The organism is Streptomyces sp. NPDC005963, assembly GCF_040638655.1.
GTDB lineage: Bacteria > Actinomycetota > Actinomycetes > Streptomycetales > Streptomycetaceae > Streptomyces.
Window position 1 is genome coordinate 1 of record NZ_JBEXVD010000031.1, and the last position, 57,671, is coordinate 57,671.

Consider the following 57,671-nt stretch of genomic DNA (forward strand, 5'->3'; position numbering starts at 1 on the left):
CCCCCCGGGCCATACCTTCAACAGGGGGGAGCAGTCATGCCGGGCCCGGAGGCCGGGAGCCCCATTGCGGGACCACCAAAAAGGTAATGGGGGGGAAGCGTCGGGCCCTCCGCGCCACCGCTGGAGGCACCACCGCTGGAGAAGACCGCTTGGGCCACCGCAGGAAGCACCAGGTTTCGGCCACCCCTCGGGTACCCCGGCAGGCGCTGCGATGGCCCCACCCCTTCCCACCTCGGCTGTTGGACGGGAGATACCGAGCATGGAGCGAACCACCCAGCGAGACTCCCACTACGATTGCGCCAATCACCGAGCACCGGACATGAGCACCGGACTGCTCACCCTCACCGGTCGTTCGTCCCGTACGCCCCGATGGACGAGACGGACGCCCCTCGCAATCGACTGTGGAAGTGGAGCGGCCCGTGAACCTCGGCGTGCGCTGGACCCTGCACGGCGACGGGCGGACTCCCGCTCCGGGCGCCGTCGTACGCCCCGAAGAACGGCTCACCTGGCCGCGGACGATGGGCTTGGGCGCCCAACACGTGGTGGCTATGTTCGGGGCGTCCTTCGTCGCTCCCGTCCTGATGGGCCTCGATCCCAACCTCGCGATCATGATGTCCGGCGTCGCGACGATGATCTTTCTTCTGGCGACCCGCGGTCGGGTCCCCAGCTATCTGGGCTGTTCGCTCTCCTTCGTGGGGGTCGCGGCCGCGATCCGGGCGAGCGGCGGGGACAGTGCGACCGTCACGGGCGCGGTCCTCGTCGTCGGGGCCGCACTCTTCCTCGCGGGCCTCGCCGTACAGCGCTTCGGCGCCCGCATCATCCACACCGCCATGCCGCCGATCGTGACCGGTGCGGTCGTCATGCTGATCGGGTTCAACCTCGCCCCGGTGACGGCCAGCACCTACTGGCCGCAGGACCAGTGGACCGCGCTCCTGGTGATGCTGTTCACCGGTGGTGCCGTGGTCTGTCTGCGGGGGTTCTTCTCCCGGATCGCGATCTTCCTCGGCCTTGTCTTCGGCTATCTGCTCTCCTGGGTGCTCGACCGGGCCTTCGGCAAGATCCACTCCCCCGCGGGTGGCGCCGAAGCCGTCGACCACTGGCGGCTGGACCTCTCGGCGGTGGGACAGGCCGACTGGATCGGGCTGCCCTCGTTCCACGGCCCCAGCTTCGAATGGTCGGCGATCCTGGTGGCGCTCCCCGTGGTCATCGCCCTGATCGCGGAGAACGCCGGCCATGTCAAAGCGGTCGGCGAGATGACGGGCGAACCCCTCGACGACAAGCTCGGCACCGCGATCGCGGCCGACGGCGCCGCCTCCATGCTCTCCACCGCCGTGGGCGGCCCGCCGAACACCACGTACTCCGAGAACATCGGAGTCATGGCGGCCACCCGCGTCTACTCCACCGCGGCCTACTGGGCCGCGGCCGGATTCGCGCTGCTCTTCGGTCTCTGCCCCAAGTTCGGGGCCGTGGTCGCCGCGATCCCCGGCGGTGTACTGGGCGGCATCACCGTGATCCTCTACGGAATGATCGGGCTGCTCGGAGCGCAGATCTGGATCAACGCCAAGGTCGATCTCAGCAATCCCCTCAATCTGGTGCCGGCGGCAGCGGGCATCATCATCGGCGTCGGCGGGGTCAGCCTGAAGATCACCGACTCATTCGAACTCGGGGGCATCGCGCTGGGCACCATCGTCGTGATCGGCGGGTACCACCTCCTACGGGCTTTCGCCCCGGCCCATTTGAAGGGGCGGGAACCGCTGCTCGACTCGGGCACCTCGACGTACGACTCGCCGTCGGACTCCGGGCCCGACAAGCGATAGCGTCCCGTCCCCCGTTCCGGGGAAGTCCTGGCCGGCGGGCGCCCGTGAGCCCCGGCGGCTGGGACCCTGCTTCCATGGCGCACGGGGAAGAGCTCACGGCAGTACCGGTGACACCCTGCCGGCCGGGACCGCCCGAACCAGCCCCGGGCACCACGTCCTCGGGACCGCTGGACCAGACGGCGTTGCAGGACGTGATCCACCGGATGCGCGCCCTGGATTCCCACTGGCCGGCCCGCGACGGCGTCGCCGTTTTCAACCGGATCTATCTGCTGGTCACCGAGGAGATCGCCCGCCGGATCGCGGCGGGCGAGTTCCCGGACCGGCGATCCGCCATCACCCTGGACGTGGTCTTCGCCCGGCGCTATCTGACGGCCGTGGACCTCGCCACCGCCGCCGGTCGACCGCCCGCCTGTTGGCGCCCGCTGTTCCAGTACCGACGGCATCCTGGCATTCGTCCCACGCAGTTCGCCCTGGCCGGGATCAATGCCCACATCGGCTACGACCTGGCGTTCGCCGTACGGGACACCTGCCGCGCCCTGGGTTGCGAACCCTCCGACATCGAGCACGACTTCGACCGGGTCGGCGATGTCCTCACCCTGATGGAGGAGCGCATCCGGGACGACCTCATGCCCGGCCCGGATCTGCTGGAGATCGCCGATCCGCTGACCCATCTGGTGGGCGCGTGGAGCCTGGACCGGGCCAGGGAAGGCGCGTGGTCGGCCGCCCGAGTGCTCTGGGGCGTACGGGATCTCCCGGGGCTCTCGCAGGAGTTCGGCGAGCGGCTGGACGCCGGTGTGGGGCTCGTCGGGCGCTGTCTGCTCACCCCGTGGCCGTAACTCACCCCGTGGCCGTAACTCCGATACGGGACTCGGGCCCACCGGCGCCAGCCGATGGGCCGCTTGATGATCCCCTGACGAAACGGGGACAGCTCCCGTCTCCGTGCCCTCAGTCCTCCGGCAGTTCGACCGGCGCGATCTCGTCGTACACGTCGCCCGGACCCGGATTGGTCGGGTCGGTCGCACCGCCGAAGTGGTGCATCACGCCCCACACGGCGTTCAGCGCGGTCTGGACCGCGCCCTCCGCCCAGCCCGCGGTCCAGGAGATGTCGTCACCGGCCAGGAAGATGCCCCGCTGCTCCTCGGGCAGCGAATCCTGCATGAAGTGGGTGAACAGCCGGCGCTGGTAGCGGTAGTGACCGGGCAGATTGGCCTTGAACGCCCCCATGAAGTACGGCTCGTTCTCCCAGGAGACCGTCACCGGATTGCCGATGATGTGACGGCGGATGTCGACCTTGGGGTAGATCTCGCCGAGCGACTTGAGCATGACCTCCATCCGCTCGTTCGCCGAGAGCGGCAGCCATTTGAGGCTGTCGTCGCACCAGGTGTACGAGAGGCAGATGACGGCGGGCTTGTCTGGGCCGTCATCCAGCAGATAGGTGCCGCGCGTCATCCGGTCCGTCAGCGTCATCGACATGGTGTCGCGCCCGGTCGTCTCGTCCTTGTCCAGCCAGAAGGGCCGGTCCACCGGGACGAAGAGCTTGGACGACTCCATGTAGTGGGTGCGCTCGATCGCGGTCCAGTGGTCGATGGGGAAGAGCGCGTCATCACATGTGATCTTGGAGAGGAGCATCCAGGACTGGGCGGTGAAGACGGCGGCCCGGAAGGTGCGGATGTCACCGGACGCGTCCGTGACGGTGATCCGCCGACCCGCCGTGCGGTGCAGCCGGGTGACGGCCGGCCTCGGCGACCCGTCGTGCAGGGAGGAGAGCGAGGTACCGGGCGCCCAGTGGGTGATCTTCCCTGGCTCGCGCTCCCACAGCCGCAGCGGAAGCTGCTGGCTGCCCTCGACGATCCCGCGGTGGTGGTCGTCGGCCTCCGAGTAGACGACGCGGAGGATCTCCAGGATCGAGTTGGGGAAGTCGGTGTCCCACCCTCCCGTGCCGAAGCCGACCTGACCGAAGATCTCCCGGTGACGGAAGGAGGCGAAGGACTCGGAGGCGCACAGGAACCCGTAGAAGGTCTGGTTGTCGAGCTTCTCCACGAGCCGCGCCCAGATCTCGCGGATGCGCGGCACGTCCCGCTCGCGCATCGCACGGTTCATGTCGGTGAAGTCGGCGCCCTCCTCCAGACAGGCGTTCCAGGCGTCCATCACATCGCGGTAGACCTGCGGCAGGTCGTCGATCGTCTCGGCGTAGTGCGAAGTCCCCTTGAGGTCGACGACGGTCGACGGGGTGCTCGGAGCGAGCGGGTTGGGAAACGGCCTGGTCGTCAGCCCGACCAGATCGATGTAGTGCTGGAGCGCGGTGGACGACGGCGGGAAGCGCATCGCACCCATCTCGGCGCTCAGCTCCGGATCACAGCCGTCGAAGCCGACCGTGCGCAGCCGACCGCCGATCTGATCCGCCTCGTAGACGACCGGGCGCAGCCCCATCTTCATCAGTTCGTACGCGGCGACCAGCCCGGAGAGTCCGCCTCCGATCACGGCGACCTCGGTGCCGTGCTCCGCCGCGGGAATCTGCCCGAGCCCGGCGGGGTGCGCGAGGAAGTCGTCGTACGCGTACGGGAAGTCCGGACCGAACATGGTGATCGGCGGCTGCGCGTCGGTGTGCTGGACGGCTGTGGGCACCGTGGACGTCATGGGGTGCGGACTCCTTGCGAAATGCGGTACGGGGTGGGCTCACCCGGGGTGCGGGGGTGGCGCCCGGTCAGGGCTGGTTCGTCCGGGTCACGGGGGTACATCGCCGTGATCGGTCCGGGGTGGATCCCGTGCCTTCCGCACCGCGGCCCTCGACACCGGGCGCACGGACCCGTTGCCCGGCGGTTCGCCGTGGGGACATGTCTGACCTCGGACGGAGTACGGGGTGGCGGAGACCGGCGCCCGGGGCGAGAAGGAACGATTACGACGGTACGGTCCGCACTTGTGCCGGGACAAGGCGCGACCGTTGCGCGCCGATGAGCGATCCGTTGCGTGTTGGGGGCGGCATCCGGCGATTCGTTGCGCACGAGGATCCCGGCCGGTGACGGGTGCGGTCGTGGCCGGTCAGAGAGGGGCTGGGCCGCGGTCTCCCCGGCAGCGCGTACGACCCTGACGGGCGTTCTGCGCCGCTGTCAGCCGGGCGTGCCCGAGGAGAACCGTCGCAACAGGGGGGAGAGCACGAGCACCGACTTGGTGCGCTCCACGAAGGGTTCGCCGGCGATCCGCTCCAGGACCCGTTCGAAGTGCCGCATGTCGGAGGCGAAGACCTGGACGATCGCGTCCGCCTCCCCGGTCACCGTCGACGCCGACGCCACCTCGGGATAGCGCTTGAGACCCCGCTCGATGGCCTCGGGCGAGGTGTTGCTGCGGCAGTAGAGCTCGATGTACCCCTCGGTCTCCCAGCCGAGCGCCGCCGGATCGACCCGTACGGTGAATCCGGTGATCGCGCCCACGGCGCGCAGCCGGTCCACGCGCCGCTTCACGGCCGGGGCGGACAACCCCACCATCGAACCGATGTCGGCATAGGAGCGACGGGCATCTTCCGCGAGGGCGTGGACGATGCGTTCGTCGAGGTCGTTGAGTCGCACTGCGGGTGGATCACTTCTCTGCTGGCCGGCCGGGCGGCGGTTGCCGTCCATCGCAGTAGAACACGGGCGCGGACCCGTTCCGGCATCCCGGTCGTGGTGTTCGACGATCATGGGCGCGGCGGACGACACGGCCGGGGATCACCCCGGACGCATCCCCGGTGCCTCCCGGCGTCCCGCCCCCGGACGGGGGTAGGCGGCGGGAAGTCGATACGCGACGGTCCGGTGTGCTCCATGATCGGACTGACCGGCGTCGGCACCGCCACCGTCCGACTCGCCCCGGGAGGCGCCCATGACCTGGCTCGACCCTCAGCCCTTCCTCCGTGGGGTGGCCTGGCTCGACCAGGGACGACCGGTGCGTGCCGATCCCGCCGATTTGGGTCGGCTGCCGTGGCACACGGGTCTGCGGGCGGAACTGCCGATCGGGGTCCGGCTGGAGTTCACAGCCGACGGCGCTCGTGCGGTCGAGATCCGCTATCGCACCGCGCCGGACACCGCGGGCTCGACGGCCGGGTTGCCGGACTGCTTCGCCCTCTGGCACCGGGCGGGGTTGGTCGGCGAGACGCTCGTGGAGCCGGTGGAGGAGGGAGTCGTCACGCTGCCCCTTCCCCGGCACCTCCCGGCGGGTGCGGACCGGTGGATCGTCCACCCGCCGGAGGCCCGCTCGCCGATGGTGCTGGGCGTGCGCGGGGTCGGTGGGTCCCTCGCTCCGGCGTCGGACCAGCCGCGCTGGCTGGTGCACGGGGACTCGATCACCGAGGGCTGGTGGTCCACCCGCCCGGCCCACTCCTGGCCCGCCCGAGCGGGCAGGCTCCTGGGGCTGGACCCGATCAATCTGGGATACGCGGGCTCGGCGCACGGTGAACCCGCGATCGCGGAGCAGTTGTCGACGCTGCCCGCGGACGCCGTGACCCTCGCGTTCGGCACCAACTGCTGGTCGGAGGTGCCCTACTCGCCCGCGCAGCTCTATGAGACGGTCAGGACCTTCCTCGCCGTCGTACGGCAGGGACATCCCCGCACCCCGCTGCTGGTGGTCTCCCCCGTGCTGCGGCCCGCAGCCGAGGAAGCCCGCAACCGACTCGGGGCAACGTTCGCGGAACTGCGCGGGGCCCTGGAGCGGGCGGTACTGGATCGGATCGACGGCACAACCCGCCCGGCGGGGGGCAAGGGGAGCGCGGTAGGTCCCCGGGACCTCGAACGTCTGCCGAGCGCCGAGCAGGGAGATCGTCGTCTCGCTCTGCTTCCGGGGCGCGGGGTGCTGGGACCGCAGCAGCTGACGGACGGGGTGCATCCCGATGACGCGGGGCACGCGGCACTGGCCGCCGCGGTCGCCGATGCCCTGCGGTCCTTGCATCCGCAGGGCATCGGGGCACGGTGACCACTCGTTCTCGATCCCGCCGGGCCCGTACGGACCCGGCGGGCGAGCTTCACTCCACCACGAGCAGTCCTTCGCGGAGCCTGGTGGTGATCCGGTTCAGCAGCCGGGACACGTGCATCTGGGAGACACCGAGCTCGGCGCCGATCTCCGACTGCGTCATCTCGTCGCCGAAGCGCATCTGGAGGATCCTGCGGTCCCGCTCGTCCAACTCCTCGATGAGGGGCTTGAGCGCCTGGACGTTCTCGGCGATCTCCAGATCGGCGTCGGGAGCGCCTAGCCGGTCGGACAGCGGTGTCGCCGCACTGTCCGAGGAGTCGTCCATGGGGATGTCGATGGAGCCTGCGGTGTAGCCGTTGCTGGCGACGACCCCCTCGATGACTTCCTGCTCGTCGATCCCGAGGTACTCGGCGAGCTCGGCCATCGTCGGCGAGCGGTCCAGGCGCTGGGACAGGTCGTCGGTGGCCTTCGCCAGGTCGATGCGGAGTTCCTGGAGCCTGCGCGGTACGTGCACCGCCCAACTCGTGTCGCGGAAGAACCGCTTGATCTCCCCGACGATGTAGGGCACCGCGAAGGTGGCGAACTCCACCTCGCGGCTCAGCTCGAACCGGTCGATCGCCTTGATGAGACCGATGGTGCCGACCTGGATGATGTCTTCCATCTGCTCGGCCCGGTTGCGGAAGCGCCCGGCCGAGTACTTGACGAGCGCGAGGTTCAGCTCGATGAGGGTGTTGCGTACGTACTGGTGGTCCCGAGTGCCCTCTTCCAACGAGGCGAGTCGCACGAAGAAGATCCTGGAGATCTCGCGTGCGTCCTTCGGGGCGACCTCCCCGGGGTTGGTCACCTCCGGAAGGCTCAGCTCAGTGCTCGGGCACCATGTGCCGGGCTGTGTGAGTTCGGTCGCGACCGTGCTCGCCGTGGACACTTAGTCCTCCCCTGCTCCGTGGTCAGTGCAGGGCGCGTCTACCCCGGTCCATGCACCCCATGCCAAGAAACTTCGCAGAATTTTCCAGCGGTCGACCCGGTCACGGCTGCGGCCCCGGGATTCCCGGGGCCGCAGCCGTACAGAAGTGCTTACTCGAAGGTCAGGTCCAACTGGCGTGCAGCGGCTTGCCCTCCGCGTACCCCGCGGCGCTCTGGACGCCGACGATCGCCTTCTCCGCGAACTCCTCCAGTGATCCGGCACCCGCATAGGTGCACGAGGAGCGGACACCGGCGATGATCGAGTCCACGAGGTCCTCCACGCCGGGGCGCGTCGGGTCCAGGAACATCCGCGAGGTGGAGATGCCCTCCTCGAAGAGCGCCTTGCGGGCACGGTCGTACGAGGACTCCTCACTCGTGCGGTTACGCACCGCCCGGGCGGACGCCATGCCGAAGGACTCCTTGTAGAACCGTCCGTCAGCGGACTGCTGGAGGTCCCCCGGCGACTCGTAGGTGCCGGCGAACCAGGAGCCCACCATGACGTTGGAGGCGCCGGCGGCCAGCGCCATGGCCACGTCGCGCGGATGCCTGATGCCGCCGTCGGCCCAGACGTGCTTGCCGTACTTCTTGGCCTCGGCCGCACACTCCAGGACGGCCGAGAACTGGGGACGCCCCACTCCGGTCATCATGCGCGTGGTGCACATGGCACCGGGCCCCACACCGACCTTGATGATGTCGGCGCCCGCCTCGATCAGATCCCGGACCCCCTCGGCCGCGACGATGTTCCCCGCGACGATGGGGACCTGCGGGTCGAGTCCCCGGACCGCCTTGATCGCGGCGATCATGGATTCCTGGTGACCGTGCGCGGTGTCGACGACGAGGGTGTCCACACCTGCGTCAAGCAGTTGCTTGGCCTTGCCCGCCACATCGCCGTTGATCCCCACGGCAGCCGCGATGCGCAGCCTGCCCCGGGCGTCGACGGCCGGTGTGTAGAGGGTGGCCCGGAGCGCGCCCTTGCGGGTGAGGATGCCGGCGAGCCGGCCGTCCGCGTCCACGGCGGGGGCGTAGCGCCGGTTGGCGTGGTCCAGCTTGTTGAAGGCGTCGCGCGGATCGATGTTCGCGTCCAGGAGCAGGAGGTCCTTGGACATGACCTCGCTGAGCTGGGTGAAGCGGTCGACTCCGTTGAGGTCGGCGTCGGTGACCACACCGATCGGACGGTGGTCCTCGTCGACGACCACTCCGGCGTCGTGGGCGCGCTTCGGCAGCAGGGCCAGCGCGTCGGCGACGGTCTGGTGGGGCGCGAGGACGATCGGGGTGTCGAGGACGTGGTGGCGGGTCTTGACCCACGAGATGACGTCGGTGACGACCTCGATCGGAATGTCCTGGGGGATGACGACGAGCCCACCACGGCGGGCCAGGGTCTCCGCCATGCGACGGCCGGCGATCGCGGTCATGTTGGCGACCACCAGGGGAATGGTCGTGCCCGTGCCGTCCGGGGACGAGAGGTCCACCGCCTGACGGGAACCGACGGCCGATCGACTCGGCACCATGAAGACGTCGTCGTAGGTCAGGTCGTACGGGGGCTTGAGATCATTGAGGAAACGCACGTGCTGGACATCCCAGTCGATTGGAGTTGACCCCCGGGCACATCAGCCGGGGAAACGCACGTACTTCATTGTCCCACGGGCGGCCGATTTCCCGCTCTGGGAGAAAGCTCCAGCTCATGGGGGTCGTCTCAAGCGCATCCTCCAAAGGGCGACCGGGTTTCGCGGGGCCGGGAGCGGAGCGCGAGTGTGATCCATGCCCAGGAGGGTCAGCTCACCGCGGCCGGCGAGGGGCCACGGAAGCAGCCGGACCCATGGCTTCCGGCCCGCTCGGGGCCGGAAGCGGAGGTTCGGCGTCGGGTCAGCTGTCGGGGTCGACGCGGTCCAGGGCAGGGCGCGGACCGGCCTGGCTGGCCAGCAGGTGGTCCGCCGCCGCGGTGTCGGTCACCAGGCTGGTGACCAGGCCCGAGCGGAGGACGGCTGCGATCGCGTCGGCCTTGCGCGCTCCACCGGCGATGGCCACCACCTCGGGGATCCGGCGCAGCCGATCGGCCTCGACCGTGATGCAGCGCTCCCCCAGATCGCGTCCCACCCTGCGGCCGTCGCGGTCGAAGAGGTGGGCCGACATCTCGGCCGCCACTCCGTACGAGGCGTAGCGGGCCCGCTCCTCCTCGCTGAGCATGTCGTGCACGGTGGAGATGCCGGGCTCCCAGGAGCCGATGGAGACGGCCGCGACGGTCACCTTGTCGAAGTACTCGAAGGCGCGGGCGATCCCCGTCTGGCTGCGCAGCGCCGCGGCCGTCGCGGCATCGGGGAGCAGCATGGGGGCGTAGATCGGGTGGGCATCACCGCCCGATACCTGCGCCGCGCGTCTGACGGCCTCCACCGAACCGCGCTCGGCCGTTCCCGCGTCATAGACACCCGTGAGCTGGACGACCGTGCAGGGGGGCAGTCGATGGAGGGCCGCGGCCATGTGGATGGTGGACCGGCCCCAGGCCAGCCCCAGCACATCGCCCTCGGCGACCAGTTCGCCCAGCAGGTCGGCCGCCACTTCGCCGAGGTTCTCGGGGTCGGGTGACTCCTCGGCCTCGGCGGGTGACTCCACGACGACCGCGTGCCGCAACCCGAAGTGGGCGCGGAGCGCGTCCGAGCGCTCGGCGTCCAGTTCCGCGGGGACGCGGATCTCGATGCGTACGAGATCGCGCTCCAGGGCGGTCTCCAGTACGCGGGCGACCTTGAAGCGGCTGACGCCGAACTCCTCGGCGATCTGGATCTTGGACTTGCCCTCCAGGTAGAAGCGACGGGCCATGGCCGCCGCCTGTACCAGCTCCGCGGGTCCCATCCGCAGGGCAGACCGTCCCGCCGACCTAGCAGACACCGCGATCTCCTCACTGCTGTTCACACTTCGGACCCGTAATCCTGTCAGATCCGACGGTTGTTGATCAGCCCTGATGGGCTGAGTTCATTTGCTTCTGGCTCAATGGCCGTAACTGCACGGTTTCGGTTGCGCGACCGGCCCGATTGCGTCCCCGGGGCGCGCACCGGCTCAGTGGTGGCAGGCCCATCCCGCCGTGGCGATGGTGCCTTCGGCCTTGGCCCGCAGCGCGCGCACCGCTTCGGCGGGGTCGTCAGCGCCGTAGACCGCCGAGCCGGCGACGAAGACGTCCGCGCCCGCCTCGGCGCACTGCTCGATGGTGGCGTCCGAGACCCCGCCGTCCACCTGGAGCCACAGCTCAAGGCCGTGCTTGCCGATCAGCTCACGGGTGCGGCGGATCTTCGGCAGCATGATGTCGAGGAACGCCTGGCCGCCGAAGCCGGGCTCCACCGTCATGATCAACAGCATGTCGAGTTCCGGCAGGAGGTCCTCGTACGGCTCGATCGGAGTGGCCGGCTTGAGCGCCATCGAAGCGCGCGCCCCCTTGGCCCGGATCTCCCGCGCGAGCCGCACCGGAGCAGCAGCCGCCTCCACGTGGAAGGTGACGGAACCGGCACCCGCTTCGACGTACTGCGGTGCCCAGCGATCGGGATCGGCGATCATCAGATGGCAGTCCAGCGGCGTGTCCGTCGCCCGGCTGAGGGATTCCACGATCGGGACGCCCAGCGTCAGGTTCGGCACGAAGTGGTTGTCCATGACGTCGACGTGGAGCCAGTCGGCGCCTTCGACGGCCTTGGCCTCATCCGCGAGGCGGGCGAAGTCTGCGGAGAGAATGCTGGGATTGATCTGTGCGGCCATGGCCCAAGCCTGCCATGCTCCACGGCGCTTGCCCGCCCCGGCGGGAGTTCCGGTACGGACCAATGCGGTCCGAAATCAGTGCAGTCCACGCATTCCATTACTTTTCCCCGGGGCTGTACGGGCGTTCTCCGACGAGCCCCCGCCCCGGGACCCATCCGGGGGCGGGACCTTCTGAACGCCGTCACCCGATGCCCCCGCGCCACGCAGAGCGTGCGCCCCGCCTGCTCAGGCGGTCCGCCTGAGCAGGGCCAGATACATGGCGTCCGTCCCGTGCAGGTGCGGCCACAGCTGTACGTCCGGACCCTCGCCGAGGGCCGGTACGCCGGGCATCAGCGGCCGGGCGTCCACCCACTCGGCCTCGACCGGCGCGCCACCGCGGCCCCTCAGCACATCGGCGACGACCACCCGGGTCTCTGCGAGGTGTGGCGAACACGTGGCGTACCCGACGATCCCGCCGACGCGGACTGCACCGAGCGCCTCACGGAGCAGTGCTCGCTGGAGCGGAGCGAAGCCGTCCAGATCCTCCGGGCGTCTGCGCCAACGCGCCTCGGGGCGACGGCGCAGCGCACCGAGGCCGGAGCACGGCACATCGACGAGCACCCGGTCGAAGGTGCCGGGCGACCAGGGCGGGCGGGTGCCGTCGGCGGCGATGACCTGGTACGGGCCCGGGTTCCCCGCCAACGCCTGCGCGACCAGGCGGGCGCGGTGGGGCTGCTTCTCCGACGCCAGCAGCGAAGCACCGCGCTGTGCGGCCAGCGCAGCCAGCAGGGCGGCCTTGCCGCCGGGGCCAGCGCAGCCGTCCAGCCAACGGCTGTCCGAGCCCTCCAGCGGTGCGTTGGCCAAGGCGATCGCGACGAGTTGGCTGCCCTCGTCCTGAACGCCGGCGCGACCCTCGCGCACCGCCTCGATGAGCCCCGGCTCACCACCCTCGGCCATGCGCACGGCGTAGGGCGACCAACGGCCCGGCAGCGCGGATTCCTCGCCGAGCACGTCCAGGAGTTCATCGGACGTGGCACGGCCCGGCCTCGCCACAAGGGTGACCTCGGGCCGTTCGTTGTCAGCCTCCAGCAGGTCCTCGATCCCCGCCCGGCCGCCGCCCAAGGCGTCCCAGAGAGCCGAAACGACCCACCGCGGATGCGAGTGCACCACGGCGAGATGCTCTTCGGCATCGTCGTCATAGGGCGGAGCGACCTGCTCCAACCAGCTGTCCAGATCCGCCCGGGAGATCTTGCGCAGTACGGCGTTCACGAACTTGGCCCGACCGTCGCCCAGCACCACCCTGGCCAGCTCCACGCTCGCGGAAACGGCGGCGTGGGTGGGGATGCGGGTCCCGAGCAGCTGGTGTGCGCCCAGGGAGAGGACGTCGAGCACCGGCGGGTCCACCTCGCGCAGCGGTCGGTCGATGCAGGCCGCGATGACGGCGTCGTACGTTCCCTGGCGGCGCAGGGTGCCGTAGACCAGCTCGGTGGCGAGCGCCGCGTCCCGGGTGTCGAAGTCGCCCTGCTCCCGAGCCTTGCGCAGCAGGGGCGGGAGAACGAGGTTGGCGTAGGCATCGCGCTCGTCCACGGCCCGCAGCGCCTCGAAGGCGAGGATGCGCACGGGGTCCCGCTGGGGACGGCGGTAGGGCTTGTGGGGGCGGCCGGGCCCCTTGGGGCGTGCCTGCTGGTTCAAAGGTGCTCCGCTGTCGAAATGGGTCTCAGCCCTCAAGCGTAGTCCTTGACCGGAACGGGGCAGGGCGCACGGAGCGTCCGTCCCGGTGGCACCCGCTCGACCGCCGGACCTGGCTGCGGGTGCCGCACCGAGCAGCTCAGGGTTTTGCGCTGTCCGCCTCCGCCACGCCCACGCGTTCCCCCGCGGCGATGCGCACCCCGCGCGCCCAGTCCGCCGCTCGCATCGGCTTCTTGCCCTGCGGCTGGACCCAGCCCAGCTCCACCGCGTGCGAACCGGTACCGACGTGCACGTGGTTCTTGCCGACGGAGAGTTCGCCCGGGCCCAGATCGGTACGGTCCACGAGGAGTCCCACCGAGATCAGCTTCAGCCGTTCCCCGCGGAACTCGGTCCAGGCGCCGGGGGCGGGCGTACAACCGCGAACGACCCGGTCGACGCGCAGTGCCGGGGCGCTCCAGTCCACCCGGGCGTCCTCCACCCCGAGCTTCGGTGCGAGGGACACCCCTTCGGCGGGCTGCGGCACCGCGTGCAGGGTCCCGTCCTCGATGCCGTCCATGGTGGCCGCCAAGAGGCCGGCGCCAGCGAAGGCCAGTCGGGTGAGCAGATCTCCACTGGTGTCGGTGGGCCTGATCGCTTCGGTGATCACCCCGTAGACGGGTCCGGAGTCCAATCCCTCTTCGATCAGGAAGGTGGCGGCACCCGTCATCTCGTCCCCTGCGAGCACCGCGTGCTGGACGGGTGCGGCACCGCGCCATGCGGGCAGCAGCGAGAAGTGGAGGTTGACCCAGCCCCGTGCGGGCACGTCGAGGGCGACCCGGGGCAGCAGGGCGCCGTAGGCCACCACCGGGCAGCAGTCCGGGGCGATCTCCCGCAGCCGCGCCAGGAAGTCCTCGTCCCGCGGTTTGACCGGCTTGAGGACCTCGATGCCCGCTTCCTCGGCACGCTGGGCGACGGGGCTGGCCACCAGGTGCCGACCGCGGCCGGCCGGGGCGTCCGGCCGGGTGATGACCGCCGCCACCTCATGTCGGTCGGAGGCGATCAGGGCGTCCAGGGCGGGTACGGCGACCTCTGGGGTACCTGCGAAGACGAGCTTCATCGGTGCTGACTGCCTCTCAAGCTGATGCCTACGGTGTGCTGATCACGAGCGGCGCACCAGTCTAGGGGGGATGTCGGCAGGGGGCGTACGGGAGCATGTGCGCCCTCGGCATATGCGGATACGCCCCCGCAGCGTGACCACATCGACGGGTGGCGCGTTGGTCAAGAGAGATTGACCGAAGCGGGCCGCCGGGACGCGGCCCGGCCCCTTTCAACGCCGGTTCGAGAGGCTTCCCAATGGCCGACCACGCAACCCACGACGCCCAGGCCCGGGCGAGTTTGCACCTCTTGGTACGGGACATCGAGCGGGTCCGCCGGCAGGTGGACGCACTGCGCACGCTGACCGCGCAATTGGGCAACGTCTACCGCCCGCGGCGCTCCGGCCCTTCCACCGGCTTCGTCGTCTACGGCAGAGCCCCCGCACCGACGGTCCGGCTGGCGCAGGAACTGCGCGACAGTGTCGAGACGCTGGTGACGGCCGCCGTCGACTTCGACCGTTCACTGGGATTCTCTTGGGACGCGGTCGGGTCGGCCCTCGGAGTGACCAAGCAGGCGGTGCACCGACGTTACGGCGCGCGCCGGGCCGCACAGCAGCCCGGCGTGAGCGATGACCTTCCGGTGGAATCGACCACCACTCGTACGCTGCCGGGCCCTGCGCTGCCCGCCGCTGCCGTGCCCGCCGCACGCGCGATGCCACCGCAGCCGGCGGTCAGCAGCCAGTCCTTCCGCGAGGAGATCCGCCCGAGCGCCTTCCCCGGCCCCCGCAACGGTTGACCCGCTCCACCCTGCTGGCCCGTCCCGACGACCACGAGAACGGAAGCCGTTCGGGACGGGCCAGCGATGTGCCGCACGGCTGCCCGACGGCCGCTAGCCGATGTCCAGAGGGTCGATCCTGATCCGCACCTGGTCCGTGCCGCCGCGGGCCAACCGTCTGGCCTGCGCCGACTTCATCGCCGCGGCCAGCAGGGCCCCGCTACCGGGTGGCACCCGCAGCAGCGCCCGCACCCATGACTCTCCGATCGGCGGCTCTCCCGGTCTGCGGGGCCTTCCCGTCGGAGGCGACGGCAGCGGAACCGGGCCGAGCACCTCGGCATCGGCCGGTAGCTCGACGGTCGTGAGGAAGTCCTCGACGGCCTCGGCACGGCCCGAGACCGCCGCCATCCGCGACACCGGAGGAAAACCCAACTCCGCTCGCTCCGCCAACTCCCGTTGGGCATGGCCCACCGGGTCCCATCGCACCAGCGCCTGCACCGGCCGGAGCGAGGGCTCGGCCATGACGACCACCGTGCCGCCGTCGGTCTGGCTCCGCACCAGCGATGCCGCATCGATCCACCGGCGCAGGGCGTCCTCTGCCGCACGCAGATCGGGCCGGCCCAGCATCGCCCAACCGTCGAGCAGGAGCGCCGCCGCATAGCCTCCTTCGGCGACAGGCTCCGCGCCCGGTGTGCTCACGACCAGCGCCGGCCGACCGGAGACGGCGTCCAGCACATGGTCCCTGCCGGATGTGCGCACCGGAACGGTGGGGAAGGCCCGGCCCAACTCCTCGGCGGTCCGTCGCGCACCGACGACGCGCGCCCGCAAGCGCGTCCCGCCGCACTCGGGACAGTGCCAGGCCCCGGCGTTCCGCCCGCACCAACGGCACGACACATCCCGATCGTCGGGCGCCTCCAACGGGCCCGAGCAGTGCGCACAGCGTGCACTGACCCGACACCGCTCACACGCCAGAGCCGGCACATAGCCCCGGCGTGGGACCTGCACCAGCACCGGCCCGATCGTCAGTCCGTCTCGTACGGCCCGCCACGCGAGACTTGGCAGCCGGGCCGTACGGGCGGCTTCGTCACGTGCCAACTCCAGATCGCCGACCGTGCGGACCAGGGGCGCGGCCAGGCGCACCTGCTCCCGGACGGCCGTCAGCGGAAGGGCCCAGCCGCTCTCGACCAGCTGCGCCGCCTCCACCGTGCAGCTGGTGCTGCCCAGCAGGAACGCACAGGACTCCTGGCCGGCACGGAGCTCCAGCACCTCCCGGACATGGGGGAACGGTGCACGCTCATCGCTGAGGCTGACATCGCCGTCGTCCCAGACGGCCACGAGCCCCAGGGACTGGACGGGGGCGAACATCGCCGCCCTCGTGCCCACGACGGCCCGCACCGAACCGCGGCGCACGGCCAACCACTGCCGATAACGCTTCTCCGGCCCGGATTCGGCGGTCAGCACCGCGTGATGGCCTTCGCCGAGCAGGGCCGTGAGCGCCGCATCGAGCCGCGCCGCCCGACGGCCGTCGGGCACCACGACCAGGGCCCCACGGCCGGACGCGAGGGTGGCGGCGACGGCGCGCGCCAGCTCATCGGGCCAGTGCGGGCCCGGCAGCGCGGTCCACACGGCACGCGGGACGCCGCCGCCCGCCAAGGCGGTGAGGAAGGCCGGCCCCCGGGCGTATCTCTCCCAGGTCCCGGGGTCCGGGGGCGCGGGCGCCGGCAGCGGCTCGGGGGACGGCTTCGACTCGGCGCGCCCGTTCCTCGGAGGGATGGCGAGTTGGAGCACATCGGCGAGGGAGCCCGCGTACCGGTCGGCGACCGCCCGTGCGAGGGCCAACATGCCGGGGCCGAGGACCGGCTCGGGAGAGACGACATAGGCGAGGGCCGCCAGCGCCCCTCCGTAGTCGGTGTCGGCCCGGCGCTCGACGATGAAGCCGTCGATCATGCCCCCGCCCTCGCGGCGGCCGTCCCGCACCCGATGCCCACCGGCTCCGAACCGCACCCGCACCCGCACCCCGGGCCGGGCGTCCTCGTCGAGCTCTTCGGGCACGGCGTAGTCGAAGAACTGGTCGAGGTGGAGCACGCCCTTGTTGACCAGGACCCGCGCCACCGGCAGCTCCTTGGCGAGCGCGGCGCCGCGCCAGGTCCTCGGCTTGGCCTTGGGCACCTGCGCCTTGCGGACGGTCTCACGGATGAGCGCAAGCTGCTCGGGACCGCCGGCGGCGGACTCTTCGGGCTGCTCGTGATCGCTGGTCACAACCCCATACCTACCAGACCCCACCGACAGTACGGCCAGCGCTGTCGGCGCAGCCGGTGCCGCCGGCACGCCCCCGCAGCCTTCGCGTGGCCTCCGTCGTGCACCACGCGTCCACCGCGACGGCCCCGGGCCTCGCGGGCAAGGCCGCAGACGACCGGAGTCCCGGTCACCCCGTGAGGGGCGGCCGGGACTCCGGTCGTGCTGAATCTAGAGGCCGGCGGCCGTGCGCAGCGCGTCCACGCGGTCGGTGCGCTCCCAGGTGAAGTCGGGCAGCTCACGACCGAAGTGACCGTAGGCGGCCGTCTGGGCGTAGATCGGACGGAGCAGGTCCAGATCGCGGATGATCGCCGCGGGGCGCAGGTCGAAGACCTCGCCGATGGCCTGCTCGATCTTGTCGACGTCCACCGTGGCCGTGCCGAAGGTCTCCACGAAGAGACCCACCGGCTCGGCCTTGCCGATCGCGTACGCCACCTGGACCTCGCAGCGGGCGGCGAGGCCGGCTGCCACGACGTTCTTGGCTACCCAGCGGGTGGCGTAGGCGGCCGAGCGGTCCACCTTGGAGGGGTCCTTGCCGGAGAAGGCGCCACCTCCGTGGCGGGCCATGCCGCCGTACGTGTCGATGATGATCTTGCGACCGGTCAAACCGGCGTCACCCATCGGACCGCCGATTTCAAAGCGTCCGGTCGGGTTGACCAGCAGGCGGTAGCCGTCGGTGTCCAGCTTGATGCCGTCGTCGACGAGCTGCTTGAGCACGTGCTCCACCACGAACTCGCGGATGTCGGGCGCGAGCAGCGAGTCCAGGTCGATGTCCGATGCGTGCTGCGAGGAGACGACCACCGTGTCGAGACGGACCGCCTTGTCACCGTCGTACTCGATGGTGACCTGGGTCTTTCCGTCCGGACGGAGGTACGGGATGGTGCCGTTCTTGCGGACCTCGGACAGCCGGCGGGAGAGCCGGTGCGCGAGGTGGATCGGCAGCGGCATCAACTCGGGGGTCTCGTCGCAGGCGTAGCCGAACATCAGGCCCTGGTCGCCCGCGCCCTGCTTGTCGAGGTCGTCCCCACCATCCGACGAGGCACCCTGGACGCGCTTCTCGTAAGCGGTGTCGACGCCCTGGGCGATGTCGGGCGACTGTGCACCGATGGAGACCGAAACGCCGCAGGAAGCGCCGTCGAACCCCTTCTTGGACGAGTCGTAGCCGATGTCGAGGATCTTGTTGCGCACGAGCGTGGGAATGTCGGCGTACGCCTTGGTGGTCACCTCGCCGGCGACGTGCACGAGGCCGGTGGTGATCAGAGTCTCGACGGCCACGCGAGAGGCCGGGTCCTCCGTCAGCAGGGCATCGAGAATGGTGTCACTGATCTGATCGGCGATCTTATCGGGGTGACCTTCGGTCACAGACTCCGAAGTGAAGAGACGGCGGGACACATCGCTCCCTGGGGTTGCAGCGGCTGCTGGCTGATCATTGGCGGACCGGCAGGGGGCTGCGCCCCGCGACGTTCCATGACCAGTTTATCCGTGACGCTCCGAGAGGGGAGCACCCGTCTCGCTCCGTGGGAGTCTGGCGGGAAGTCGCTCACCTGCGGCTGGAAGGCTACGGGCAGGACAATAGGCCGAAATTGATCGACGGTATGCCGCCCTTCGTGTGATTTCCTCCACTTGTCCGGGCACGTCCCGGCAGTGGTCGAACCCGGTGCAAGCGCGGGGTGTCGATCACCGGATCCGGGGGGCCACCAGATCCCAGACGATGTCCGCGAGGGCCTCCTTGGGGCCGTGCGGCACGGGTGTCTCACCACCGTCAGCCGTGAGCACCACGGCCTCGTTCTCCTCGGAGCCGAAGGTCTTGCGCTCCCCGACCTCATTGACGACCAGCAGGTCACAGCCCTTGCGGCGCAGCTTCTCGCGGCCGTTGGCCAGGACGTCGTCGGTCTCGGCGGCAAAGCCAACGATCACCTGATCGGCCCGGAGCCGTTCGGCGGAGATCTCGGCGAGGATGTCGGGGTTCCGCACCAGGGCCACGGGCTCGGGCTCGGCGCCGTCCTTCTTCTTGATCTTGCCGGCCGCATACGCGGCAGGTCGGAAGTCGGCCACGGCAGCGGCCATCACCACGGCGTCCGCGTCCGCCGCGGCCTTCACCACGGCCTCGCGCAACTGGACGGCGGTGCCCACATGGACCACATCCGCACCCGCGGGATCCACCATCGAGGTGTTGGCGGCGATCAATGTCACCCTGGCGCCCCGGGCCACAGCGGTCCGCGCGAGGGCGTATCCCTGCTTCCCGGAGGAACGATTCCCCAGAAAGCGGACCGGGTCGAGGGGCTCTCGGGTGCCCCCGGCGCTGATCACCACGTGGCGGCCGACCAGATCCCGCTCGCCCACTCCCCGGGCCAGGACCCGCCGACAGACTTCGAAGATCTCTCCCGGGTCCGGCAGCCGTCCCTTGCCGGTGTCCACACCGGTCAGTCGGCCCACCGCGGGCTCGATGACCACGGCACCGCGCCGACGCAGGGTGGCCACGTTCTCCTGGGTGGCCGGGTGCTCCCACATCTCGGTGTGCATGGCCGGTGCGAAGACGACGGGACAGCGCGCGGTCAACAGCGTGTTGGTGAGGAGGTCACCCGCCAGTCCGTGCGCCGCCTTGGCCAGCAGATCGGCGGTGGCGGGGGCGACGACGACGAGGTCGGCGCCCTGTCCGATCCGTACATGCGCCACTTCGTGCACGTCCGACCAGACCTCCGTCGAAACGGGGTGCCCCGACAGGGCCGCCCAGGTGGGGGCGCCCACGAACTCCAGGGCCGCGGCGGTCGGCACAACCCTGACGTCATGACCCGACTCCGTCAGCCTCCGCAGCAGCTCACACGCCTTATAAGCGGCGATGCCCCCGCTGACACCCAGAACGATCTTCGGCTTCTCCACTGCGTCTCCCCGCACGTCGCCCGTACTCCCCTGCACGTCCTACGACACCCATGACACACCACAGGCCCGACGGACGCGCCGCCGGGCCTGTGGTGAACGTGCTCTGATGATGTTCTGATGCAGTCCTACTGGGCCGGGCCGTCAATGGCCTCGGAGGTCAGCAGACCCGCGTTGATCTCACGCAGGGCGATCGAGAGCGGCTTCTCGTGGACGTGGGTGTCGACGAGCGGACCGACGTACTCCAGCAGGCCCTCGCCCAGCTGGGAGTAGTACGCGTTGATCTGACGGGCACGCTTGGCCGCGTAGATCACGAGGCTGTACTTCGAGTCCGTGGCCTCAAGCAGCTCGTCGATCGGCGGGTTGATGATGCCCTCGGGCGCAGTGATGGAAGAGGACACGCTCTACCTTCCGAAAGAGGGAAAAAACCGGGTGGTGCACTCGGGGAATCACTCCCCGCGGCCGAAGGGCTCCGTCGTCGAAGAACTTCTGGCCGAGAGTGGCCGTGTATGACGGCCGGGAACCGCAGCCACGAAAACCTTCGTAGCCAACGATCACTCTCCAGCGGACACCTTGAGCAAGGCTAGCAGCTCACGCGCGACGTCCTCGACGGAGGTGTTGACCAGGGTCGTGTCGAACTCGGACTCGGCAGCCAGTTCGATGCGGGCCGCGTCCAGTCGGCGCGCGATCACCTCGGGCGATTCGGTGCCCCGTCCCGTCAAGCGCCGCACGAGCTCGTCCCAGCTGGGCGGGGCGAGGAAGACCAGTTGCGAGTCCGCCATGGACTCCTTGACCTGGCGGGCCCCCTGGAGATCGATCTCCAGCAGCACGGGCTCGCCGGACTCCAATCGCTGGAGCACCGCCTGTCGCGGGGTGCCGTAGCGGTTGCCGGCGAATTCGGCCCACTCCAACAGCTCGCCGTTGGCGATCAACTTGTCGAACTCGTCGTCGGTGACGAAGAAATACTGCACGCCGTGACGCTCGCCGGGGCGCGGCTTTCTGGTGGTGGCCGACACCGAGAGCCAGACCTCGGGGTGGACCTTGCGCATATGCGCGACGACCGTGCTCTTGCCGACCCCTGAAGGGCCGGAGAGCACGGTCAACCGCGGACGTACCTCTGCTGCCATGCAGCGATTATCCAGCTTCCCAGGAGTGCCCGGGAACGTCAGGCGGGCTTGCCGCCGAACTCGCGCTCCAGGGACGCGATCTGATTGGACCCGAGACCGCGAACCCGGCGGCTCTCGGAGATGCCCAGTCGCTCCATGATCTGCTTGGCGCGGACCTTGCCCACGCCGGGCAGGGACTCAAGGAGGGCGGAGACCTTCATCTTGCCGATGACGTCGTTCTCCTGACCCTGCTTGATGACCTCTTGGAGCGAGGCACCGGAGTGCTTGAGTCGATTCTTGACCTCGGCCCGCTCCCGGCGAGCCGCGGCGGCCTTTTCGAGCGCGGCTGCGCGCTGTTCAGGGGTAAGGGGCGGAAGAGCCACGCCTACGTCACCTCGGATGTCGAACTGTCGGATACGGACCGGTGAGGAACCTCATGGCCCCACACCAGGCGAGCGACGAGCAACGGAGTTGCACGTTCGCTCTTCGACGGAGACTAGCGGCCAACACCGCTCTCGTCAGCGAGAACAAGCGAAAAGTCCTGGTCAGCATCAACCGACCAGGACTTTTGCGACATAACGAGCGGTATTTACGCCAAGATTCCGTCAAGGCGACGCCGCGCGCTTCCCCCGGCCGTCCGGGCGGGCGGCTGACCGCAACACGCAATACGACATGAAGGGGACATCACGCCCCGATCGCCACCCGCGTTTCATCGACGTAGCGCTCCGCTGCGGACCGCAATCCCGCGATGTCCGGTCCGTACCGAAGTACGCCCCGGCTGACGCTCGGCAGGACGTTGCCCACGGCGTCCCCGAAGACCCGGGGCAGGTCGGCGGGGGTCGCGCCCTGTGCTCCGATGCCGGGGGCGAGCAGCGGTCCGTTGATCGCCAGGTCGACGCCGGCGTCGGCCAGGGTCGCGCCGACGACGGCGCCGACCGAGCCCAGCGGTCGGGCCTCGGCGTTCTCCCCGGCCATCCGGTCCAGCATCGACTGGGCGAGGGAACGACCGTCGGCCGTGGTGGCGCGCTGGACTTCCGCGCCCTCCGGGTTGGAGGTCAGCGCCAGCACGAACACACCGGCGCCCGAGGCCGCCGCTGCGTCCAGCGCGGGACGCAACGAGCCGAAGCCCAGGTACGGCGAGACCGTCAGGGCGTCCGAGAACAACGGGGAGCCCGGGGTGAGGAAGGTCTGTGCGTAGGCGCCCATGGTGGATCCGATGTCACCGCGCTTGGCGTCCATCAGCACCAGGGCACCCGCGGCACGGGCCTCCTCCACCGCCTTCTCCAGCACCGCGATGCCGCGCGAGCCGAACCGTTCGAAGAACGCCGACTGCGGCTTGAGGACGGCGACCCGGTCGGCCAGGGCCTCGACCGCGGTACGGGTGAAGCGCTCCAAGCCCGCGATGTCGTCGTCGAGGCCCCAGTCCTTGAGGAGCGAGGTGTGGGGGTCGATGCCCACGCACAGCGGGCCGCGGGTGTCCATCGCCGTCCGAAGACGCGTTCCGAAGGGGATCATGCGGCGGCCTGCTTCCGGGCGCGGTCACGGGTGTCGGCGCCCACGGCGTCGGCGAGGGTGGCGTACGGGCTGGTGGCCAGGCGGGCGGCCAGGCCCTTGTGGATGGAGCGGCTCCAGAAGGGGCCCTGGTAGATGAAGGCGCTGTAGCCCTGGATGAGGGTGGCGCCGGCGAGGATGCGCTGCCAGGCGTCCTCGGCGTTCTCGATGCCTCCGACGCCGACCAGGGTGACCCGGTCGCCGACCCGGTCATAGAGCCGGCGCAGGACCTCCAGGGAGCGTTCCTTGAGGGGTGCTCCGGAGAGTCCGCCGGTTTCGGCGGCGAGGTCGGCGGCAGAGCGCAGGCCCTCACGCGCGATGGTGGTGTTGGTGGCGATGATCCCGTCGAGGCCGAGTTCGACGGCGAGGTCGGCGACGGCGTCCACGTCCTCGTCGGCGAGGTCGGGGGCGATCTTCACCAGCAGCGGGACCCGACGGTCGGTGACCGTGCGGTCGGCGGCCTCGCGCACCGCGCTGAGCAGGGGACGCAGTGACTCGGTCGCCTGGAGGTTGCGCAGCCCCGGGGTGTTGGGAGAGGAGACGTTCACCACGAGGTAGTCGGCGTGGCGGGCGAGCCGCTCGGCGGATGTGACGTAGTCGTCGACCGCTTCGGACTCGGGGACCACCTTGGTCTTGCCGATGTTGACGCCGACGACGGGCTTGAAGACGGGACGCCGTTCCGCGAGCCGTTGGGCCACGGCGGCCGAGCCCTCGTTGTTGAAGCCCATGCGGTTGATCAGCGCCCGGTCGGGCAGCAGCCGGAAGAGTCGCTTCTTGGGGTTGCCGGGCTGGGCGAGTCCGGTGACCGTACCGATCTCGATGTGGTCGAAGCCGAGCATGGCCATGCCGTCGATCGCCACCGCGTTCTTGTCGAAGCCGGCGGCGAGGCCGAAGGGGCCGTGCATCCGCAGGCCGAGGGCCTCGGTGCGCAGTTCCTTGTAGCGGGGGGCGAGCACGGCGGTGACGTAGGTCCGCAGGACGGGTGTGGCCGCGGCGAGCCTGATCCAGCGGAAGGCCAGATGGTGGGCCTTCTCCGGATCCATCCACCGGAAGACGAGGTTGAAGAACAGCTTGTACATGGGGGTCCTCATGGAGAGGGGGACACCGTGGCGATCGGTGTCCCCCTGTTCCGCGACTAGGCTCGGGCGGCGGTCAGATGCTCTGCGTGCTCCTGGAGGGAGCGGACGCCCACGTCCCCGCGGCCCAGTGCGTCGATGCCCTGGACGGCGGCGGCGAGCGCCTGGACCGTGGTGAGGCACGGGACCGAGCGCGCGACGGCGGCGGTACGGATGTCGTAGCCGTCGAGCCGGCCTCCCGTTCCGTACGGAGTGTTGACGATGAGGTCCACTTCGCCGTCGTGGATCAGCTGGACGATGGTCCGCTCGCCGTTCGGGCCTTCGCCCTCGCTCTGCTTGCGGACGACGGTCGCGTTGATGCCGTTGCGCTTGAGGACCTCGGCGGTGCCGGATGTGGCCAGCAGTTCGAAGCCGTGGGCGACCAGTTCGCGTGCCGGGAAGATCATCGAGCGCTTGTCGCGGTTGGCGACGGAGATGAACGCGCGACCCTTGGTGGGCAGCGGCCCGTAGGCGCCGGCCTGGGACTTGGCGTAGGCGGTGCCGAAGACGGTGTCGATGCCCATGACCTCGCCGGTGGAGCGCATCTCCGGGCCGAGGATGGTATCGACGCCCCGCCCGTGGATGTCGCGGAAGCGCGACCAGGGCATCACGGCCTCCTTGACCGAGATGGGCGCGTCCATCGGCAGGGTGCCGCCGTCGCCATCGGCCGGCAGCAGACCTTCGGTGCGCAGTTCGGCGATGGTCGCGCCGAGCGAGATGCGGGCCGCGGCCTTGGCGAGCGGTACGGCCGTCGCCTTGGAGGTGAAGGGCACGGTGCGGGAGGCGCGGGGGTTGGCTTCCAGCACGTAGAGGATGTCCCCGGCCAGGGCGAACTGGATGTTGATCAGTCCGCGGACGCCGACGCCCCGGGCGATGGCCTCGGTGGAGGCGCGCAGCCGCTTGATGTCGAAGCCGCCGAGGGTGATCGGGGGCAGCGCGCACGCCGAGTCGCCGGAGTGGATGCCGGCCTCCTCGATGTGCTCCATGACTCCGCCGAGGTACAGCTCCTCGCCGTCGTACAGGGCGTCCACGTCGATCTCGATGGCGTCGTCGAGGAAGCGGTCGACCAGGACCGGCCGGGTGGGGCTGATCTCGGTGGACTCGGCGATGTAGGACTCCAGCCGGGCCTGCTCGTAGACGATCTCCATGCCGCGTCCGCCCAGGACGTACGAGGGGCGTACGAGGACGGGGTAGCCGATCTCGTCGGCGATGGCCTTGGCCTCGGCGAACGTGGTGGCGGTGCCGTGCTTGGGAGCGGGCAGGCCCGCCTCCTGGAGAACGCGGCCGAAGGCACCGCGGTCCTCGGCCGCGTGGATGGCCTCCGGGGAGGTGCCGACGACCGGTACGCCGTTGTCCTTGAGGGCCTGGGCGAGGCCCAGCGGGGTCTGACCGCCGAGTTGTACGACCACACCGGCGATCGGTCCGGCCAGGGACTCGGCGTGCACGATCTCCAGGACGTCCTCCAGGGTGAGCGGCTCGAAGTAGAGCCGGTCGGAGGTGTCGTAGTCGGTGGAGACGGTCTCGGGGTTGCAGTTGACCATCACGGTCTCGTAGCCGGCGTCGCTGAGGGCGAAGGAGGCGTGGACGCAGGAGTAGTCGAACTCGATGCCCTGTCCGATGCGGTTCGGGCCCGATCCGAGGATGATCACGGCCGGCTTCTCGCGCGGGGCGACCTCGCTCTCCTCGTCGTACGAGGAGTAGAAGTAGGGGGTCTTCGCGGCGAACTCGGCGGCGCAGGTGTCGACCGTCTTGTAGACGGGGCGGATTCCGAGCGCGTGCCGCACTTCGCGTACGACGTCCTCGCGCAGCCCGCGGATGTCGGCGATCTGGGCGTCCGAGAAGCCGTGGCGCTTGGCCTCGGCGAGGAGCCCGGGCTCCAGCTTTTCGACCGCCGCGAGCTCGTCCGCGTACTCCTTGATCAGGAACAGTTGGTCGACGAACCAGGGGTCGATCTTGGTGGCGTCGAAGACCTCTTCGGGGGTGGCGCCGGCTCGGATGGCCTGCATGACGGTGTTGATCCGGCCGTCGGTGGGGCGCACCGCCTCGCGCAGGAGCGCGTCCTTGTCGCCCGGGTCGCCGACGAAGTCGAACTGGCTGCCCTTCTTCTCCAGTGAGCGCAGGGCCTTCTGGAGGGCTTCCGTGAAGTTCCGTCCGATGGCCATGGCCTCCCCCACCGACTTCATGGTGGTGGTGAGGGTGGAGTCGGCGGAGGGGAACTTCTCGAAGGCGAAGCGGGGGGCCTTGACCACGACGTAGTCGAGGGTGGGCTCGAAGGACGCCGGGGTCTTCTCGGTGATGTCGTTCGGGATCTCGTCGAGCGTGTAGCCCACGGCGAGCCTGGCGGCGATCTTGGCGATCGGGAAGCCGGTGGCCTTGGATGCGAGCGCCGAGGAGCGGGAGACCCGGGGGTTCATCTCGATGACGATGACCCGGCCGTCTTCGGGGTTGATGGCGAACTGGATGTTGCAGCCGCCGGTGTCCACGCCCACCTCACGGATGATCGCGATGCCGATGTCACGCAGCCGCTGGTACTCGCGGTCGGTGAGGGTCATCGCGGGGGCCACGGTGATCGAGTCACCGGTGTGGACGCCCATGGGGTCGAAGTTCTCGATGGAGCAGACGACGACCACGTTGTCGTGCTTGTCGCGCATCAGCTCCAGTTCGTACTCCTTCCAGCCGAGGATGGACTCCTCCAGGAGGACCTCGGTGGTCGGGGAGAGCGTCAGCCCCTGGCCGGCGATCCGGCGCAGTTCGTCCTCGTCGTGGGCGAAGCCGGAGCCGGCGCCGCCCATGGTGAAGGAGGGACGGACCACGACGGGGTAGCCGCCGAGGGTGTCGACGCCCTTCATGATGTCGTCCATGGAGTGGCAGATGACGGACCGGGCGGACTCGCCGTGGCCGATCTTCTCCCGTACCGCGTCGACGACGCCCTTGAAGAGGTCGCGGTCCTCGCCCTTGTGGATGGCCTCGACGTTGGCGCCGATCAGTTCGACGCCGTACTTCTCCAGGACACCCTGCTCGTGCATGGAGATCGCGGTGTTGAGCGCGGTCTGGCCGCCGAGGGTCGGCAGCAGGGCGTCGGGGCGCTCCTTGGCGATGATCTTCTCGACGAACTCGGGGGTGATCGGCTCCACGTAGGTGGCGTCGGCGATCTCCGGGTCGGTCATGATCGTGGCCGGGTTGGAGTTGACGAGGATGACCCGCAGGCCCTCGGACTTGAGGACGCGGCAGGCTTGGGTGCCGGAGTAGTCGAACTCGGCGGCCTGTCCGATGACGATCGGGCCAGAGCCGATCACCAGGACGGACTGGATGTCGGTGCGCTTAGGCACGCTGGCCCTCCATCAGGGATACGAAGCGGTCGAACAGGTACGCGGCGTCGTGCGGGCCCGCGGCTGCTTCGGGGTGGTACTGGACGCTGAAGGCCGGCTGGTCGAGCAGCTGGAGACCCTCCACCACGTTGTCATTGAGACACACGTGGGAGACCTCGGCACGGCCGTAGGGGGTGTCGGAGACCTGGTCGAGCGGGGCGTCGACGGCGAATCCGTGGTTGTGGGCGGTGACCTCGACCTTGCCGGTGGAACGGTCCTGCACCGGCTGGTTGATGCCGCGGTGGCCGTACTTCAGCTTGTAGGTGCCGAAGCCGAGCGCGCGGCCGAGGAGCTGATTGCCGAAGCAGATGCCGAAGAGCGGGGTCTTCCGCTCCAGGACGGCCTTGATGACGGTGAGGTCGGCGGTGGCGGGGTCGCCGGGGCCGTTGGAGAGGAACACGCCATCGGGCTGGACCGCGTACACCTCGTCGGCGGTGGCGGTGGCGGGCAGGACGTGCACCTCGATGCCGCGTTCGGCCATCCGGTGCGGGGTCATGCCCTTGATGCCGAGGTCGAGTGCGGCGACCGTGAAGCGCTTGGTGCCGATCGCCGGCACCACATAGCTCTCGGCGGTGGCGACCTCGGCGGACAGGTTCGCGCCGGTCATCTGGGGCGACTCCTGCACCCGGGCGAGGAGGGTGGCATCGTCCGCGATGGCGCCGCCCGAGAAGATGCCGACGCGCATCGCACCGCGCTCGCGCAGATGGCGGGTGAGGGCGCGGGTGTCGATGCCGCTGATGCCGACGACGCCCTGGGTGGTGAGCTCCTCGTCGAGGGTGCGGCGCGAGCGCCAGTTCGACGGGACGCGGGCGGGGTCGCGCACGACATAGCCGGCGACCCAGATCCGCTTCGACTCGTCGTCCTCGTCGTTCACCCCGGTGTTGCCGACGTGCGGCGCGGTCATGACGACGACCTGGCGGTGGTACGAGGGGTCCGTCAGGGTCTCCTGGTAGCCGGTCATCCCGGTGTTGAAGACCGCTTCGCCGAAGGTCTCCCCCACGGCCCCGTAGGCACGGCCGCGGAAGGTGCGGCCGTCCTCCAGGACGAGTACGGCGGGAGCTTGGGCGGCTCCCCGGGTGGAGGTGGTCATCGTGCGCCTTCCGTCGTGTTGATCAGGTGGTTCAGGGTGGTGACCCACTCGTTGTGCTCGGCCGCGCGCTCGGCGCGGAAGCCGGAGTCGATCTGGGTGTCGCCGTGCGCCCAGGTGATGACGAGCAGGCCGCCCTCGGTGAGGACCTTGCCCGCGATGCCCTTGTCGAGACGGGCCTCGCGCAGCGCCTCACGGGGGACGAAGAAGTCGGTCGCCCCCGGTCGGACCACGGTCAGACCGTCATCGGTGAGGGTGAGGTCGACCCTGCTGCGGACGCCGAGTCCATGGGCGACGATCCGGTCCAGCCACTGTCCGGCGGTGGTGGAGCCGTGGTAGCGGCCGGTCAGCTCCAGTCGGGCCTCGCCCGGCTCGGCCGGTACGGGGTGCAGCGGCGGCAGCCCCGACTGAAGGCTTCCGCGCCACTTCCAGCCCTGGCGCATCAGCCAGTAGACGAGGGCGATGAAGACCAGCAGTCCCACGACCCAGCCGATGCGGGCCGCCCAGTCGGTCACCTCCGCGGACTTCTTCTCCGCGGCGATGCCGATCCCGGCTGCGATGGTGGTGAGTGATGTCACGCGAGTTTCCCGTCGACGACCGTTGCCCGGCCCCGCAGGAAGGTGTGGGTAACGCGTCCCGGCAGCTCACGGCCCTGGTAGGGGGTGTTGCGGCTGCGGGAGGCGAAGCCCGCGGGGTCCACCGTCCCACGGTATGACGGATCGACGAGGGTGAGGTTCGCGGGCTCGCCAGCCGAGACGGGACGGCCATGCCCCTCCAGGCGGCCGATCACCGCGGGGCGGAACGACATCCGGTCGGCGACCGCCGCCCAGTCCAGCAGGCCCGTCTCCACCATCGTCTCCTGGACGACGGACAGGGCGGTCTCCAGACCGACCATGCCCATGGCCGCCGCGCCCCACTCGCAGTCCTTGTCCTCGTGCGGGTGCGGGGCATGGTCGGTGGCGACGCAGTCGATGGTGCCGTCGGCCAGCGCCTCGCGCAGGGCCAGTACGTCGGCCTGGGTGCGCAGCGGCGGGTTCACCTTGTAGACGGGGTTGTAGGTGCGCACCAGTTCATCAGTGAGCAGCAGGTGGTGCGGGGTGACCTCGGCGGTGACGTCCCAGCCCTTGGACTTGGCCCAGCGGACGATCTCGACGGATCCGGCGGTGGACAGGTGGCAGATGTGGACGCGCGAGCCGACGTGGGCGGCGAGGAGGACATCGCGGGCGATGATCGACTCCTCGGCGACGGCGGGCCAGCCGCCGAGTCCGAGTTCGGCGGAGACGACGCCCTCGTTCATCTGGGCGCCCTCGGTGAGCCGGGGCTCCTGGGCGTGCTGGGCGATGACTCCGTCGAACGCCTTCACGTACTCCAGGGCCCGTCGCATGATCACGGCGTCGTCGACGCACTTGCCGTCGTCGGAGAAGACCTTCACTCCGGCGGCGGAGTCGTGCATCGCCCCGAGTTCGGCGAGTTGCTTGCCCTCCAGGCCGACGGTGACCGCACCGACGGGCTGGACGTCGCAGTAGCCGGACTCCTTGCCGAGTCGGTAGACCTGCTCGACCACGCCGGCGGTGTCGGCGACGGGGAAGGTGTTGGCCATGGCGTGGACGGCGGTGAAACCGCCGATCGCCGCCGCCCGGGTGCCGGTGAGGACGGTTTCGGAGTCCTCGCGGCCTGGCTCCCGCAGATGGGTGTGGAGGTCGACCAGGCCCGGGAGCAGAATGCGGCCTTCGGCTTCGATGACGGTCGCGTCGCCGGCCTCGATGGAGTCGGCGACCTCGGCGATGGTCTCGCCGTCGATCAGGACGTCCTGCGGCTCGCCGCCGAGCACCTTCGCACCGCGAATAAGGATCTTGCTCATCTTTACTTGGTCTCCTCGATGCGCGAGTGGGTGACGGCGGGCTCGACGCCGCCGAGCAGTAGGTAAAGGACGGCCATCCGGATGGACACGCCGTTGGCGACCTGTTCGACCGCGGTGCAGCGGTCGGAGTCGGCGACCTCGGCGGTGATCTCCATGCCGCGGTTCATCGGTCCGGGGTGCATCACGATGGCGTGTTCGGGCATACGGGCCATGCGCTCGCCGTTGAGGCCGTACCGGCGCGCGTACTCCCGCTCAGTGGGGAAGAAGGCGGCGTTCATCCGCTCCCGCTGCACCCTCAGCATCATCACCGCGTCCGACTTGGGGAGCACCCGGTCGAGGTCGTAGCTGATCTCGCAGGGCCAGCTCTCGACGCCCACGGGCACCAGGGTCGGCGGGGCCACCAGGGTGACTTCGGCACCCAGGGTGTTCAGCAGCAGCACGTTGGAGCGGGCGACCCGGCTGTGCAGGACGTCTCCGACGATCGTGATGCGGCGGCCGGAGAGGTCCTGGCCGAGTCCGACGTCACGGCCGACGAGTCGTCGGCGCATGGTGAAGGCGTCCAGGAGGGCCTGGGTCGGGTGCTCATGGGTGCCGTCGCCGGCGTTGACGACCGCGCCGTCGATCCAGCCGGAGTTCGCCAACCGGTAGGGGGCGCCGGATGCGTGGTGGCGGATGACCACGGCGTCCGCGCCCATCGCCTCCAGGGTCAGTGCCGTGTCCTTGAGGGATTCGCCCTTGGAGACCGACGAGCCCTTGGCGGAGAAGTTGATGACGTCGGCGGACAGTCGCTTCGCGGCGGCTTCGAAGGAGATGCGGGTGCGGGTCGAGTCCTCGAAGAAGAGGTTGACGACGGTACGGCCGCGCAGGGTGGGCAGCTTCTTGATCGGCCGGTCGGCGACCCGGGCCATCTCCTCGGCGGTGTCGAGGAGGAGGACGGCGTCATCGCGGGTGAGATCGGCGGCCGAGATGAGGTGATGCTTCATCTGTGCTCCGGTGTGTCGGCGGTGGGGTGCGGGGGCTCGCGGGGGTCACCCGCGGGGCCAGGACTCCGCAGTCCCTCGGCGCTGCTGGACATGCGGGTGTGCGACCCCACCGGTCGGTGTCGGTGTCAGCCGGTGAGGTCGGGGGCGGTGCTCGACGGGTGCGTGGATCGAGGGGGCTACGGTCCGCTGACGGGCGCGGTCTCCCGCAGTCCGAGCAGCACGGTGTCGCGACCGTCCTCCTCGGCGAGCTGGACCTTGACGGTCTCCCGCAGCGACGTGGGGAGGTTCTTGCCCACGTAGTCGGCGCGGATCGGGAGCTCCCGGTGGCCACGGTCGACGAGGACGGCGAGTTGGACGGCGCGCGGCCGGCCGATGTCCCCGAGGGCGTCGAGAGCGGCGCGAATGGTGCGCCCGGAGAACAGCACGTCGTCGACGAGCACCACGAGCCGGCCGTCGATGCCGTCGCTCGGGATGTCGGTGCGGGCGAGCGCACGGGCGGGCCGCAGCCGCAGGTCGTCGCGGTACATGGTGATGTCGAGCGAGCCGACCGGAATCGTACGACCGGTGATCGCTTCGAGCTTTTCGGCCAACCGGCGGGCGAGGAAGACGCCGCGGGTGGGGATGCCGAGGAGGACGACGTCGTCGGCGCCCTTGGCGCGTTCGACGATCTCGTGGGCGATGCGGGTCAGTACCCGCGCGATGTCGGGTGCCTCCAGGACGGGGCGCGCCGCATCGGTGCCGGGTGAAGCCTGCGTGTCTTGCGTGTCCATACGAAACGGACCTCCTTCTCCGCCTCACGGGACGGACCTTAAAGGACGTCGAAATTGCGCTACCCACGGTATCAGGACGGCGTCGCCACTCCGTCAGCGGGTCGCCGCCCCCCGGAAGGCAGCCCCGGAGGCGCGGGGCGAGCCGGGATAGGGGACCCTGGGACCAGGCCGGTCCCGATCATGACAACAGACCGGTCCGGACCCATTCGGCTTGACGCATCCAAGTAACGCTGCGTAACCTCACAGTGAGTTACCAGACTTCGTCCGGGGAGCTATATGTCCAGCGAATACGCAAAGCAGCTCGGGGCCAAGCTCCGTGCCATCCGCACCCAGCAGGGCCTGTCCCTCCACGGTGTGGAAGAGAAGTCCCAGGGCCGCTGGAAGGCCGTGGTCGTCGGCTCGTACGAGCGCGGGGACCGTGCCGTGACCGTGCAGCGTCTGGCCGAGCTGGCTGACTTCTACGGCGTGCCGGTGCAGGAGCTGCTTCCCGGGACCACGCCCGGCGGTGCTGCCGAGCCGCCGCCGAAGCTGGTGCTGGACCTGGAGCGGCTGGCCCACGTGCCGCAGGAGAAGGCGGGTCCGCTCCAGCGCTACGCCGCCACGATCCAGTCCCAGCGCGGCGACTACAACGGCAAGGTCCTCTCCATCCGGCAGGACGACCTGCGCACGCTGGCCGTCATCTACGACCAGTCCCCTTCGGTCCTCACCGAGCAGCTGATCAGCTGGGGCGTGTTGGACGCGGACGCGCGCCGCGCGGTCAGTCACGAGGAGAGCTGAGTCGGCTCCCGGGCCCTCCACGCTCTCGGAGGGGGCCACGGCCTCCGCTGAGGAGAAACGTCACATCTCAGGGTGTGTCCGCAGCTTGCGGGCACACCCTGAGACGTTTTCCGGACACCCTCGGCCCATGCGTCGGGCCCGGGACGGAAGGCTGTGCAGCACGTCCGTCCCGGGCCCGGGACAACCGGATTCCGGCCGCGGTCAGTCGCGGCGCAGATTCGGCTTGAGCTCCTTGAACCGGCCGAGCAGGCCGTTCACGAACGACGGGGACTCATCCGTGGAGAACTCCTTGGCGAGCTCCACCGCCTCGTCGATGACCACCGCGTCGGGTGTCCCGTCCACCCACACCAACTCGTAGGCACCGAGACGGATGATGTTCCGGTCGACGACCGGCATCCGATCGAGCTCCCAGTCGACGGAGTAGGTGGCGATGAGCTCGTCGATCCGGTCCGCGTATTCGGCGTACCCCTCGACCAGTTCCATCGTGTACTCGGTGACCGGTGGCTGCCGGGTGTCGGTCCGCGCGTGCCGAATCCAGTCGGCGAGGACCGTTTGCACGGACGCCCCGCGCTGGTCGGCCTCGAAAAGGATCTGGAAGGCGCGCTTGCGGGCCTTGTTGCGGGCGGCCACGGTTAGCTGTTCACCCGGCTGAGGTAGTCGCCGGAGCGGGTGTCGACCTTGATCTTCTCACCGGTGGTGATGAACAGCGGGACCTGGACGGTGTAGCCGGTCTCCAGCGTGGCGGGCTTGGTACCACCCGTGGAGCGGTCGCCCTGGACACCGGGCTCGGTCTCCTGGATGACCAGCTCGACGGCGGCAGGCAGCTCCACGTAGAGCACCTCGCCCTCGTGCGTGGCGACGGTGGCCTCAAAGCCCTCGATCAGGAAGTTCGCGGCGTCACCGACGGCGGCGCGCGAGACGTGCAGCTGGTCGTAGGTCTGCATGTCCATGAAGACGAAGTAGTCGCCGTCCATGTACGAGAACTGCATATCGCGGCGGTCGACGGTGGCCGTCTCGACCTTCACGCCGGCGTTGAACGTCTTGTCGACGATCTTGCCGGACAGCACGTTCTTGAGCTTGGTGCGCACGAAGGCCGGGCCCTTGCCGGGCTTGACGTGCTGGAACTCGACGACGGACCAGAGCTGGCCGTTGTCGAGCTTGAGCACCATGCCGTTCTTGAGGTCGTTCGTGGAAGCCACGGTTGCGGAATCTCCTGGACTGACGCTGGTGGACGACCGCGAGGCGCGCGCTAGAGCGCGAGCAGCTCCTTGGTCGTGATGGTGAGTAGCTCGGGTCCGCCGTCCGCCTCCTGGCGTACGACGAGCGTGTCATCGATCCGGACGCCGCCCCGGCCCGGGAGGTGGACCCCCGGTTCGACGGTGACCGGCACACAAGCGTCCAGTTTACCCATGGCATCAGGAGTCAACTGCGGGTCCTCGTCGATTTCGAGACCCACACCGTGCCCGGTCAGGGGTGCGAGCCCCTCGCCGTGGCCCGCGGCAGCCAGGATCTGGCGGGCGGCACGGTCCACGTCACGGCATGAGGCACCGGGCGTCAGGGCCTCCCTGGCACCTCTCTGAGCGGCGAAGACCAGGTCGTACAGCTCGATCTGCCAGTCCGCGGGAGAGGTGCCGATCACGAACGTACGACCGATCTCGCAGCGATAGCCGCGGTAGTCGGCGCCGACGCACACGGAGAGGAAATCACCCTCCTCGACGCGGCGGTCGGTGGGACGGTGCCCGCGGCGCCCGGAGTTCGGACCGGTCGCCACCGAAGTGGGGAAGGCCGCGCCGTCAGCGCCGTGGTCGATCAGGCGCCGCTCCAGCTCCAGGGCGAGATGGCGTTCGGTGCGCCCCACCAGGATGGACTCCAACAACTCGCCCAACGCCTGATCGGTGATCTCGGCGGCGATGCGCAGGGAGGCGATCTCCTCTTCGTCCTTCACCATCCGCTGTTGCTCGACGGCCATCCCGAGGTCCGCCAGGCGCAGCCGTGGTGCGACGGCGCCGATGGCCCGGTGCCGGGCGACGGTGAGGTGGTGCTCCTCCACGGCGAGGGACTCGATCCGGGCACCGCAGGCCAGCTCCGCCGCGGCCACCGCGAGATCCCCGCCGGATGAGGGCAGGACCGTGAGCCCGAACTGCTCGTCGGACCTGCCGTCCCCCGCATCGGCGGGCGTGCGGGGGCACAGGAGGACGTCTTCGACGGGTCCGACGAGGAGTACGGCACCGGGGGGCGTGCTGCCCGCCAGGTAGTGCACGTTGGTCGGTCGGGAGATGAGGGCGCCGCTGTTGCCGCTGGCTCCACAGCGCTCGCGCAGCCGGTTACGCCGGACCTCGTGCATCCCAGACGCCTCTGCCATGTTCCGAGCGTACGACCGGGTCGCCGGGACGGCCTGGTCAGTGCGTCCGACCGGGGCGGGGCCCGCTCGGCGGCGACCCGCTGACGGCAGGGTCCCGACGCGTCCGATCCGGGCTCGGGAGGGGTGGGGGCGGCGACCACCAGCCAGCTGGGGCCGGCCACCAGTCGGGCCGACCACCAGCCAGGGGCGGCTACCAGTTGGGCGGGCTGGCTATGGCGCGGGCGAGCACCTCGTCCAGCACGCGGGCCGTGGTCTCGACGTCGTACGTGGAGTTGTCGATGATCGGCAGACCCGAGCCGTACCACCCCGCCATCCGGCCGTGGATGCTCGCCACCTCCTCGTCCGACAGTCGGCGGTTCCCCCTGCGCTCGGCGTTGCGCTCCAGGACGATCTCCAGACCGGGCAGGAGCACCACCGGCAGCAGTCCTGGACCCACATGGCGCTTCCAGCCGCCCAGCCCCACCACCGGGCGGTCCGGGAAGACGGCGTCGTCGAGGATGCAGGAGATGCCGTTGGCCAGGAAGTTGCGGGCGGCGAAGCCGCAGGTGCGACGGGCCAACCGGTACTGCGCCTCGGAGTAGTCGTTCCAGCCGGACTGGGGGTCGGCGAAGCCGGAGCAGACCCATTCCCGCACATCGTCCAGGCTGATGTGCGCGGTGGGGACCCGCCGTCTGGTGGCCCAGTGGCGCGCGACGGTCGTCTTGCCCGCACCGGCCGGGCCGATCAGCAGCACGGCGAGCGTGGCCGTGCCCGTCCCCGCGTCGGCGCTGGGGGGCGCGGGGAGGGCCACCGGATCGCCGGGCGGCAGCGGAACGTGTCCCGTCGCCTCGGGCCGTGCGGCCCGAGGCGGCGGCGCACCCCAACCGGGCGCGGGATGGCCTTGGGCGGGGGGCTGGGCGCCCGGTACGGGGTGACCCGGAGCGCTCGGGGGCGGCGGGCCCTGCGGAGGAGGGGGCCCCACGGGCGGGGGCGGGCCCTGGGGCGGCACGGGCGCCCCGGGATAGGAGCCGGGGTAGGGGCCCGGAGCAGGAGCGGCCGGCGGCCCGCTCGATGCGTGCGGTGCCTGCGGTCCGCGCCCCGGTGTCGAGGGCGGCGGCAGCGGACCTCCCACTGCGTAGTGCATCCGGTGCCACTCCGTCTCGTCTGACTGACGCTGGTCGGACAGCGCCCGCGCTGCCGTGCCAACGAACGGTACCCCGGCCGTCTGGAGAAGAACGGCCGGGGACGCCGTGAAGTGCCCTGATCAGGCCGAGAGTTCCTCGGCGAGCGCGCGCAGCGCCAACCGGTAGGAGCCGATCCCGAAGCCCGCGATCGTCCCGCTGGCCACGGCCGCGACCACCGAGGTGTGCCGGAACACCTCACGGGTGTACGGATTGGAGATGTGCACCTCGATCAGCGGAGCGGTGCGCTGTGCCGCGGCATCGCGCATCGCGTAGGAGTAGTGGGTGAACGCACCAGGGTTCAGCACCACCGGAAGGGACTCGTCCGCCGCCTCGTGGAGCCAGCGGATCAACTCCCCTTCGTCATTGGTCTCGCGCACGTCGACGTCGAAGCCCAACTCCTTGCCGATGGCCTGGCAGGTCTCCACCAGCCCGGCGTAGGAGGTCGCGCCGTACACATCGGGCTCGCGGGAGCCGAGACGGCCGAGGTTGGGTCCGTTGAGGACCAGGACGCGACGGCTCACCCGGAGACCTCCCCGTAGGCGGCGAGCAGGACGGCCGGGTCCGGGCCCTCCAGCACGGTCGGCTTGGCCAGGCCGTCGAGGACGATGAACCGCAGCAGGTTGCCGCGGGACTTCTTGTCGACCTTCATGGTTTCGAGGAGCCGGGGCCACTGGTCGCCACGGTAGGTCAGGGGCAGTCCGACGGACTCCAGTACGGCCCGGTGGCGATCGGCGGTGGCGTCGTCGAGACGGCCCGCCAGACGCCCGAGCTCGGCGGCGAACACCATGCCCACGGAGACGGCCGCCCCGTGCCGCCACTGGTACCGCTCGTTCTTCTCGATGGCGTGGGCGAGGGTGTGCCCGTAGTTGAGGATCTCGCGGCGGCCGGACTCCTTCAGGTCGCCTGAGACGACGTCCGCCTTGACCCGGATCGAGCGCTCGATCAGCTCGGCGGTGTGCTTCCCTGCGGGCGTACGGGCTGCCTGCGGGTCCGCCTCGATCAGTTCCAGGATTCCGGGGTCGGCGATGAACCCGGCCTTGATGATCTCGGCCAGTCCGCTGACGTAGTCGTGCACGGGCAGCGAGTCCAGGGCGGCCAGATCGCAGAGCACGCCGGCCGGCGGGTGGAACGCGCCGACGAGGTTCTTGCCCTCGGCGGTGTTGATGCCGGTCTTGCCGCCGACCGCCGCGTCCACCATGCCGAGGACCGTGGTCGGCAGCGCGATCCAGCGCACTCCGCGCAGCCAACTCGCCGCGACGAACCCCGCGAGGTCCGTGGTCGCACCGCCCCCGACGCCGACGATGACGTCGCTGCGGGTGAATCCCGACTGGCCGAGTGCCTTCCAGCAGTAGGCGGCGACCTCGGCGGTCTTGGCCTCCTCCGCGTTGGGCACCTGGATCGCGATCGCCTCGTAGCCCTGGGACGCCAGGTCCTCGCGGATGGCCTCCCCCGTGCCGGCGAGCGCCTCCGGGTGGAGCACGGCCACGCGTCGCGTCCCCGTGCCGTTCCCGGCCGGCCCGATCAGCCCGGGCAACTCGCCGAGCAGCTGACGGCCCACCAACACCTCGTACGGATCGGAGCCCGCCGAGCCGCCGACCTGAATGCGGGTCACTGACTGATCGGTCATGCGTCCTTCAGCTCCAAAGCGTCGAGGACCGCCTGGGCGACCTCTTCGGGGGTGCGTTCGTCGGTGGCCACGACCACGCGGGCCACCTCGGTGTACAGGTGACGGCGGGCGTCCATCAGCTCCCGCCACTGCCGGCGCGGATTGACCGCGAGCAGCGGCCTGGCCTGGTTGAGGCCGACGCGCCGGACCGCCTCGTCGACGTCGAGGGAGAGATAGACGACGGGCAGGCCCGTAAGCAGTTCCCGGGTGCCGTCGTCGAGGACGGCACCGCCGCCGAGTGCCAGCACTCCCGTGTGGGTGGCGACCGCTTCGCGGACGGCGGCCCGTTCCAGCTCGCGGAAGTACGGTTCGCCGGCGTCGACGAAGATGTCCGCGATGTCACGGCCCTCGACGTCGACGATGTCCTCGTCGGTGTCCCGGTAGGCCACCTGGAGCCGCTGCGCGAGCAGCTCGCCGACCGTGGACTTGCCCGAGCCCATGGGCCCGACCAGGACGATCAGCGGGCCGCCCGCCGTGGGTGCGCTGCTCACCGGATGCGCATGCTGTCGAGGTAACCGCGGACGTTGCGGCGGGTCTCCTCCACGCTGTCGCCGCCGAACTTCTCCGCGACCGCGTCGGCGAGCACCAGCGCGACCATCGCTTCGGCCACGATGCCCGCTGCGGGCACGGCCGCCACGTCGGAGCGCTGGTGGTGGGCGGCGGTGGCTTCGCCCGTGGCGACGTCCACCGTGGCCAGTGCCCGGGGCACGGTCGCGATCGGCTTCATCGCGGCGCGCACGCGCAGCAGCTCACCGGTGGACATACCGCCCTCGGTGCCGCCCGAGTGGCCCGAGGTGCGGCGCAGGCCCTCGTCGGTCTTGACGATCTCGTCGTGCGCCTGAGAACCGGGCACCCGGGCCAGTTCGAAGCCGTCGCCGAGCTCCACACCCTTGATCGCCTGGATGCCCATCAGGGCGCTGGCGAGACGGGCGTCGAGGCGTCGGTCCCAGTGGACGTGCGAGCCGAGGCCCACGGGTACGTCGTAGGCCAGCACCTCGACGATTCCGCCGAGCGTGTCACCGTCCTTGTGGGCCTGGTCGACCTCGGCCACCATCGCCTTGCTGGCGTCGGCGTCGAGACAACGGACCGGGTCCGCGTCCAGGCGCTCCACATCGGCGGGCACGGGGTAGACGCCCAGGGGCGCCTTGGCCTTTCCGAACTCCACGACGTGGGAGACGATCTCGATCCCGGCGACCTCCTTGAGGTAGGAGCGGGCCACCGCGCCGAGCGCGACCCGGGCCGCGGTCTCCCGGGCGCTGGCGCGCTCCAGGATGGGCCGTGCGTCGTCGAGTCCGTACTTCTGCATGCCCGCGAGGTCGGCGTGACCCGGCCGGGGGCGGGTGAGGGGCGCGTTGCGGGCGAGGGAGGCCAACTCGTTCGGGTCGACCGGATCGGCCGCCATGACCTTCTCCCACTTGGGCCACTCGCTGTTGCCCACCAGGATCGCGACCGGGGACCCCATGGTCAGCCCGTGGCGTACGCCGCCGATGAAGGTGATCTCGTCCTGCTCGAACTTCATCCGCGCGCCGCGGCCATAGCCGAGCCGCCGCCTGGCGAGGTGGTCGGCCACCAACTCGGTGGTGACCGGGACACCGGCGGGAAGTCCTTCCAGCGTCGCCACCAGTGCGGGTCCATGGGACTCGCCGGCCGTCAGCCAACGCAACCTGCTCAACGGTGCTCCTCTTGCTCGCGCCTGGAACTGCGAAGGGCGCGGCCGGGTGCGCGGCCCTGGCCCGCCACATCCGATCCTCCCACGTCCACGGAGGTGGCCCTGCGACGGTCCAGCAATCGGACGCATGAGCGAGCGGTCGATCGGCCCGGATGTCGTACCGACCGCTCGGTGCAGGCGTCGGCCCCACCCGCTGCGCCGTTCCTCAGCGCTCCTCGGACCGGTCGTCCCGCCGGGGTGCGTACGACCCGAGGAAGTCGGCTCCGCTGGGAGCCGACTGTGCGGCGGGGGTGGCTCGGGCAGCAGGGGTGGCCTGGGGCTCCTGCTGTGGTGCGTACGCGCCGAGGAAGTCCGCGCCGGATGGGCCCTGCTGCGGCCGTGGTGGGGCGTACGCGCCCAGATGGTCAGCGCCGCTGTCCTGGGAGCCCGGTGCGTTGACGACGGGCTGCCCTCCGCGGGCGATGCGCCGCTGTTCGATCTTCTCCCTCACCCACAGCACCCCGCGGACGGCAAAGATCAGGAGGATGAGACAGAGCAGCGGGATCTCCGCCCAGTCCGGCAGGAAGGCCACTACTCCGTCGAAGATCTTGCTGACGATCCCCGCCTGCGGCTGCCCCAGTTCATCCTCGTGCATGAGCCATCCCCCCATACGCCGTTTTCCACCGAATGCGGAGGATCTTAGCGACTTTCGAGCGCGTGTTCGCCCGCCGTCCTCATGGCGTACAAGGGGCCCTGATGACCGGTCATCTGCTCCACCTGGAGGACCGCCTGATGGACGAGGAGGTCCAAACCGCTGACCACGGCTCCGCCCCGCGCCGACCAGGACGCCGCGAGTTGGGTGGGCCAGGGCTCGTACAGCACGTCGAACAGCGTGGCCGGTCGTTCGGGGACGGCTGCGGCGAGCGCATCGGTGGTCCCGGCCGGAGTAGTGGCGATGACCAGGGGTGACCGCAGTGCCCGTGCGGCCTCCTCCCAGCCGGTCGTGCGCACGTCGACGTCGAGGCGAGCGCCCCACTCCCTCATCTCGGCGGCCCTGCCCTCGCTGCGGACATAGGCGGTGACCGGGCCGGTGCAGATCCGCGCCAGCGCGGCGAGCGCCGAAGACGCCGTCGCACCGGCCCCGAGGACCGCCGCCGACTCCACGGTCTCCACGCCCCGCTCGCGCAGGGCGGCGATCATGCCGGGAACATCGGTGTTGTCCCCGACCCTGCGCCCGTCGTCGCCGAAGACAACCGTGTTGACGGCCTCCACCGAGGCCGCGGTCTCACTGATCTCGTCGAGCAGCGGAAGGATCGCCCGCTTGAGCGGCATGGTCAACGACAGCCCGGCCCATGAACCGTCGAGCCCGGCCAGGAAACCCGGCAGCGCGGCCTCGTCCACCTCGAACCTGTCGTACGACCAGTGGTCGAGGCCCAGTTCCGCATAGGCCGCACGGTGCAGCACCGGCGAGAGGGAGTGGGCGATGGGCGATCCGAGGACCGCCGCCCGCCTGTTGGTACTGCTCACTGACCGGACTTCTCCTGCTGCTCCAGATACTTCTGCCGATTGCGCTCGTGCTCGCGGTTCGTCTCCGCGAAGAGGGTCTCCTCCTCGGTGATGGAGACGAAGTAGTACCAGGGCCCGGGAGTCGGATTGAGGGCCGATGCCAGGGCGTCCTGCCCCGGGTTCCCGATGGGGCCGGGCGGCAGTCCCCTGACGTGGTACGTGTTGTACGGGTGCTTCAGTTGGCGCAGCTTGTCGACGGAGCCGATGTCGAGCCTGCTCTGTCCCTTGATGTAGTTGACCGTCGAGTCGAACTCCAGCCGGCCGACCGTCTCGACGTTGCCCTCCTTCAGGCGGTTGTAGACCACCCGGGACACCTTGTCGAAGTCGTGCTTGTACTTGCCCTCGGCCTGCACCAGGCTCGCCACGGTGATCAGTTCGAGCGGCGACGCCAGACCCAGCTTGGAGGCCTCCGCCGCAAGATTGGTCCTGCCGTACTCCTTGTTCGCCTCGGCGACCATCTTCTTGAGCACGGCCTCCGGCTTCGTGCCCTTGGCGATCGGATAGGTCGCCGGGAAGAGGAAGCCTTCCAGCGGGTCCTGGAGGCCCTTGGCCTCGGTCACCCAGGAGGGCAGGTTCAGCGACTTCACCTGCGCCTTGGCAGCCGCAGCCGTCGTGCCCTCCTTGAGCTCAAGGCGCTTGTCGATCTCCGCATAGACCCAGACGTTCCGCTTGCCGGGGGGGACGATCAGGTTGTTGCGACTCTTCGGATCGAGCATCGCCTCGACCGCGTTCGCGCCCGACATCTCCTTGGGCAGGGTGTAGACGCCCGCCTCGACGCTCTTGCCCTGCGCCGCGGACACGAACGCGCCCGAACTCTTGACGACGCCGGCCTTCTTCAGGATGTTGCCGATCTCCGCGAGGCCGGCTCCCGGTGGCACCTCGATCTGGGTGCTGCCGCTGCCCGCGCCCGCGAAGTCCGCCGGGGCGCCGAACTTTCCCTGCCAGAACTGGTAGCCGAAGTAGCTGACACCGCCGAGGCCGCCGAACAGGACCAGGGAGACGACGAGGCAGGCACAGCCGTTACGGCCCTTCTTCTTGCCCTTGCCGCGGCGCTCACCACCGTCGTCGCCCCCGCCGCCACGTCTGCGGCGCGAGCCGGGCTCGTCGTCGTACCCGTCGGTGTCGTCGCTTTCCTCACCGGTGAAGAACGGGTGCTTCTCCTCCTCGGGGGCCTCCGCGTCCCACTGTCCCGGGCCGGCGGCGGGCTCGGGGTCGGGGTCGCGGCGGTGCGAGGGAGGCTGTGGCGGCGGGTACGCATCGGCGGTGGCGTACGGGTCGGCCTGCTGCTGACCGTCGTAGCCGGAGGGCGTGCCGCCGTAGCCGTCGGCGGGGCTACCGCCGTAGGGCATCGAGGTCTGCTGGCTGGTGTCCCAACCGCCGCCGTACTGCTGTCCAGCGCCCTGGCCGTCGAACTGCTGCCCCTGATAGGGCTGTTGGCCTTCGTAGCCCTGCTGGCCGTACTGCTGCTGGTACTGGTTCTGCGCGCCGTAGTCCTGGTGCTGCGGCGGCTGACCGTACTGCTGCGGCGGCTGACCGCTGGAGAAATCCTGGCCGGTTCCAGCCTGGCCTTCCCATCCCTGATCACCGTACAAAGGGTCATCGGGATGCCACGGTTCGGAGCCGGGGCCCCGGCCATAATCAGTCATCGATCCCCTAGGGCCGCGAGGTGGCCGGTTCGCCGCGCCGCCTCTTTTCTGTGCGGCAGCTGTTCGAACACCGCCGCATCGCGCGGAACGTTACCGTATCGCGATCAGACAACCACTTCGACGCCCTCGCCGGGTGGAGTCCCTGACGCCCGTTCGGACTCCAGAGCGTTCTGAAGGATCACCACAGCGGCAGCTTGGTCAATGACAGAGCGTCCCTTTTTGGACTTCACGCCCGAGGCACGGAGTCCTTGGGTCGCCGTTACTGTGGTCATCCTCTCGTCGACCAATCGCACCGGTACGGGCACAATGCCCCGCGCCAGCACCTGGGCGAAGGCCCGGATCTTCACCGCGGCGGGACCCTCTCCGCCGCTGAGCGAGCGGGGCAGCCCGACGATGACCTCGATCGGCTCATACTCCTCGACGAGCAGTTTCAGCCGTCGGTGCGCGGCCGGGACATCGCGCCCCGGCACGGTTTCGACCGGAGTGGCGAGCACCCCGTCGGGGTCGCACGAAGCGACCCCGATCCGGGCGTCCCCGACGTCCAGTGCGAGACGTCGTCCTCTGCGCATCAGGAGGTCTCGATGACCAGACGCTCCACGGCGGCCATGGCGTCCACGACGGCGTCCGGGTTCTGACCACCGCCCTGCGCGACGTCGGGCTTGCCGCCGCCGCCACCACCGAGCGTCTTCGCCGCCGTGCGCACCAGGTCACCGGCCTTCAGACCGCGTTCACGAGCGGCCTCGTTGGTGGCGATCACGGTCAGCGGACGACCGTTCGCCACAGTGAACAGGGCCACGACCGCGGGGCGGCCACCCTGGATCCGGCCGCGCACGTCGAGGACCAGTTTGCGCAGATCGTCGGCGGAGGTGCCGTCCGGGACCGATCCGGTCACCAGGGCCACCCCGCGGATGTCCCGGGCGCTCTCGACCAGTCCGGCAGCCGCCTGGAGTACCTTCTCGGCCCGGAACCGCTCGATCTCCTTCTCGGCGTCCTTCAGCTTGGACAACATGCCCGAGATCTTCTCGGGCAGCTCCTCGGGACGCCCCTTGACCAGCTCCTGGAGCTGGGCCACCACCGTGTGCTCCTTGGCGAGGAAGTGGTACGCGTCCACGCCGACCAGCGCCTCGATGCGCCGCACGCCGGAGCCGATCGACGATTCGCCCAGCAGCTTCACCAGACCCAGTTGGGCGGTGTTGTGGACGTGGGTGCCGCCGCACAGCTCCTTGGAGAAGTCCCCGATGGTCACGACCCGCACCCGCTCGCCGTACTTCTCGCCGAACTCGGCAATGGCACCGGCCTTCTTGGCGTCTTCCAAGCTCATGACCTCGGCCTGGACGTCGAGCTCGCGGGAGAGGACCTCGTTGATCCGCTGCTCGACGTCGACGAGCACCGTGCCGGGCACGGCCGACGGCGAACCGAAGTCGAAGCGGAAGCGACCGGGCGAGTTCTCCGAACCGGCCTGGGCGGCCGTGGGACCGAGCGCATCGCGCAGCGCCTGGTGGGTGAGGTGGGTGGCGCTGTGCGCACGGGCGATGGCGCGCCGCCGCCTGATGTCGATGGCCGCATAGGCGGAGGAGCCCACGGTGACCTCACCGACCTGCACCGACCCCTTGTGGACGGAGACGCCGGGGACCGGCTGCTGCACGTCGCGGATCTGGATGACGGCACCGGAGTCCAGCTTGATCCGGCCCTGGTCGGCGAGCTGACCGCCGCCCTCGGCGTAGAACGGGGTGCGGTCGAGGACGACCTCGATCTCGTCCCCTTCGGAGGCGACGGGCGAGGGCACGCCGTCCACGAGGAGGCCGACGATGGTCGACTCGCCCTCGGTGGTGAGGTAGCCGGTGAACTCGGTGGAGCCGGCGCTGTCGGCGACCGCACGGTACGCGGAGAGGTCGGCGTGTCCGGTCTTCTTCGCGCGGGCGTCGGCCTTCGCCTTGTCCCGCTGCTCCTTCATCAGTCGACGGAAACCGTCCTCGTCGACGCTCAGACCCTGTTCGGCGGCCATCTCCAGGGTGAGGTCGATCGGGAAGCCCCAGGTGTCGTGGAGCAGGAACGCCTTGTCACCGGCGAGGACCTTGGCACCGCCGGTCTTGGCCTCACTGATGGCCGTATCCAGGATGTTGGTACCGGCCTTGAGCGTCTTCAGGAAGGCGGCCTCTTCGGCCAGTGCGACGGTCTCGATCCGCTTGCGGTCGGTGACCAGTTCCGCGTACTGCTCGCCCATGGTCTTGATGACCACGTCGACGAGTTCGGCGACGACCGGTCCCGTGGCACCGAGGAGACGCATGTTGCGGATCGCACGGCGCATGATGCGGCGCAGCACATAGCCGCGTCCCTCGTTGCCCGGGGTCACGCCGTCGCCGATGAGCATCACGGAGGTGCGGATGTGGTCGGCCACCACGCGCAGGGACACGTCCGAGCCGTGGTCGACGCCGTAACCCACGCCGGTCAGCTCGGTCGCCTTGTCCATGACGACGCGCAGGGTGTCCGTCTCGTACATGTTGTGCACGTCTTGCAGGATCATCGCGAGACGTTCGAGGCCGAGTCCGGTGTCGATGTTCTTCGACGGCAGCTCCCCGAGGATCGGGAAGTCCTCCTTGCCCTCGCCGGCGCCGCGCTCGTACTGCATGAAGACCAGGTTCCAGATCTCCACGTAGCGCTCGTCGTTGACGGCCGGGCCGCCCTCCTCGCCGAACTCGGGGCCACGGTCGTAGTTGATCTCGGAACAGGGGCCGCAGGGGCCGGGGACGCCCATCGACCAGAAGTTCGGTCCCATGCCCAGGCGCTGGATGCGCTCGGAGGGCACGCCGACGACGTCGCGCCAGATGCGCTCGGCCTCGTCGTCCTCCTTGTAGACCGTGATCCACAGGCGCTCGGGGTCCAGGCCGTAGCCACCGTCGGCGACGGAGCTGGTGAGCAGCTCCCAGGCCAGCTTGATGGCCCCTTCCTTGAAGTAGTCGCCAAAGGAGAAGTTGCCGCACATCTGGAAGAACGTGCCGTGCCGGGTCGTCTTGCCGACCTCTTCGATGTCCGGGGTGCGGACGCACTTCTGCACGCTGGTGACGCGCGGCGCGGGCGGCTTGGCCTCACCGAGGAAATACGGCTTGAAGGGGACCATGCCCGCGGGGACCAGCAGCAGAGTCGGGTCGTCCGCGATGAGCGACGCCGAGGGCACGGGGGTGTGTCCGCGCTCCTCGAAGAAGCTCAGCCAGCGGCGGCGGATTTCAGCCGACTCCATCAGTGGTCCTCATTCCGGTTGTACGAGTGGTCGGGGTGCTGGGTGTAGGGGGGTCGCCCCAGAGCGGCGCGCTGGGTTGGTGCTGGCAGTTCGGCGGGGTCGGCCGGGGGGTGCATACCGAGCACCTCGCCCAACTCCTCCTCGCGCTGGGCCATTCCCGCCCGTACGTCGAGCGCGAAGTCCTTGAGTTTGTGACCCGCGCCGATGGCCTTGTTCGCGGCCTGCGCCGCGAGGCTCTCGGGGGTCAGTTGCTGGATCTTGCGATGGACCTTGTTGGTGGCCCAGACGCCGGCTGCGGCACCGGCGCTAAACCAGAAGGCTCGGCGGAACATCGTTCGTCAACCCTTTCTGCCCCACCGGCCGCGCCCCTCGCGGGCGCCCGGGATGGTGCGACCGACGACGGTCCGCCGGGAGCGGTCCCGCGGGCGCTCGTCGGGCACCCGGCCCATCGCCCGTCGGACGCCGTAACCGAACGCCGCGACCTTGACCAGCGGGCCGCCGAAAGTGGAGGCGACGGTTGTAGAGAGCGCGGAGGCGTTGGACGTGACCTCTTGGACGTCGGTGGCGATCGCGTCGACCCGGTCCAGTTGGGTCTGCGCGGAGCGGACGGTGGCGGATGCATCAGCGAGGAGCGGCACGGCCTGCTCGGTCACCTCTGCCACCAGTCGGGTGGTCGCCCTGAGCGTCTGTGCCAACCTCACCAGCACCACCGCGAGGAAGGAGACCAGGATCGCCCAGAAGACGGCCACCAGAATCCCGGCAACCTCTCCACCGGTCACGCTGCACCGCTCTCTGCCTATCGCCGGACACGTCTGAAAACCTCTGCCGAGCCTATCGCGCCTGCGCTCTTGCCCCCTACCGCATTGATGACGGTCGGGACGGTCGTGCACGATGATTGTACGGAGTGGAATCACGCGGGTACGCTGCGTGTCCCATGCGCCGCTCCCACCGCAACTGCCCGTTCCCCGACGGTCATCCGCACGGCCGTCCGCCCGGGCAGGACGCCTCGTCCATCGATGCCCAGGGCTTCGTCGGCCGCGTCGATGAACTCGCCCAACTCGTCCGGCTGCTCGACGGTTCGCGGTTGGTCACCGTCGCCGGTGTGGGCGGGGTGGGCAAGTCACGGCTCGCCACACAGTGCGCCACCGCTGTGCAGAATCGGTACGCCGATGGTGTGCGACGCATGGAGCTCTCGGCGATCCGCGATCCCGGACTCATCGGACACAGCCTCGTGGAGGCCCTCGGCCTCACCCACCGCGGCAGCCGACCACCGCGGGACGTGCTGCTCGACCACCTCGCCGACAGGCACCTGCTCCTCGTCGTCGACGGCTTCGAGCACCTGGCGGCGGAATGCGCGCAGTTGGTGACCGAGCTCATGTCAGCCGCCCCGGGACTCCAGGTCCTCGCCACGGGCCGTCGCCCCCTCGGCACGGCGGCCGAAGCGATCCTCCCACTGGCGCCGATGATCGAGCCGGACGCGGTGCAGCTGTTCACCGACCGGGCCGCCCTCGTACTCCCCCGCGTGCGGCTGACCGACGACGACCAGGCCGCCGTCCAGGAGATCTGCCGCCGCCTCGACGGCATACCACTGGCGCTGGAACTGGCGGCCGGTCGACTGGCCGTGCTCAGCCTCGATCAGGTGCTGAAACGATTGGACGACCGCTTTCGACTGCTGACCGGCGGCGGTCGCGGTCTGCCGCCGCGCCACCAGACCCTCCGTACGACCGTCGGTTGGAGCCATGAGCTGTGCACTCCGCCGGAACGGCTGCTGTGGGCACGACTCGCCGTCTTCGCCGGCGAGTTCGACCTGGAGGCGGTGGAGTACGTCTGCAGCGGGCCGGACCTGCCCGCCGACAGCGTGCCCGAAGTGATGGCCGGGCTGCTCGCCCAGTCGGTCGTCACCCGCGTCCACACTCCCGCGGGCGTGCGCTACCGCATGTTGGACACCCTGCGGTACTACGGCGGGGAGTGGCTGAAGGCGCTGGGCGACGACGTACGGCTGCGCAAGAGACATCGCGACTGGTACATGGGCTGGGCGACCTGGTGCGAACTGGACTGGTTCAGTCCGCGCCAGTTGGAGGTGGCGGCCTCCGCCGAGAGTGCCCTCCCCGATCTGCGCGCCGCCCTCGAACTCTGTCTGGAGAGCGAGGAGGACACCCATCTCGGCCAGCATCTGGCGGGCACCCTCTGGTTCTTCTGGGTCGGCTGTGGGCGCCTCGCCGAAGGCAGGCACTGGTTGGACCGGGTGCTCGCACGGCCGAACGGCCGCACCGCGTCCCGGCTCAAGGCCCAGTGGGTGCTCGGGCAGGTGGCACTGCTCCAGGGCGACGGCACGGCCGCGGCCGAGGTGCTGCACGAGTGCCGCGAGCGGGGCATCCGGGACGATCATCCGATGGCCGTGGCGTACGCGGTGCACCGGCTGGGCGCCCTGGCGCTGCTCTCCGACTCACCGGCGCACGCTGAGGACCTTCTGCGCGGAGCGTTGGCCTCCTACCGCGAATTGGGCGAGCTCAACGGCAATGTTCTGCTGGCCCAGACCTCGCTGGCGATGTCGTTGGTCTTCCAGGAGCGCCGAGAGGAGGCTCGGGAGCTGTCCGACGAGGTGCTCTCGATCTGCCGTGACAACGGGGAGCTGTGGGCACGGTCGTACGCGCTGTACGCCCAGGGCTACGCGGCATGGCTCGACGGCGCTTCGGTCGTGGCGCGCGAACAGCTCGGCGAGGCGGTCTCCATCGCCCACCGGTTCAGCGACCCGGTCGGCGCCGCCCTCTGTCTGGAACTGCTGGCCCTGATGACGGCGAGGGGCGACGGCCAGACCGAGGCCGCCGTCCTGCTGGGCGCGGCGGCGGCCGTGTGGGACACCCTCGGAGTCCCCCACTCCAGCACCGGACGCTTCGGGGCACCCCGTGAGCTCTGCCGTCGACTCGTACGGGAGGCTTTGGACCCCGACCGCTACCGGTCGCTGCTGGACGAGGGCAGCGGACTGTCGCTCGATGCGGCGATCCAGCGTGCACTGACGCCTCCGGATCGCTGCCTGACGGTCCCGCCCGGTCATGCGGACGGCTCCTCGCCCGAGCCATCCGTCGCGGAGCGACCGGAAACGCGAGAGCCCGCCGGCTCCCCGACCGCGCAGGCGGGGGAGACGACGGGCTGAGACGCGGGATACCCCGCCCGGATCAGCGGGCGTAGTACTCGACGACGAGCTGCTCGTCGCAGATCACGGGGACTTCCTTGCGCTGCGGGTCGCGGTCCAGGCGGAAGGCCAGGGCCTTCAGGTTCACCTGGAGGTAGCGCGGGGTCTCACCGTCGGCGGCGAAGCCACCCTCGCGGGAGACCTGGAAGAGGGTCTTCTCGCGGGAGCGCTCGCGGACCATCACGACGTCGTCGGGACGGACGCGGAAGGACGGCTTGTCGACCTTGCCGCCGTTGACCTCGATGTGGCCGTGGACGACCATCTGACGGGCCTGGTAGATGGTGCGGGCGATGCCCGAACGCAGGACCAGGGCGTCGAGACGACGCTCCAGCTCGATGACCAGCGCCTCGCCCGTCTTGCCCTCGGCCTTGCGGGCGCGGTCGTAGGCGCGGACCATCTGGCGCTCGCTGATGTCGTACTGGGCACGCAGCCGCTGCTTCTCCAGCAGACGGACCTTGTAGTCCGAGTTCTGCTTGCGGCCACGGCCGTGCTCACCCGGGGGGTACGGGCGGGCCTCGAAGTACTTGACGGCCTTCGGCGTCAGCGCAATGCCGAGCGCACGAGACTTCTTGACCTTGGGACGCGACTGGTTAGGCACGTTCTCCAGACCTCCGATATAGGTTAGGTTAGGCTCACCTTACTCAAGGAGATCGCATGTCTCGCCCGGGGAACACCAAACGCATCACGGACAGCACAAAGAACGTCGACGCTGCTCAAGGGAGCGTCGATGCGACGGAGGTCCGATCAGCTCATGGTCAGCCGCGTCCCAGCGGGCTTGAAATCACTCGGATGCCGTCAGCAGCCGAGCGCACACGAACTCTCGTACAGAGTACATGCTCAGCGGTACTGCTCATCGCCGGTGTCGAGGCACCCCGCCCGGAGCTGATGAGCCCGCACGCCCGGGTCGTGGGACCCGACGGTGAGGTGTTCCTCCTCTTCCCTGCGGACTCCCTCGCCGTGCGCGCCGCCACCCACGCACAGGACGACGAGCTCAGCGCGGTGCTGGAGATCACCGACGTCGCCCCGGTCTCGGTGCCCCACCGCATCCGCGGCCGTGCCTGGGTCTCCGGATGGCTCACATCGGTGCCCGGGCTCGCGGAGCCCGGCTTCATGATGCTCCGCCTCGAAGTCGGGGAGCTCAGCGTGGACGACCTGTGGGGGGCCGGTGCCGTTGAACCCGAGGACTTCACCCAGGCGCGCGTCGACCCGCTCGTCGCGCACGAGACCGAACTGCTCCAGCACCTCCACTCCGCCCACGGCGAGCAGATGCAGGAACTGTGCGCGCTGCTCGGCGACCGCTCGGACGGCATGGGCACGGAGAATGGACGCATCCGGCGTGCGGTCCCGCTCGCGCTCGACCGGTTCGGCCTACGGGTGCGCTTCGTCGCCGAACAGTGCTTCGACGCCCGCTTCGACTTTCCGGAGCCGGTCAACGACATCACGGAACTGCGACGGGCGATGCACACGCTGTTCGAAGCGGCGACCCACTGACCGGGAGCCCTCGCGCACGCCGGGCCGTTGCTCCCCGCGCCTACTCGCCGCGCAGCCGCTCCCGCACCTTCTCCACCACATCGGCGTAGCGGGCCTCGGCGCCGTAGCGCGTCGGTTCGTAGTAGCGCTTGCCGTGCACGGCATCCGGCGCGTACTGCTGGGCCGCGATGGCGCCGGGAACGTCGTGCGGATAGACGTATCCCTTGGCATGTCCCAGTTTGGCCGCGCCCTGGTAGTGGCCGTCGCGCAGGTGCGAGGGCACCGGGCCCGCCGAACCCGCACGGACGTCGGCGAGCGCCGCGCCGATCGCCGTCGTGGCGGTGTTCGACTTGGGAGCCAGCGCCAGGGCGATCGTGGCGTGGCTGAGGGTGAGAGCCGCCTCGGGAAAGCCGATCATCGCCACCGCCTGGGCGGCTGCGACGGCCGTGGGCAGGGCCGTCGGATCCGCGAGTCCGATGTCCTCACTCGCCGAGATCATGAGTCTGCGGGCGATGAACCGGGGGTCTTCGCCCGCGTCGATCATGCGGGCGAGGTAGTGCAGCGCCGCGTCCACATCGGAGCCCCGGATCGACTTGATCAGGGCGCTCGCCACGTCGTAGTGCTGATCGCCGTCCCGGTCGTACGCGACGGCCGCGCGGTCGACCGTCTCCTCCACGGTCTGGAGCGAGATCTCCGACTCGCCCTTGTCGAGCGCGGCGCCGGCGGCTGCCTCCAGCGCCGTCAGCACGCGCCGGGCGTCACCGCCTGCGATGCGCAGCAGATGGGCTTCGGCGTCCGAGGGGAGTGAGAGGCTCCCCCGCAGACCGCGTTCGTCGGCCAGGGCTCGGGCCAGCAGGCCCTTGAGGTCCTCATCGGTGAGGGACTCCAGGGTCAGCAGCAGCGAACGGGACAACAGGGGAGAGATCACCGAGAAGTAGGGGTTCTCCGTGGTGGCGGCGATCAGCGTCACCCAGCGGTTCTCGACCGCCGGCAGCAGGGAGTCCTGCTGCGCCTTGGAGAAGCGGTGGATCTCGTCGAGGAAGAGGACCGTCTCCCGACCGAATCCGCCCGCCGCCCGACGCGCGCCCTCGATGACCGCACGTACTTCCTTGACGCCGGCGGTGATGGCCGAGAGCTCGACGAAGCGCTTGTCGGTCGCCTTGGAGACCACGTACGCCAGGGTCGTCTTGCCCGTGCCGGGAGGGCCCCAGAGGATCACCGACGACGGACCGGCCGGTCCGGGGCCGCCACCGGGGCCGGCTCCCACCAGTCGACGCAAGGGCGAGCCCGGCTTCAGCAGATGCTGCTGGCCGACGACTTCGTCGAGGGTGCGCGGACGCATCCGAACGGCCAGGGGGCTGCTGGAGGGATCCTTCTCCTGGCGTTCTTCGGCTGCGGCGGTAAACAAGTCGGGCTCCACACCTCGCAGCCTATGTCAGGGCAGTGACAACGCCCCTGGCCGGCGGGAGCGGGCAGGGGCGCCGGGGCGTCGAGCGGGGCTCAGCTGGTCCAGAAGTCCCACCAGCGGGTCAGGACGAGCATGCCGATGATGCCGATCCACAGCACGGGCGGCATCCAGTGGAACTCCAGCAGCGCGCTGCGCAGCCCCTCGGGCACCTTGACGATCCGGTGGCGCACGTTGTGGACGGTGACGTAACAGAACATCACGATGGTGGCGACCCAGGCCAGTGAGCACCACAGGCACAGGGAGTTGATGTTGTACAGGGACTGGTACATCAGCCAGGTGCAGAATCCGACGCCGAAGAGGCAGCCGGCGTTGAGTCCGAGCCAGTACCAGCGCCGGTAGCGGGCCCCCGCCAGCAGGGCGACACCGATGGCGATGACCATCGCGTACGTCACCAGACCGAGCATCGGGTTCGGGAAGCCGAACACGGATGCCTGGTCGCTCTTCATGATGTTGCCGCAGGAGACCACGGGGTTGAGGCTGCACCCCGGGGTGAACGAGGGGTCTTCCAACAGCTTGAACTTGTCGATCGTGATGACCCAGGAGGCCAGCAGTCCCGCCGCGCCCGTGATCACCAACAGCCAGGCGAGGGAACGACTGCCTCCGATCGTCCCTCTGGCGCCGTCCTCACGCTCGCCCGAGGACACATCGTCTACCGCCGCTGTCGTCATATCGCCGCTTCCCTTGCTCAGTCGCCTGCACGGGCACGGACATTGTGCCGCACCCCCCTGTGAGACCCCTGTTCGATGGAGATAAGGAGGTTCGAGCGTTGTGTTCGATAAGGGAGGGCGGCGACGTGGGGCGGGGGCGACAACGACCGAGCTTTCGAGCGATGGCTGGAAATGCACCCTTCGCAGGCCGAAAAACCTGTCCCTCCGTGGATGGCCCCGGAGGGTGGACGGTTGACGTTCGTACGAACCGGTACACGCAGGAGCCGGCCCTCCCGCGGGAAGACCGGCTCCGATCCGCTCACTCAGGCCAGACGCGTGCGCAGCACGTCCGTGATCTCCGCCAGCGGCACGGGCGTCTGCTCGCCGGACTCCATGTCCTTCAGCTGGACGTGTCCCTCGGCCAGATCGCGCTCACCCGCCACGAGCGTGTAACGGGCGCCGCTGCGGTTGGCCACCTTCATGGCTCCCTTGAGGCCCCGACCGCCGTACGCGAAATCGGCGGCCACGCCCGCCCGTCGCAGTTGCGTGACCACACCGAACAACGCCTTGCGGGCCTCCTCACCGAGCGGTACCGCAAAGACGCTGGTGACCGCAGGAACGGCCAGCTCGATGCCCTCCGCCTCCAGGGCGAGCACCGTGCGGTCCACGCCGAGCGCCCAGCCGACCGAGGGCAGTTCCGGCCCGCCGATCATCTCGGACAGCCCGTCGTAACGGCCGCCGCCACCCACCGCGGACTGGGAGCCGAGACCGTCGTGGACGAACTCGAAGGTGGTTCGCGTGTAGTAGTCCAGCCCGCGCACCAGCTTCTCGTCGTCCTCGAAGGCAACGCCCTCTTCGGTGAGCAGCTCACGCACCTGGGCGTGGTAGGCGCGGCAGGCGTCACAGAGGTAGTCGGCGAGCCGCGGTGCATCGGTCAGCTGCTTCTGGACCTCGGAGCGCTTGTCGTCGAGGACCCGCAGGGGGTTGATGTCGATCCGGCGCCGGGTCTCCTCGTCGAGGTCCAGCCCGCGCAGGAACTCCTGGAGCGCCTCGCGGTAGACGGGACGGCACTCCTTGTCGCCCAGCGAGTTCAGCAGGAGCCGGTAGTTGCGCAGTCCGAGCGAGCGGTACGCCTGGTCCGCCAGGATGATCAGCTCGGCGTCGAGCGCCGGGTCCTCCACGCCGATCGCTTCCGCGCCCACCTGCGAGAAGTGGCGGTAGCGACCCTTCTGCGGTCGCTCGTAGCGGTAGTACGAGCCGGAATACCAGAGCTTGACGGGCAGGATGCCCTGCTTGTGGAGGTTCGCCTCCAGCGCGGCACGCAGGACGGACGCGGTGCCCTCGGGGCGCAGCGCGAGCCGGTCGCCGCCCTTGGTCTCGAAGGCGTACATCTCCTTGCTCACGATGTCGGTGGACTCACCGACTCCGCGAGCGAACAGTTCGACGTTCTCGAACCCGGGGGTCTCGACATAGCCGTAGCCGGAGCTGCGCAGCGGGGCGGCGATGGCCTCGCGCACCGCCAGATAGGTCGCCGAGGCGGGCGGCAGCAGGTCATAGGTGCCCTTGGGGGCCTGAAAGGTGCTCACGAAGATCTCTCGTCACATTCCTCGTCGGGGAGCGTCCGTGCTCCCGAGACCGGCGGCCACTTCCCTGAGGTAGGGGTTGGTGGCGCGCTCACGGCCGATGGTCGTCTGGGGACCGTGTCCCGACAGCACCACGGTGGAGTCGTCCAGCGGCAGGCACACGCGGGCCAGCGACTGGAGCATCTCACCGTGGTCGCCCCCGGGGAGGTCGGTGCGTCCGATGGAGCCGGCGAAGAGCAGATCGCCCGAGAAGAACACCGGGGGCACGTCCCCGGTCTCGGGCATCTGGAAGGTCACCGACCCCTTGGTATGACCGGGCGCGTGCGACACGGTCAGCTCCATGCCGGCGAGCGCCAGTCGGGCGCCGTCGACCAGCTCGTGGACGTCGGACGGCTCGCCTACGGTGAGCTCCCCCATGAGCTGGGTGCCCAGCGAGCGGCCGAGGGCCTTCTCGGGGTCGCTCATCATGTACCGGTCGGCGGGATGGATCCAGGCGGGCACGTCATGGGCACCGCAGACGGGGACGACCGAGGCCACATGGTCGATGTGGCCGTGGGTGAGGACCACGGCGACCGGCTTGAGGCGGTGCTTCCTGACCGCTTCGGCGACGCCCTCGGCGGCCTGGTGGCCCGGGTCGATGATGACGCACTCCTCGCCCGCGGCCGGGGCGACCAGATAGCAGTTGGTCCCCCAGGCTCCGGCGGGGAACCCGGCAATAAGCACGATCGTCCTCAAGGTGGTGGTGGAGGCGCGGCGCCACACGGGGTGGCGGAGATGTCATGGCAAAGAGGGAACGCTCCGCATCCGGAAGTACGGATCGCGGCAGTTCAGAGCCTACCGGCGGTGCTGCGTCCACAGCCAACCCGTATACGGTACGGGCACACTCAACCGGTCGGCGGCACCTGCGGTGCACAGGAATGAGGGAGAAGACCCGGTGGTCAGCAGCGATCAGCGACGGCGCCAGCTCGCCAGGGAGAAGTTCGAGCGCCAGCAGCAGCGCAGGGCGCAGGTACGCAGGAGGCGGCAGCGCAACACGGTCATCGCCGCGGCGGCTGCGGTGGTGATCGCGGCGGGCGGAGCGGTCTACCTCTCGATCGGGCTCTCCGACGGGGACACCAAGACGGACGCCCAGACTCCGGGCGACACCGCGAGCAACCCCGCCGACCCGGCACCGTCCGAGGTCAAGAGCCCCGAGCCGACCCTGTCCGTGGACAAGAAGGCCACGTACTCGATGCGGCTCACCACCGATCGGGGCACCGTCAAGATCGCGATGGAGGCGGCGAAGACCCCGCGCACCGTCAACTCCTTCAAGGCGCTCGCGGGCAAGGGCTACTTCAACGCGACCAAGTGTCACCGACTGACCACCGAGGGCATCTTCGTCCTCCAGTGCGGCGACCCGAAGGGTGACGGGACCGGTGGCCCCGGTTACAACATCCCCGACGAGAACCTGGCGGCCCTCGGCAAGCCCGAGGCTGACGGCAAGGTTCCGTACCCGGCCGGCACCGTGGCCATGGCCAACACCAACCAACCCAACACCGGCGGGAGCCAGTTCTTCCTCGTCTACAAGGACAGTCGACTGCCCCCCACCTACACCCAGTTCGGCACGATGGACGCCGCCAGCCTCAAGGTGGTCCAGGACATCGCGAAGGCCGGTGTCACCGGTGGTGGCAGCGACGGGGCCCCGACCACGTCCGTCACCATCCAGCGCGCGGACGTCACCAAGGAGTGATCCGCAGGGCCGCGCGGCCCCGGGCGGGTCCGGGAATTCGGACGCGCTGAGTGCGGACAGCCGGGCGGATGGTCGCCTAGATTGGCGTTGTGCAGGGTGGGCGCTGCCCGCCCCGAGGAAACTGTGGACGATGCCCGGGGGCAGCCCCCTTGGCGGGCATCAGGTGGAGGAGGCGCTGTGAGCAGCGACCCGTGGGGCCGTGTCGACGAGACGGGCACCGTGTACGTGCGTACAGCCGACGGCGAGAAGGTCGTCGGATCGTGGCAGGCCGGCACTCCCGAGGAGGCCCTGGCCTATTTCGAGCGCAAGTACGAGGGCCTGGCGGTCGAGATCGGTCTCCTCGAACGGCGGGTGAAGACCACCGACCTGTCGGCCAAGGACGCTCAGACCGCCATCGACCATCTGCGCCAGCAGGTGGACGAGCACCACGCCGTGGGCGACCTCGACGCCCTGGCCAAGCGGCTCGACGCGATCACCGAAGCGGTCGACAAGCGCCGTGAGGAGCGCAAGGTCCAGCGGGCGAAGCAGCACGACGAAGCACGCGTGGCCAAGGAGGCGCTGGTCAGCGAGGCCGAGGAGTTGGCCCAGAGCGACCAGTGGCGATCGGCCGGTGAGCGGCTGCGGGCGCTCGTGGACACCTGGAAGGGCCTTCCCCGGCTCGACCGCAAGTCGGACGACGAGCTGTGGCACCGCTTCTCCCACGCGCGCTCCGCCTTCTCCAAGCGCCGCAAGGCCCACTTCGCCTCGTTGGACGCCCAGCGCGAGGACGCCCGCAAGGTCAAGGAGAGGCTGGTCACCGAGGCCGAGTCGCTCTCCGGCTCCACGGACTGGGGCAACACGGCCGCCCGTTATCGGGAACTGATGGCGGAGTGGAAGGCCGCAGGACGGGCCCAGCGCGATGCCGAGGACGAACTGTGGAACCGTTTCCGCGGTGCCCAGGACGTCTTCTTCGCCGCGCGCAGCGGGGTGTTCGCCGAGCGGGACGCCGAGCAGGCGGAGAACCTGAAGCTCAAGGAAGAACTCGCCACCGAGGCGGAGAAGCTGGTTCCGGTGACGGACCTCAAGGCTGCGCGGGCCGCCTTCCGTTCGATCAACGAACGCTGGGAGGCGATCGGGCACGTGCCGCGCGACGCCCGGCCGCGGGTCGAGGGCCGGATGCACACGGTCGAGCGTGCGCTCCAGGAGTCCGAGGAGAACGAGTGGCGTCGTACGAACCCGGAGGCCCGGGCGCGTGCCGCGGGTCTGACGGGCCAGCTCCAAGCAGCCGTGGACAAGTTGCGCGGACAGATCGACACCGCCCGTGCGGCCGGCAACAACGCCAAGGCGGACAAGCTCGCCAAGGAGCTCGAAGGCCGCCAGGCGCTGCTCGACCAGGCGCTGAAGGGCCTGGAGGAGTTCGGGGGCCGATAGGCCGCCCCGCATGACGAACGCGAAGGGGGCTTCCGTACCCGGTGGTATGGAAGCCCCCTTCGCGTTCGCGTTGTCGGGGCCCTGCGGCGGACGTCTACGGTCGGCGTGCCGAGGTGACCCGGTAGA

52 protein-coding genes (1 of these 52 running past the window's edge) are annotated in these 57,671 nt (G+C 69.9%); 9 read left to right on the plus strand and 43 right to left on the minus strand.

The window, feature by feature from the left end:
* Window positions 1-419 precede the first annotated feature (419 nt).
* Window positions 420-1,817, plus strand: a complete 1,398-nt coding sequence (locus ABZ348_RS29605) for a solute carrier family 23 protein (protein ID WP_358938211.1) — start codon at window positions 420-422, stop codon at window positions 1,815-1,817.
* Window positions 1,818-1,984: 167 nt separating this feature from the next.
* A complete protein-coding gene (locus ABZ348_RS29610; RefSeq protein ID WP_358938313.1) occupies window positions 1,985-2,653 on the plus strand; it encodes a DUF5995 family protein in 669 nt (222 codons plus the stop codon).
* A gap of 109 nt (window positions 2,654-2,762) precedes the next feature.
* On the opposite strand, the gene ABZ348_RS29615 is transcribed toward ABZ348_RS29610, so the two are convergent.
* Both ABZ348_RS29615 and ABZ348_RS29620 read right to left on the minus strand, forming a co-directional pair.
* Window positions 2,763-4,454, minus strand: coding sequence for an NAD(P)/FAD-dependent oxidoreductase (locus ABZ348_RS29615; protein WP_358938213.1), 1,692 nt, complete (start codon window positions 4,452-4,454; stop codon window positions 2,763-2,765).
* A gap of 470 nt (window positions 4,455-4,924) precedes the next feature.
* Window positions 4,925-5,380 carry an Lrp/AsnC family transcriptional regulator gene (locus tag ABZ348_RS29620; RefSeq protein ID WP_329015812.1) on the minus strand — a complete coding sequence of 152 codons (456 nt, stop codon included), beginning with the start codon at window positions 5,378-5,380 and terminating at the stop codon, window positions 4,925-4,927.
* Between the two features lie 289 nt (window positions 5,381-5,669).
* On the opposite strand from ABZ348_RS29620, the gene ABZ348_RS29625 reads away from it, so the two are divergent.
* Window positions 5,670-6,755, plus strand: coding sequence for a GDSL-type esterase/lipase family protein (locus tag ABZ348_RS29625; RefSeq protein WP_358938214.1), 1,086 nt, complete (start codon window positions 5,670-5,672; stop codon window positions 6,753-6,755).
* A gap of 49 nt (window positions 6,756-6,804) precedes the next feature.
* On the opposite strand, the gene ABZ348_RS29630 is transcribed toward ABZ348_RS29625, so the two are convergent.
* From ABZ348_RS29630 to fmt, 6 genes are all read right to left on the minus strand, one after another.
* Window positions 6,805-7,677, minus strand: coding sequence for an RNA polymerase sigma factor SigF (locus ABZ348_RS29630; RefSeq protein ID WP_358938216.1), 873 nt, complete (start codon window positions 7,675-7,677; stop codon window positions 6,805-6,807).
* 160 nt (window positions 7,678-7,837) lie between these two features.
* Window positions 7,838-9,280: a GuaB1 family IMP dehydrogenase-related protein gene (locus ABZ348_RS29635; RefSeq protein WP_358938217.1), complete on the minus strand. Its 1,443-nt coding sequence runs from the start codon at window positions 9,278-9,280 to the stop codon at window positions 7,838-7,840.
* Window positions 9,281-9,578: 298 nt separating this feature from the next.
* Window positions 9,579-10,619: a sugar-binding domain-containing protein gene (locus ABZ348_RS29640; RefSeq protein WP_358938219.1), complete on the minus strand. Its 1,041-nt coding sequence runs from the start codon at window positions 10,617-10,619 to the stop codon at window positions 9,579-9,581.
* Between the two features lie 144 nt (window positions 10,620-10,763).
* Window positions 10,764-11,450 (minus strand): ribulose-phosphate 3-epimerase, encoded by a 687-nt coding sequence (gene rpe / locus ABZ348_RS29645; protein WP_358879183.1) that lies wholly within the window; start codon window positions 11,448-11,450, stop codon window positions 10,764-10,766.
* Between the two features lie 225 nt (window positions 11,451-11,675).
* On the minus strand, window positions 11,676-13,121 hold the full coding sequence (locus ABZ348_RS29650; RefSeq protein ID WP_358938221.1) for a transcription antitermination factor NusB: 1,446 nt from the start codon (window positions 13,119-13,121) through the stop codon (window positions 11,676-11,678).
* A 136-nt stretch (window positions 13,122-13,257) separates the two neighbouring features.
* Entirely contained in the window at window positions 13,258-14,214 is a 957-nt protein-coding gene (gene fmt, locus ABZ348_RS29655; RefSeq protein WP_358938223.1) for a methionyl-tRNA formyltransferase, read from the minus strand.
* Window positions 14,215-14,450: 236 nt separating this feature from the next.
* On the opposite strand from fmt, the gene ABZ348_RS29660 reads away from it, so the two are divergent.
* A complete protein-coding gene (locus tag ABZ348_RS29660) occupies window positions 14,451-14,987 on the plus strand; it encodes a hypothetical protein (protein ID WP_358938225.1) in 537 nt (178 codons plus the stop codon).
* Between the two features lie 93 nt (window positions 14,988-15,080).
* On the opposite strand, the gene ABZ348_RS29665 is transcribed toward ABZ348_RS29660, so the two are convergent.
* The 14 genes from ABZ348_RS29665 to pyrR form a co-directional block, all read right to left on the minus strand.
* Window positions 15,081-17,225: a primosomal protein N' gene (locus tag ABZ348_RS29665; protein WP_358938227.1), complete on the minus strand. Its 2,145-nt coding sequence runs from the start codon at window positions 17,223-17,225 to the stop codon at window positions 15,081-15,083.
* A gap of 207 nt (window positions 17,226-17,432) precedes the next feature.
* Complete coding sequence (gene metK / locus ABZ348_RS29670) at window positions 17,433-18,653, minus strand: methionine adenosyltransferase (protein WP_358938229.1); 1,221 nt, start codon at window positions 18,651-18,653, stop codon at window positions 17,433-17,435.
* A 285-nt stretch (window positions 18,654-18,938) separates the two neighbouring features.
* Window positions 18,939-20,156 carry a bifunctional phosphopantothenoylcysteine decarboxylase/phosphopantothenate--cysteine ligase CoaBC gene (gene coaBC, locus ABZ348_RS29675; protein WP_358938231.1) on the minus strand — a complete coding sequence of 406 codons (1,218 nt, stop codon included), beginning with the start codon at window positions 20,154-20,156 and terminating at the stop codon, window positions 18,939-18,941.
* A gap of 110 nt (window positions 20,157-20,266) precedes the next feature.
* Window positions 20,267-20,539, minus strand: a complete 273-nt coding sequence (rpoZ, locus tag ABZ348_RS29680; RefSeq protein WP_329015842.1) for a DNA-directed RNA polymerase subunit omega — start codon at window positions 20,537-20,539, stop codon at window positions 20,267-20,269.
* A 153-nt stretch (window positions 20,540-20,692) separates the two neighbouring features.
* Window positions 20,693-21,265 (minus strand): guanylate kinase, encoded by a 573-nt coding sequence (gene gmk / locus ABZ348_RS29685; RefSeq protein ID WP_358938233.1) that lies wholly within the window; start codon window positions 21,263-21,265, stop codon window positions 20,693-20,695.
* A 38-nt stretch (window positions 21,266-21,303) separates the two neighbouring features.
* Entirely contained in the window at window positions 21,304-21,627 is a 324-nt protein-coding gene (locus ABZ348_RS29690; RefSeq protein WP_329015847.1) for an integration host factor, read from the minus strand.
* A gap of 301 nt (window positions 21,628-21,928) precedes the next feature.
* Entirely contained in the window at window positions 21,929-22,759 is an 831-nt protein-coding gene (gene pyrF, locus ABZ348_RS29695; RefSeq protein WP_358938234.1) for an orotidine-5'-phosphate decarboxylase, read from the minus strand.
* Window positions 22,756-23,874 carry a quinone-dependent dihydroorotate dehydrogenase gene (locus ABZ348_RS29700; RefSeq protein ID WP_358938315.1) on the minus strand — a complete coding sequence of 373 codons (1,119 nt, stop codon included), beginning with the start codon at window positions 23,872-23,874 and terminating at the stop codon, window positions 22,756-22,758. The genes pyrF and ABZ348_RS29700 overlap by 4 nt, the downstream gene beginning before the upstream one ends.
* A 56-nt stretch (window positions 23,875-23,930) precedes the next feature.
* Complete coding sequence (gene carB / locus ABZ348_RS29705) at window positions 23,931-27,239, minus strand: carbamoyl-phosphate synthase large subunit (RefSeq protein WP_358938236.1); 3,309 nt, start codon at window positions 27,237-27,239, stop codon at window positions 23,931-23,933.
* Complete coding sequence (gene carA, locus ABZ348_RS29710) at window positions 27,232-28,368, minus strand: glutamine-hydrolyzing carbamoyl-phosphate synthase small subunit (protein ID WP_358938238.1); 1,137 nt, start codon at window positions 28,366-28,368, stop codon at window positions 27,232-27,234. Before carA ends, carB begins: the two co-directional genes overlap by 8 nt.
* Window positions 28,365-28,943, minus strand: coding sequence for a hypothetical protein (locus ABZ348_RS29715; RefSeq protein WP_358938240.1), 579 nt, complete (start codon window positions 28,941-28,943; stop codon window positions 28,365-28,367). Before ABZ348_RS29715 ends, carA begins: the two co-directional genes overlap by 4 nt.
* Complete coding sequence (locus ABZ348_RS29720; protein ID WP_358938242.1) at window positions 28,940-30,226, minus strand: dihydroorotase; 1,287 nt, start codon at window positions 30,224-30,226, stop codon at window positions 28,940-28,942. Before ABZ348_RS29720 ends, ABZ348_RS29715 begins: the two co-directional genes overlap by 4 nt.
* 2 nt (window positions 30,227-30,228) lie before the next feature.
* Window positions 30,229-31,209: an aspartate carbamoyltransferase catalytic subunit gene (locus tag ABZ348_RS29725; protein WP_358938244.1), complete on the minus strand. Its 981-nt coding sequence runs from the start codon at window positions 31,207-31,209 to the stop codon at window positions 30,229-30,231.
* A 176-nt stretch (window positions 31,210-31,385) separates the two neighbouring features.
* Window positions 31,386-31,979, minus strand: a complete 594-nt coding sequence (gene pyrR, locus ABZ348_RS29730; protein WP_358938246.1) for a bifunctional pyr operon transcriptional regulator/uracil phosphoribosyltransferase PyrR — start codon at window positions 31,977-31,979, stop codon at window positions 31,386-31,388.
* Window positions 31,980-32,255: 276 nt separating this feature from the next.
* Between pyrR and bldD the strand changes: the two genes are divergently transcribed.
* Window positions 32,256-32,756: a transcriptional regulator BldD gene (gene bldD, locus ABZ348_RS29735; protein WP_358938247.1), complete on the plus strand. Its 501-nt coding sequence runs from the start codon at window positions 32,256-32,258 to the stop codon at window positions 32,754-32,756.
* Between the two features lie 201 nt (window positions 32,757-32,957).
* On the opposite strand, the gene nusB is transcribed toward bldD, so the two are convergent.
* The 15 genes from nusB to ABZ348_RS29810 form a co-directional block, all read right to left on the minus strand.
* Window positions 32,958-33,386 (minus strand): transcription antitermination factor NusB, encoded by a 429-nt coding sequence (gene nusB, locus ABZ348_RS29740; RefSeq protein ID WP_329015876.1) that lies wholly within the window; start codon window positions 33,384-33,386, stop codon window positions 32,958-32,960.
* Between the two features lie 2 nt (window positions 33,387-33,388).
* The gene (gene efp, locus ABZ348_RS29745; RefSeq protein ID WP_358938249.1) at window positions 33,389-33,955 is read right to left on the minus strand and encodes an elongation factor P; all 567 of its coding nucleotides are present in this window, start codon (window positions 33,953-33,955) and stop codon (window positions 33,389-33,391) included.
* A 50-nt stretch (window positions 33,956-34,005) separates the two neighbouring features.
* Window positions 34,006-35,100 carry an aminopeptidase P family protein gene (locus ABZ348_RS29750; protein ID WP_358938317.1) on the minus strand — a complete coding sequence of 365 codons (1,095 nt, stop codon included), beginning with the start codon at window positions 35,098-35,100 and terminating at the stop codon, window positions 34,006-34,008.
* Between the two features lie 208 nt (window positions 35,101-35,308).
* The gene (locus ABZ348_RS29755; RefSeq protein WP_358938251.1) at window positions 35,309-36,241 is read right to left on the minus strand and encodes an AAA family ATPase; all 933 of its coding nucleotides are present in this window, start codon (window positions 36,239-36,241) and stop codon (window positions 35,309-35,311) included.
* 120 nt (window positions 36,242-36,361) lie between these two features.
* Window positions 36,362-36,802, minus strand: a complete 441-nt coding sequence (aroQ, locus tag ABZ348_RS29760) for a type II 3-dehydroquinate dehydratase (RefSeq protein ID WP_358938252.1) — start codon at window positions 36,800-36,802, stop codon at window positions 36,362-36,364.
* Window positions 36,799-37,908, minus strand: coding sequence for a 3-dehydroquinate synthase (aroB, locus tag ABZ348_RS29765; protein ID WP_358938254.1), 1,110 nt, complete (start codon window positions 37,906-37,908; stop codon window positions 36,799-36,801). Before aroB ends, aroQ begins: the two co-directional genes overlap by 4 nt.
* Entirely contained in the window at window positions 37,905-38,387 is a 483-nt protein-coding gene (locus ABZ348_RS29770) for a shikimate kinase (RefSeq protein WP_358938319.1), read from the minus strand. Before ABZ348_RS29770 ends, aroB begins: the two co-directional genes overlap by 4 nt.
* A gap of 47 nt (window positions 38,388-38,434) precedes the next feature.
* Entirely contained in the window at window positions 38,435-39,619 is a 1,185-nt protein-coding gene (gene aroC, locus ABZ348_RS29775) for a chorismate synthase (RefSeq protein ID WP_358938256.1), read from the minus strand.
* Between the two features lie 202 nt (window positions 39,620-39,821).
* Window positions 39,822-40,250, minus strand: coding sequence for a hypothetical protein (locus ABZ348_RS29780; RefSeq protein ID WP_358938257.1), 429 nt, complete (start codon window positions 40,248-40,250; stop codon window positions 39,822-39,824).
* 44 nt (window positions 40,251-40,294) lie between these two features.
* The gene (locus ABZ348_RS29785; protein ID WP_358938259.1) at window positions 40,295-41,122 is read right to left on the minus strand and encodes a shikimate dehydrogenase; all 828 of its coding nucleotides are present in this window, start codon (window positions 41,120-41,122) and stop codon (window positions 40,295-40,297) included.
* Complete coding sequence (gene mltG, locus ABZ348_RS29790) at window positions 41,119-42,807, minus strand: endolytic transglycosylase MltG (protein WP_358938261.1); 1,689 nt, start codon at window positions 42,805-42,807, stop codon at window positions 41,119-41,121. The genes ABZ348_RS29785 and mltG overlap by 4 nt, the downstream gene beginning before the upstream one ends.
* A 104-nt stretch (window positions 42,808-42,911) precedes the next feature.
* A complete protein-coding gene (gene ruvX, locus ABZ348_RS29795; RefSeq protein WP_358938263.1) occupies window positions 42,912-43,376 on the minus strand; it encodes a Holliday junction resolvase RuvX in 465 nt (154 codons plus the stop codon).
* A complete protein-coding gene (alaS, locus tag ABZ348_RS29800; RefSeq protein WP_358938265.1) occupies window positions 43,376-46,045 on the minus strand; it encodes an alanine--tRNA ligase in 2,670 nt (889 codons plus the stop codon). Before alaS ends, ruvX begins: the two co-directional genes overlap by 1 nt.
* On the minus strand, window positions 46,045-46,377 hold the full coding sequence (locus ABZ348_RS29805; RefSeq protein ID WP_358938267.1) for a DUF6167 family protein: 333 nt from the start codon (window positions 46,375-46,377) through the stop codon (window positions 46,045-46,047). The genes alaS and ABZ348_RS29805 overlap by 1 nt, the downstream gene beginning before the upstream one ends.
* A 6-nt stretch (window positions 46,378-46,383) precedes the next feature.
* The gene (locus tag ABZ348_RS29810) at window positions 46,384-46,824 is read right to left on the minus strand and encodes a DUF948 domain-containing protein (RefSeq protein ID WP_358938268.1); all 441 of its coding nucleotides are present in this window, start codon (window positions 46,822-46,824) and stop codon (window positions 46,384-46,386) included.
* Window positions 46,825-46,979: 155 nt separating this feature from the next.
* Here ABZ348_RS29810 and ABZ348_RS29815 point away from each other — a divergent pair, with 155 nt between their 5' ends.
* Window positions 46,980-49,199 carry a regulator gene (locus tag ABZ348_RS29815; protein WP_358938270.1) on the plus strand — a complete coding sequence of 740 codons (2,220 nt, stop codon included), beginning with the start codon at window positions 46,980-46,982 and terminating at the stop codon, window positions 49,197-49,199.
* Window positions 49,200-49,221: 22 nt separating this feature from the next.
* On the opposite strand, the gene rpsD is transcribed toward ABZ348_RS29815, so the two are convergent.
* A complete protein-coding gene (gene rpsD, locus ABZ348_RS29820) occupies window positions 49,222-49,836 on the minus strand; it encodes a 30S ribosomal protein S4 (RefSeq protein ID WP_250923145.1) in 615 nt (204 codons plus the stop codon).
* Between the two features lie 191 nt (window positions 49,837-50,027).
* Here rpsD and ABZ348_RS29825 point away from each other — a divergent pair, with 191 nt between their 5' ends.
* Complete coding sequence (locus ABZ348_RS29825; protein WP_358938272.1) at window positions 50,028-50,729, plus strand: DUF2470 domain-containing protein; 702 nt, start codon at window positions 50,028-50,030, stop codon at window positions 50,727-50,729.
* A gap of 40 nt (window positions 50,730-50,769) precedes the next feature.
* Here ABZ348_RS29825 and ABZ348_RS29830 read toward each other — a convergent pair whose 3' ends face one another.
* From ABZ348_RS29830 to ABZ348_RS29845, 4 genes are all read right to left on the minus strand, one after another.
* Entirely contained in the window at window positions 50,770-52,128 is a 1,359-nt protein-coding gene (locus ABZ348_RS29830; protein ID WP_358938274.1) for a replication-associated recombination protein A, read from the minus strand.
* A gap of 80 nt (window positions 52,129-52,208) precedes the next feature.
* Window positions 52,209-52,844 (minus strand): vitamin K epoxide reductase family protein, encoded by a 636-nt coding sequence (locus tag ABZ348_RS29835; protein WP_358938276.1) that lies wholly within the window; start codon window positions 52,842-52,844, stop codon window positions 52,209-52,211.
* Between the two features lie 302 nt (window positions 52,845-53,146).
* Window positions 53,147-54,409 carry a histidine--tRNA ligase gene (hisS, locus tag ABZ348_RS29840; protein ID WP_358938278.1) on the minus strand — a complete coding sequence of 421 codons (1,263 nt, stop codon included), beginning with the start codon at window positions 54,407-54,409 and terminating at the stop codon, window positions 53,147-53,149.
* A 12-nt stretch (window positions 54,410-54,421) separates the two neighbouring features.
* Window positions 54,422-55,129 carry an MBL fold metallo-hydrolase gene (locus ABZ348_RS29845; protein ID WP_358938280.1) on the minus strand — a complete coding sequence of 236 codons (708 nt, stop codon included), beginning with the start codon at window positions 55,127-55,129 and terminating at the stop codon, window positions 54,422-54,424.
* Between the two features lie 211 nt (window positions 55,130-55,340).
* Between ABZ348_RS29845 and ABZ348_RS29850 the strand changes: the two genes are divergently transcribed.
* Both ABZ348_RS29850 and ABZ348_RS29855 read left to right on the plus strand, forming a co-directional pair.
* Entirely contained in the window at window positions 55,341-56,135 is a 795-nt protein-coding gene (locus ABZ348_RS29850) for a peptidylprolyl isomerase (RefSeq protein WP_358938281.1), read from the plus strand.
* Between the two features lie 177 nt (window positions 56,136-56,312).
* Window positions 56,313-57,545: a DUF349 domain-containing protein gene (locus ABZ348_RS29855; RefSeq protein ID WP_358938283.1), complete on the plus strand. Its 1,233-nt coding sequence runs from the start codon at window positions 56,313-56,315 to the stop codon at window positions 57,543-57,545.
* Between the two features lie 94 nt (window positions 57,546-57,639).
* Here the strand turns inward: ABZ348_RS29855 and ABZ348_RS29860 are convergent, their stop codons facing one another.
* A protein-coding gene (locus tag ABZ348_RS29860; protein WP_358938285.1) for a RelA/SpoT family protein crosses the window boundary here: on the minus strand, window positions 57,640-57,671 show its 3' portion. It continues 2,518 nt past the right edge of the window; the window shows 32 of its 2,550 coding nt (coding positions 2,519-2,550); its start codon lies off the right edge, out of view — the gene reads right to left on this strand; its stop codon occupies window positions 57,640-57,642.

What these genes read in the sequence shown, in the direction of transcription:
- bldD (WP_358938247.1), top strand. Translation starts at nt 32,256, where the DNA reads ATGTCCAGCGAATACGCAAAGCAGCTCGGGGCCAAGCTCCGTGCCATC.
- ABZ348_RS29780 (WP_358938257.1), bottom strand. Translation starts at nt 40,250, where the DNA reads ATGCACGAGGATGAACTGGGGCAGCCGCAGGCGGGGATCGTCAGCAAG.
- ABZ348_RS29720 (WP_358938242.1), bottom strand. Translation starts at nt 30,226, where the DNA reads ATGAGCAAGATCCTTATTCGCGGTGCGAAGGTGCTCGGCGGCGAGCCG.
- rpe (WP_358879183.1), bottom strand. Translation starts at nt 11,450, where the DNA reads ATGGCCGCACAGATCAATCCCAGCATTCTCTCCGCAGACTTCGCCCGC.
- ABZ348_RS29615 (WP_358938213.1), bottom strand. Translation starts at nt 4,454, where the DNA reads ATGACGTCCACGGTGCCCACAGCCGTCCAGCACACCGACGCGCAGCCG.
- ABZ348_RS29625 (WP_358938214.1), top strand. Translation starts at nt 5,670, where the DNA reads ATGACCTGGCTCGACCCTCAGCCCTTCCTCCGTGGGGTGGCCTGGCTC.
- mltG (WP_358938261.1), bottom strand. Translation starts at nt 42,807, where the DNA reads ATGACTGATTATGGCCGGGGCCCCGGCTCCGAACCGTGGCATCCCGAT.
- ABZ348_RS29770 (WP_358938319.1), bottom strand. Translation starts at nt 38,387, where the DNA reads ATGGGCTCGGGCAAGTCCACGGTCGGCGAGCTGCTCGCGCAGCGGCTC.
- ABZ348_RS29825 (WP_358938272.1), top strand. Translation starts at nt 50,028, where the DNA reads ATGCCGTCAGCAGCCGAGCGCACACGAACTCTCGTACAGAGTACATGC.
- ABZ348_RS29725 (WP_358938244.1), bottom strand. Translation starts at nt 31,209, where the DNA reads ATGAAGCATCACCTCATCTCGGCCGCCGATCTCACCCGCGATGACGCC.
- ABZ348_RS29700 (WP_358938315.1), bottom strand. Translation starts at nt 23,874, where the DNA reads ATGTACAAGCTGTTCTTCAACCTCGTCTTCCGGTGGATGGATCCGGAG.
- ABZ348_RS29755 (WP_358938251.1), bottom strand. Translation starts at nt 36,241, where the DNA reads ATGCACTACGCAGTGGGAGGTCCGCTGCCGCCGCCCTCGACACCGGGG.
- aroB (WP_358938254.1), bottom strand. Translation starts at nt 37,908, where the DNA reads ATGACCGATCAGTCAGTGACCCGCATTCAGGTCGGCGGCTCGGCGGGC.
- carA (WP_358938238.1), bottom strand. Translation starts at nt 28,368, where the DNA reads ATGACCACCTCCACCCGGGGAGCCGCCCAAGCTCCCGCCGTACTCGTC.
- ABZ348_RS29750 (WP_358938317.1), bottom strand. Translation starts at nt 35,100, where the DNA reads ATGCACGAGGTCCGGCGTAACCGGCTGCGCGAGCGCTGTGGAGCCAGC.
- alaS (WP_358938265.1), bottom strand. Translation starts at nt 46,045, where the DNA reads ATGGAGTCGGCTGAAATCCGCCGCCGCTGGCTGAGCTTCTTCGAGGAG.
- pyrF (WP_358938234.1), bottom strand. Translation starts at nt 22,759, where the DNA reads ATGATCCCCTTCGGAACGCGTCTTCGGACGGCGATGGACACCCGCGGC.
- ABZ348_RS29660 (WP_358938225.1), top strand. Translation starts at nt 14,451, where the DNA reads ATGGCCGACCACGCAACCCACGACGCCCAGGCCCGGGCGAGTTTGCAC.
- ABZ348_RS29805 (WP_358938267.1), bottom strand. Translation starts at nt 46,377, where the DNA reads ATGTTCCGCCGAGCCTTCTGGTTTAGCGCCGGTGCCGCAGCCGGCGTC.
- gmk (WP_358938233.1), bottom strand. Translation starts at nt 21,265, where the DNA reads ATGGCAGCAGAGGTACGTCCGCGGTTGACCGTGCTCTCCGGCCCTTCA.
- ABZ348_RS29815 (WP_358938270.1), top strand. Translation starts at nt 46,980, where the DNA reads ATGCGCCGCTCCCACCGCAACTGCCCGTTCCCCGACGGTCATCCGCAC.
- fmt (WP_358938223.1), bottom strand. Translation starts at nt 14,214, where the DNA reads ATGAAGCTCGTCTTCGCAGGTACCCCAGAGGTCGCCGTACCCGCCCTG.
- ABZ348_RS29835 (WP_358938276.1), bottom strand. Translation starts at nt 52,844, where the DNA reads ATGACGACAGCGGCGGTAGACGATGTGTCCTCGGGCGAGCGTGAGGAC.
- pyrR (WP_358938246.1), bottom strand. Translation starts at nt 31,979, where the DNA reads ATGGACACGCAAGACACGCAGGCTTCACCCGGCACCGATGCGGCGCGC.
- ruvX (WP_358938263.1), bottom strand. Translation starts at nt 43,376, where the DNA reads ATGCGCAGAGGACGACGTCTCGCACTGGACGTCGGGGACGCCCGGATC.